Raw genomic sequence first — 57095 nt, forward strand, 5'->3', positions numbered from 1 at the left:
GAACTAACGTCCTATGACCGATGCAACAGTGATCAAGAAGAGCAAGAATCCGAAGGCACCGAAGGTGTTTCCCGACGAACTGACGATCAGTTGCTTGCCCAGGTTCAGGGCAAGAACGCCGAGTCAATCCTGGGCGAATCGGGGCTTGGCCGGCCAGCTCAGGAAGCAGTTGGCCAAGCGCATGGCCGAGATGAGCCACCATCCGGAAGCCGGGACCGAGCAAGGCAAGGCCGGCAACCACCGCAATGGCACCCGCACCAAGACGTTCCTCACGCCCCAACGGCGAACTGAAGCTGGATATTCCGCATGACCGGCAGGCAACGTTCGAACGGCAATTGGCCGGCAAGTATCAATGCCGGCTGCCCGGCTTCGACGATCACGTCATCAGCATGTATGCACGCGGCATGAACGCACGCTTGATTCAGGGCCATCTGCTGCGACTGAGCTTTGCGGACGTCGATTTCCTGAACCCGAATCTATCGAAGAGGCCGCGGGACAAACTCGCCCGCACGTTCACCGCGGAGCAGGCTCAGGCGATTCACTCCTTTGTCGAAGCCCTACCGATAGAAATCGTATCGATGGTCATCCACTGCGAAGGTGGCCATTCACGGTCATGCGCCGTCGCCTTGGCGCGCCATCGGCTATATGGCTATTAAGCGGATCGTGCATCTTTCGCACGCCACCCCTGCAATCGTCCGCATCATGATAGGAAATGACCGTACAACTCATCGCGAGCGGCAACGAGCCCGTGGCTGATACGTTTCAACAACCGCGCCCATTGCCCCGCAACAGGCAGCGACATGCCGTCATGTCTTTATTGAACCGAGAGTTTGGGACGACATCAGCTTCGGCAGTGACTCACATTTACATTGGCACAAATCGTTCTCTAATGCGACCTGCTTACCCATCATCGTCATCGCGCGTGGCGAGCCGTCGCTTATGATGACACCCGTCGTGCCACAGGCGGGACATTGAACCGGGGCGCCCAGATAAGCGAAAGGTTGGCCTTGCAACGAGGTGCCTGCGATACCGTCGACCACAACACCGTTGCGATCAGTTTTATCGCCCTGACGAATGAACCGGCGACTCATGCTGTAAGGCCGTTGGACGGCGTCGCAGCATTGCACGCCCGCTCGATATCGTCCGGCCATACCGGTTCGCGGCAAGTCAGTTGGGCGAGCCAATGCAATAGGGATTGAGAGAATGCGGGAAGTGCCCCGACCGCCACCACCAGCCACACTATCGGATTGCCCGACTTAAGTAGGCCCGAGGTTCCGTCGAAATTCAACCTCAGCGAATTGCGCAGGGAGGCTCCCTTCGGCAGGAACTCGGTCACCGGGGGCAGCGAAGCGGGGCCTTCTTCCATAAATCGCCGGTAGAACTCAAAGTCCTGGTAGAGGACTTTCATGACCTCCTGTCCCCCGACGCTTCCCTCATCAGACGACAGGACAACTCGCGTTCCCATCGAGAATGTATCCTTGACCATCCCCTTGTCGTCAAGAACCAGGCAACGAACCACGCGCGGCGCCGTGCGCGTGGGGCCGCTTCTGGGCTTGCGTTCGACGTACAGGAAGGCGCTATCCCAGGGTACCGATACAACCCCGCCAGGGCCATTGTGCTTGAACGCGTAAATCATGCGGTCACGCCGGTTAAACCGGACGGGCTTGCAGGTGTAATTGAAACAGTCGCGTGTCAATGCCCAAATGCCAATTCCCGAGAAACCGAGCGCGACAAACAAGAAAAACGAAAGCACTCCATAAATGAGCCCCAGTTGTCCCCGCTGCTCGTAGATAGGAGGTACATGAGTCATCATCCAAAGAAGGGCCGCCGTGAATGCCAACGAACCGAGCCCCGGTAACATAAACGCAAAGACCCCCCAGCCCTTCTCCGAATAGTTTCCGTCTCGGACCTCTAGGCAAGTATCGCTCATCGAGAATACTGAACGCTCATCCTTAGCCGTGTCAGACGCAGGCTGTCCGATTGCGAGGCGGGCAGCCTGCTCCTCCTCGCTGACCGGCCGGTTCAGGCGGTACCACGAGAGTCCGTCAAATGCCATCTCTTTTCTCCATCACGAAAGCATTGCCGTAAATGCCTTTTGGTCTTCGGCCAGAGTGGGGAACCGCTCTTTGGCCTCTTTCAGCCCAAAAAAACATCGCTCAAGCCACTCATCCACTTCCTTACCCTTGAAGTAGTTGATGAGGATACCAATAAGGGCAGCGATAAGCAGAAGCGGCAGGGCCACGACCGCTGCAGCGGATGCCGAAAGGAATATGACAGAGTAAGCGAGAGCAAGACCGACAACCGCTGATGCGGCATCCAGGATAAACATCGTCACATTACCTTCCTTGAAATCCTGCACGGCATGATAGATGTCAATCGCAGCAGACACGAGCCCAACCACCGCGCCGCCGTACCTCCCCGCGACGTTGAGGAAACGTTCTAGTCGAAGCCAGCCTGTACCCAACTGAGCCCCAGCCTTTCCGACGGTGTCAATTGCAGCCGAACCATATTGCGCAACACTCGCCACGAGTCCACCAATGGCGTTGTCGAACTTGATGCCGGCCTCCGATTGATTGAACCGATTCGCCTTCTTCAATTCTTCCCGAGCAAAGCGAAGATTGATAGCACTGAATATCGCCCCGATGCCCGCAAACCCAGGCTCCCCCTTCGTCATGAGCCTAAATTTCGGCATGTAAATCGTCTCGACCACGTCGGGTGTCAACGTCGCACTGGCCAATTTCTCGAAGCCGGGTTTGGCTTTGACGCCAGCCAGGGCAGCTGCCTCTGTCGCCGGGCTTTCGACTGGCACGAACTGCTTCGCCTTAATTTGCGGGTCGGCGCCTCCGCCTGCATTGGCTTTGTCCTGAAGCTGCTTTTTCAGGTCCTGGACACTGATTTTCTGCCGGCCCGGCATCACTTCCTGCATCTGACGGGCGATGTAGTTCACCCATTGGTTTACCGAACCGTATACGACCTTAAACTCGAACAGCTGTTTCGTTCGCATGCACAGAGTCGCATACAGCACTTTGGTTGCAGCCGTATCTACACTCGCGCTGATAGCTTCGGCCACGGGCCCACCTGTCTCATGAAGAAGCCATGCTAACGCCTTCGCAACAGCAACTTTGATGCCCTTATCCTTCGACTCTTCCACGCCCTCTATCTTGCTGTACGACTCTATGAGCTTCGCGACGAACTCCCTCAGTTCCATGTACGGATAGCCGGACGCCTCCTTGACCTTCTCAGCCAGCACCGGGCTGTTTAGGACGAACGCCCGCAACAATGGATTGCGAGTATCAGATACGCTGCCTTTAGCCCATTTGACGAGCACATCGACGGCATTCTTGCGGTCAGCCGAGCCTTCGATGCATCGTGTAAATGTGTTGGTATAGTTCAGCCCACATCTCCAGCTTCCCGGCTCGTAATCCGACTCGAAAACGTTCAGCAATGCGGCACTGGACAGCCACGCCTGATGGTCTTGCGACAGCGGTATAAGCGTGCTCGCCTGCTCCGACTTCATCGCGTTCGCCATCTGTTGCCGAAAGTCGACGATAGCCTGCTGCCGATAGTGGGTCGTGTAGGGCTTCCATGCTTCCGGTCCGGCTGTTGCAAGTTCAGACTCCTTCTGCGCCTCAATGCTTTTGAGCCGCTTCTCGAGCGCCTTGCCACCATCGAACAGAGCCCCGAGGCCCATGCCCTCATAAGTATTGGCTTCCAGCATGCCGGCGGCACGTTCCACGTCCTCTTTCGCCGAAACCGCGACCGCCTTTTGCAGCGCGTCGATTGCGCTGGCGGCCCATATTCCGTGTTCATACGGCGCAAGCGCTGCGCCGAAAGCAACGCGCTGCTCAAAATTGAGTTCCTGCGTGATGCCAACCGGGTCCCACAACGCGAAGAACAGCCCCTTGTCCGGCAGTATGGAATCCATCGCCTTTTTGAGGGCCGGCTGCTGCCCGGCACGGTCATGGTACGGAAAGCAACCGGTAACGAGCGCATCGGGACGACCGCCCTTGTATTCGCTCAGTAGCCCCTCGAGATGGTCCAGGCTATCCGCGTGCGGCTGGTTCATGCTGCCGTTATACCAGGCGGTTGCATCGAACTTCTGCATCCGCTTGTCACGACAACCCATGAAGTTCTTCGCGTAGGTGTCGCGGACTTTCTGTGTCCAAAGCTCATCGCTGAACGCCAGATACACGGTTCCGGCATGTTCTGCATCTTCAACGGTGATGCATTGAGCCAGTTGCGCATGCCCAGGTTGGTGGCAGCTGAACGGTTTCTCGAAACTACGGTCGAGCTTGATGCCGACCGGATAGTCGTACAAGTATCCTTCCGCCGTAACCGCGTATATCTGCCATCGCTGTGTCTTTGGATAGAAGATATACACGTAGCCGTAGCGCAGGGTGCGCAGCGTGTACTTTGCCTTTTTGAGCGCGATGCCGACGACGCCGTCGCCAAACTTTCCGCCCATGAGCGACATCGCGCCAGCAGAGCTGTGAGCCTTGGAGTTGGCCACGACCCCGTAGCGGACAGGCAGAATCGGCAATCCCTTCTTCTTGCACATGTTGCATGAATTCGGCGCACGCGAGCTGGTCTGCATCGCGGACTGCGTGAGCTGCGAAATACTCGCAAAATTCGTGTCGAGTGCCATTCTTTATCTCTCTCGTGCCGCCACCCGGGCTCATTGATATTGGATGCTCTCGCGAGCAATCGCTTCCCAGTCTGCCGCGCTCCAGTTCGCTACCGCTTCAGCATACGGGCCTTTCCGCGGCGCCTGCAGAATGGCCCGAACACGCGGGTGACGGTCAAAGCAGGGGGAAACGAGTGTGCCGTGAAGTGCAAAAGCAAGCAGGTCCCCACCGGCGAGCCCATGAGCCTCTCCTTTTGCAAGTTGCGCGTCGAGCAGCGCCGACATATCGGGACGAGGCGCCGTACCATTGCAACGGAGTAGGTCAAGCCCGCGCTGAACCAACTCGATGCGCGCAATTCGTGCGTGCTGGTCCGCAGTAACCGCGAAGGCGGCTTCCGGTTCGGCCGCGCCGTTGACCACCGTCCAGCCGCTCACGGGGTCGAGGTACGTCCACGTTGCAACCGGCCCCAGAAGCGCATCCATCTGCTCGGCCTTCAAGATGCGACCCAAGTGCGGAAACACGCGCGGGTCGTAGTAGCGGAAGACCGCATCGCCCGAAATCGGCGCCTGCAGTATCAACCGGTTCGACAGATGTTGCTGAAGCCGGCCCGTCGCCTTTCCGCATTCGAGAATGGCGCAAACGACTGGCGGCAAGCCATTCTCAAGGTCCGATTCGGCACGTTCTCTCAACGCTGGCAATTGCAGTTCGGGATGCTCCGCACAGTACAGCACGGGCGCCACGCCCTCGAGTTCGGGACGCGCAGCGGGAACCAACTCACCGACTTCATAGGCCGGCGGCACACCAGGCAACTCGGGCTTCCCGTTCACGACTTCGACGATAACGTAGTGAACCATACCGACCGCCCTACACGAGTGCCGAGCCGGCCTGGGCCGCGGCTGCGAACTGCTGGGCGCACGACTTTGAAGGCGCAAGCTGCGCCGACGCGCTATCGCCCGCCGGGCCATCGAAGATGAGCGGACTGCCCTTGACCTCGACCAGCCCCGGCGCATGGATGAAGATTTTACCTTCGGCGATACGAATCGATGCGCCGCCGGCGGTAAGGGTGATTTCCTTCTGGGCTGTAACGTTCACCGAATCGGAAGTGGACACGACCTTTACAGTCTTGTCTGCCGTAAGTTCGATATTGTCCGACTGCGCCTGCACTTCGACCTTGCCTTTGCCGGCAAACAGCTTGATACCGGCATTCTGCACGAAGAAGCTTAATTTCTCGCCAATACTGGCAATCCACGACCTCGCCACCGAAACGTAGGTGCTCTCTCCGCTAACCAAATTGACGTGCTGGGTAGCTGCTGCGTGGAGCGACTTCTGCGTCGACAGGCCCATGTCAGCCGGGCTCGCAAGCAACATGACAGGTTGCGAAAACGCATTGGCGCTTCCGGTGCCGCCACCCGCTGTCCTGCCGCCCGCCATAGAGCCCTGTGCATCGCTCTGCGTCGTCGCAGCGAAGTCCTTGATGGCGTCCTGAGCATCGTCCAGGGTCTCGGCCTGGCCGTCAGCTGCCGCGAGTGAGCGATGCTGAATCACGCCGCTCGAATCGATAAGGTGTTGCGTGGCTTCCTTCACATCCAGCGGCTGACTCGACGTGCCGCCGCGGGCGTAGGTCGATACGTAGAGCCCTCGTCCGGCCCGCAGGGCACCTGACGCCTCGGTCTTCAGTTCGAAGCCCGTGCCAAGGTAGTTGCCGCGCGTATTGCCGCTGTGGTCGATGAGATAGCCGATGTGAAGATACGAATTCGCCGTCGAGCTGAAAAGCTGCGCCCGGTTCTGCGACGTGGAGTCGTCGAAGACGAGTTGATTGAAACCCTGACCGCTGTACTCCTGCGACTTGAAACCGGACAGCAGGCCGTTCGAATGCCAATGTGGCGTGTTGACAGAGTGAAAGAGCACTCCACTGACGACCGGCCGGTCGCAATCCCCGTCGAGGTAATTGACGGCCACTTCCTGCCCGATTCGAGGGACGAACACACCGCCGAATCCCTTGCCGGCGTGCGGCAGTATTACCCGCATCCAGCACGATGACGTCTCGTTATTGCTCCCCAGACGGTCCCAGTGCATCTGAGCCTTCACCCGGTTCAACTCGTCCGTGTATACCTCCTCACCCGCCGGTCCCACGATAGTGGCGGTCTGCATATGCATGACCGGCTTTCTGTGCTCGAATGGGCTGCGGAATGGCACCGAGCGGCGCTGGACCTCGATTTCGGCCAGCACGAAACTTTCATTGCCTAACGGGTCCTTCGATACGAATGCGGCCTGCCGGTCCTTGTATTCGGCACGCAGACGCGACAGGCGTCGCTGCAGGCTACCCGGAAAGGGGCGGCTGTTGCCCAGCGGCAGATTGTTCTGGATAGCCCAACGCACGCCAAGAATCGCGAACTCGCGGTCCTCAGGCTTGTCTGCGTCGTGCTCGGGATGGTCTTCGAGCGTGAACCATCGACCGGCGTCCATGCACGGAACACTGCCCACCCCGAAAAACCGTTTGCTGCGCGAGGCCATCTCTTCAAGCCGAATTCGCATAGCGCGCTCGCCACGGTCGTAGGACTCGCCGGTGACCGGAAAGCTATAGTGGCCCGCGTATTCGTAGACTTCCAACTCCTGCGGGATATCGCCTTGGTCAACCGTGGACCGGTCCGCCCGCTGCAACGTGCGCGCTGGACGTTTGTAATCCGCCGTGCTGAACGCATATCCGACGCTTTGCGTCGTACGCTCGCCGCTCCATTCGACGAGTGTGCCAGCCTGGCCGTCTCGGTCGCCGCGATAGAACGGTACTCGCTGGGTAGCGAGCGCTTTGCAATTGAAGAGGTCGTCGGTCACGACAATCGTATGCGACTTACCGTCCTCTGCATGCTCGACATACGTGAACCATCCCTCCGACTCCATCAACCGATGGACGAAATTGTGGTCGGTTTCGTACTGAGTACAGTACGAGCGAACCGCGCCCGGGTCTTTCACATCGAGCCGGAAATGACCGCGCGCCGGCGAATGGCCGCTGAACACTTTAGTCAGGATGTCGGCGGTCGTTAGGTCCTGGAAAATGCGCGCGTCCTTGCGGTACTGCAGAAAGCGCATCCACGACGAAAACGAAAGCTGATAGTAAGTGAGTCCCCCGTCCGCTCCGAGGCGTCGCGTTGCATGGACGTAGCCATGCCAAGGCAGGTACGACTCGTCGGCTTGACGCACCCATAATGTGACAGGTTGCGCCATCAGCTTCTTCAAATGAAGCGCGCGCTCCCGGGACACGACGTCCACTGTGAGCTCGAAATCCCGGCCCACGCGCGATTCGCCCATGGCGCGTTGCGGCAACAGTACCTTCGCCCCGAGGGGCGTTTCCAGGACGAGCGCTCGGTTCGTCTGCTCGATACCCGCGTCAAGCATCAACGAATTGGGCAACCTACCCATTTCGAATATCTCCTCTGGAGGAAAAAATGAACGCGCATCGGAGGCGGCGCGAAAGGTCGAAAGAGATTTTGCCACAACGACCTATCCGCTTTGATAACAAACGTAAAAACAATCTCCCGACAACCGACATCATTTTATGTTTCAATGCTTTTTAATCCTTCGCCTCGGCAATACTGGTATTTCTTACATAAATTAACGCCGAAACAAGCAGCGGATCGACTTTGGCGCTATCCAGGATAGAAACGCCTGGTCGCGTCGCCTCCTTCAGGAGCATGTGCGATTCTACAAAATGCACGCAAAATTGGCCTCCGAGCAACCATGTCGAGTTACTCGATTTTGCTGATGAACGTTGCCACCGAGAGGAAAGACCTGTTAGAAATAACAGGCCAGCCAAATTTTATGGAGCATTGCAACCTCGAGCGCGACGAAGACCGACATCGCATAAGGGCTCGTGTATTGCGCATCCGCGTAGAGACGGAGATTGCCGGTTTGCACTGCGGGCTCCTTGTTCTGGATTGTTGTGTGTTACCGCTGCACGGTCATTCGGTGGCCGGCCAACGATAGCCGATCACCTCATGCAACGGATACGCAAGTTCCCGAACCTCTTCCAGCTGGTTGCCGCCAAACAGGTGAACGTGTTCGGCATCGTGGCGCAGGTAGAAACCGACGTGCCCTTTCCAACTCGTCGGATCGTCGCGCGTCAGGATCGCGATGCAGCCGTAGACCGGGCGCTCCAGCGGTTTGCCCCATTCCAGCCACGAGCGCGCGAGCGCGGAGCCGGTGCCGCGGAATCCGGCGTGCGCCATGCACCAATTCACGAAGGACGAGCACCACGAAATCTTGTCGTCGTAACCGACCAGGTTCGTCTGGTTGTTGTATTCGACAATGCGCGGGTTGACACTGCCCGGCGGGTGGCGGCGGATGCCGAGTTCGGCCAGCGCGACGGACATCCACGGCGGATGGGCAGCTTTTACTTTGCTCTCAGGGTTTGATAGGGTCACGTCGTTCTCGGGTACGTGTCGGTGCTGTTTCGCGCAATCTTCGCACGAATACGGCGAGCCCATAGCACCCTTCACGGCGAGCGATTTTCGCCGGGTCCGCCCGTATCATGGAGGCAGCGCCCTCTCTGATTCTCTCCCCGCCATGCGCATCACGCCTCTCCCGCCCCTGCAGTGCCTCGTCGCGTTCGAAGCCGCCGTGCGACACGCGAGTTTCACGAAAGCCGCCGCCGAACTGCACCTGACCCAAAGCGCGATCAGCCGACAGATCCAGCAACTCGAGGAATTCCTCGGCCGCTCGCTGTTCGTGCGCGAGCACCGTTCGCTGCGGCTGACGATCGCCGGCGAGCAATACGCGGCGCAGGTCCACCATCTGCTCACGCAATGCGCGGAAGCCACGCACGACGTGATGAAACCGTACGGCGATCTCGAACTGACGATCGCGTGCTCGTCCGGCGTCGCGCTGCTGTGGCTCACGCCGCGGCTGCCGAACTTTCGCGCCGCGTATCCCAACATCAAGCTGCGCCTGATCGTGCGCGACGGCCTGGCATCGATGTCGCCCGCGGAATTCGACGTCGGCGTCTACTACGTGCGCCAGCAGGCGCCGGCCGAATACACCGCACGCCGGCTGTTCGACGAGGAAGTGTTCCCCGTCTGCGCGCCCGGCTATCTCGCCGGCCGCACGCTCGATGCGGCCGATCTCGCGAACGAAACGCTGCTGCGCCTCGAAGACGGCCAGCGCCAATGGATGTCGTGGTCCGAATGGTTCGACATGAACGACGTCGACCGGCAGAAGGCGCAGCCGCAGGACATCACGATCAACTCCTATCCGCAGATCGTGCAGATGACGATTCTCGGTCAAGGCGTGTCGCTCGGCTGGCGCTACATGATTGACGCCTGCATCGAAGCCGGCCTGCTCGTGCGCGTGACGGAAGCGTCCGCGAGCCACGGCGGCGGCTATTACGTGATCTCGCCGAACGACCGCGCGCAGAACCAGGCCGCCCGCCTGTTCACCCGCTGGCTGTTCGAACAGGCAGAGCAGCAAACCGGGGCCTGACTGCCCCGCGCGCGACGCATGCGTGCAGCGCATGCAGGCATGCGAATCTTTCGTTTCAGAAAAAATTGCGGCTGTCCTTAGCATGGGATTCACGCGGGGCAGCCGCCCCGTCTTCTGACCAAGGAAGAGACCATGCAAGGAACGCTTTCCCCGCGCGCCGCACCTTCCGTCGATGCGGCGGTGCAACAGCGCCGCCGCGCCATCGTCGCGACCGTGATCGGCAACGGCCTCGAATGGTTCGACTTCACCGTCTACAGCTTCTTCGCGGTGATCATCGCGAAGCTGTTCTTCCCGACCGGCAACGAACTGACGTCCGTGCTGCTCACCGTCGCGACGTTCGGCGTGGGCTTCTTCATGCGGCCGGTGGGCGGCATCGTGCTGGGCGTCTATGCCGACAAGGTCGGACGCAAGGCAGCACTGTCGCTCACGATCCTGCTGATGGCGGCTGGCACCGCGCTGATCGGCATCGCGCCGACCTACGAACAAGCCGGCATCGCCGCGCCGCTGATGATCGTCGTCGCGCGGCTGCTGCAAGGCTTCTCGGCCGGCGGCGAAATGGGCGGCGCCACCGCGTTCCTCACCGAATACGCGCCGCCGGAAAAGCGCGCGTATTACTCGAGCTGGATCCAGTCGAGCATCGGCTTCGCGGTGCTGCTCGGTGCGGCGACCGGCACGTTCGTCACGACGTCGCTCGACACGCAGGCGCTGCATAGCTGGGGCTGGCGGCTGCCGTTCCTGCTCGGGATCATCGTCGGGCCGGTCGGTTACTTCATTCGCAGCCATATCGACGAGACGCCCGCGTTCAGCGCCGTCGAATCGCAGGCGAAGGAAAGCTCGCCGCTGAAGGAAGTGCTGCACACGTATCCGCGCGAGACGTTCGCGAGTTTCTCGATGGTGATCCTGTGGACCGTCTGCACCTACGTGCTGCTGTTCTACATGCCGACCTATTCCGTGCGCACGCTGCATCTGCCGCAATCGACCGGTTTCACGGCCGGCATGGTCGGCGGGCTGATGATCATGTGCTGCTCGCCGATCGTCGGGCGCCTCGCCGACGCGTGGGGACGGCGCGTGTTCCTGTCCGGCTCCGCGCTCGCGATCCTCGTGCTCGCGTGGCCGATGTTCTCGTGGATCAACCATGCGCCCGGGTTCGCGTCGCTGATCGTGTTCCAGGCCGTGTTCGGCGTGCTGATCGCGACCTATACGGGGCCGATCCTCGCGGCGTTCGCGGAGCTGTTTCCGACCAAGGTACTGTCGACCGGATTATCGGTTGCGTACAACTTCGCGGTGACGATCTTCGGCGGGTTCGCGCCGTTCCTGATAACGTGGCTCATCGCCCGGACCGGCAGCAACATGGCGCCCGCGTTCTACGTGATGCTCGCGGCGGCCGTCAGTTTCGTCGGCACGCGCTTCGTGAAGGATGCGAAGCTTGCGGCCGCAACGACTCGATAAGGATTTTTACCCATGACCATTACCGTGCTTCAAGGCGGCAACGTGCTCGACCTCGAACGAGGCGTGTTGCTCGAACATCATCATGTCGTGATCGAAGGCGAGCGGATCGTCGAGGTTACCGATCGGCCGGTGGATTTGCCGAATGCGCAGGTGATCGACGTGCGCGGCAAGACCGTGATGCCGGGGTTCATCGATTGCCACGTGCATGTGTTGGCGTCAAATGCGAACCTGGGCGCGAATGCGACGCAGCCGAATATTCTCGCGGCGATTCGGTCGCTGCCGATTCTCGATGCGATGTTGTCGCGTGGGTTTACCAGTGTGCGGGATGCGGGGGGCGCGGATTGGAGCTTGATGCAGGCCGTTGAGACGGGGCTGATTCCGGGGCCGCGGATTTTTCCGTCGGGGAAAGCGTTGTCGCAAACCGGCGGGCATGGGGATTTCCGGCCGCGCGGCGATGTGCTGGAGCCCTGCTCCTGCTGTTTCAGGACGGGGGCGATTGCGCGGGTCGTCGATGGCGTTGAAGGCGTGCGGCTCGCCGTGCGTGAGGAGATTCAGAAAGGCGCGACGCAGATCAAGATCATGGCGTCAGGCGGCGTGGCTTCGCCGACCGATCCGATTGCGAACACGCAGTATTCGGAGGATGAGATTCGGGCGATTGTTGATGAGGCCGAGGCCGCGAATACTTATGTGATGGCGCATGCGTATACGGGGCGAGCGATTGCGCGGGCTGTGAGATGCGGTGTGCGGACGATCGAGCATGGGAATTTGGTGGATGAAGCGGCGGCGGCGCTCATGCATGAGCGGGGGGCGTTTGTGGTGCCTACGCTTGTGACTTATGACGCGCTGGCTAAGCATGGGGCGGAGTTTGGGATGCCTGCCGACTCGGTGGCGAAAGTCGCTTCCGTGCAGCAGAAAGGACGCGAGTCGCTCGAGATCTATGCGAAAGCCGGCGTGAAGATGGGGTTCGGGTCGGACCTGCTCGGGGAAATGCACGCGTTTCAGTCGGGGGAGTTTCGGATTCGGGCGGAGGTGCTTGGGAATTTGGAGGCGCTCAGGTCGGCGACGACGGTGGCGGCGGAGATTGTGAATATGACAGGGGAGCTTGGGGTTGTGGCCGTGGGGGCGATCGCTGATCTCGTCGTGCTGGATGGGAATCCGCTCGAGGATATTGGCGTCGTGGCCGATGAAGGCGCGCGGGTCGAGTATGTGTTGCAGCGGGGGGCGGTTGTGAAGCGGCGGGCTGGCGGGCGGTGATGTTTGATTGAAGCCGTTCAGCTATTTTTGCAGGCGCGGTGCGGCATCACGGGCCTTGTGGTCGTGACAGTTGTTGACGGTGGCTGAAGGTATGAGTCGCGGCGTTCGCGGCAATGGCCAGGGCGGTGCCGCCCCGGCGGTCAGTCGCATTCGGGAGACGCTTGCGTTTCACTTGCTAGAGCCGAATCAAGCGGCCCTTGCAGTTGTTACAGCGGCGGCGGTACCCAATCAGGATCGTGGTACGGCTGCTCTCGCAGCGCCAACTGGCTGGAGTCCGGCGAGATCGTGATCAATCGGTCAACATCGCTGACTCTCAGATACACGCGGTCGCCCGGCTTGAAGCCGAAGATCTTGAGATCAATGTCGATCGCCTTCATCCACGGCAGGTACGGCCAGCCACGCTTGGGAAGGTCCGGGTAGTTGCGCAGGACCAGCTCAAACGTCTTCTGCATGTTGACGGGTTTGTTCTTTCTACGACGTGGCTTAGTATTGGCGTCAGCCATTTCCGACTCCTGCGTTGAGTTGGTGGTGGTCAGCGGGTCGTATGGGTTGCCGCCCATGCGGCCCGCGCTTCTTTGGTACCTCGGGTTTCCCCTTCTTTCTCCCCTCTTCGCTGGGTCTTGTTGGGCAAGACCGCTTTCTTTCGACCATCGGCGCGGAAGGGACTGCGGTCAACTTCCGATGGTGAGAAGCAAAGCTTCATGACCAGTGTAGTCGGGCTGGCATCTCAGAATTAGGGAATTGAGGGGGATTGGCCGAAGGGTATAGGGACTCTTGGCGCGAAACCGAGACTCCACTACGCGAGCACCCTTTTGTGCCTCCCACTGAAAGCAGCTGACAGGAGCGGCTGAAGTTGGCAGGTTCCGATTCGTCAAACGTCTTCCCTCTCTTATGTTGCAAAGGCAATCTCCGGGAGACAACGAGGGCACCCATAGAGATTAGGCTGGCAGCTAGGTAATATCACTAATCTCGGAAAGCACATGCAGCAGCAATCAATGTCAAGAGTACAATCACGTGTACAGCCGGGGGAGCTCGGCGTTTTATAAGACCCGCAGCAAGAACGTTTACTACAATGGCCAAATCAAAAAAGAGAAAAACGATATCCAAAGGGTTTGGGGCAGAAACCCAACTCCGCACTTTTCGTCGCGCAATCCACTCTGTCGCAAATCCGCGCGCCGGGCTTTCAAAAGCCCGCTCGCTGGTGTCAGCTTCACACTTCCCCCGAATTGTGAACGAACTTGGCCGACAGAGCGCATACAAATACATTTTCGCACCAACGACATTTCCCAAGAGTTTAGAAAATTTTCCGATTCGCACTCGGCTTCACGAGTTAGACACCGAAACAGAATTACTGTGGACCGCATCCGTTCTATCCATCTTTAAATCAGATATTTATGAATTTATTATCAAAAAAGAAGAATTTGAGCGAGCTTTCGCAACGGAGCATCCAACTCGAGCTTTAGAAATTTTAGAACAAATTGAGGTTAAATTTGGATTCTCTCTCTGGCTAATAGGATTTAAGCTACAGCTACTCCAACTCGACAAAGGATTACAAGCCCAGAAAGAATACCTCGAATCTATATTTGCCGCAGATGGCATGAGTGCTCAGGCCACATGGATTGCGTACTACTTCAGCATTCGAAGCGAGGAAAACGTTTCCTACTCGAAGATAGAGAGCGACATTTCGCAACTTGGAACCGGAGAACTCGCAGATTATTGCATCCATCACGTACTTGGACATGGATCAAAGCGTATCGAACATCTACGGACACCGATCAATTACGAGGAACCAAATCCAATAATTGACAGATTTGAGACATTTGTCACAATCGCACAACAACATCTCTCTCGAACTCGGGGAGAAATATCCGATTCATTTCGCACGGCTGTTCAACTACTAGGCTCACTTGGTGATCGTCGAATCACAAATATGATGTCGGCGTTAGGGCAAACCATCTTACCCAATTGCGATTCGGCCGAATTACGCGCTGCGGATAACTACACAATCGGACAATATCTAGATGTTGTCTCCAGCGATGCAGAGAGTCTCGAATTGATTGCTAGATCTCGCGCATTGCTAGGCAACCTTCCGAGATCAACGCAATCGTCTCTTCGCGACCGCGTGATTGAATCAATGGAGGAAGCACTCTCAACATCGGCCAATGCAGTTCATGCCCGTCATACCCTTCGAAAACTTGCACTGACTCTCTCGAAACACCCGTACTCAACGCAAATATGGGGGTTCCTTGAGAGGGGGCATGATCATATTTTTCTGCGGGAATACAGCGACCTGGACCGCTATGTCGCCCTGAACGGACACGTTTCGAATCCGTGGAATGCAGCTGTATACGCAGCAATATCAAACGATAAAGAATGGACAAAAACGCTCGCTGCGGCATGCCCCAAATCGCCAGCGATGCTTCTTCGCGTCGCCCTCTCTTCTAGCGCAGAGGGCACCCACACGCTCCCTCCAGCGCTTCCCACATACAGAAAGGATGCTTACGAAGGCCACATAGCCTTTCGTGCATCCGATTTTAAATTTGCGATTGAAAAATACACCCGATGCGCCGCAAGTGAAATATCGTATGTTGCCATGACGGGTAAAACGTATTTATTCAAGGCGCTTTACACAGCCAAGTGTTATGCGCAATGCCTCGCACTAATCGTTGATCAAGCGGTCGCAGGTGAATCTTTGCCGCTACAATTACCGCTCGCGGAATTGGCAAAAAAATGCTTGGACGAGTCCGCTTTACTTTCATCCCTAGATCTCTCCATCTTACTGCAAATATTGTCAAAGCATGTGCATCCTCGATGGGATCGGGAACTATCGGATATCTATGAAAACGTCATCGGCCAGCAAAGAGCAAATCGACCAACCGACTTATTTAACAAACCTGATTTTTGCTCAAAATCACGCTTCATATATTTCCTTCGAAACGTCTGCACTACAAGAATTCTCGATGACTGCACGGCATTTGAGAGCATGGATGACGTAGAGAGCGAGCGCATTGCAATCTGCCAACACCTCCTAAAAATCGACGCACACAACTCCGCCTCGTATCAGGATGAAATTAGAATAATTACCCGAGATTTGAATGTCGCACTATTATTAAAGAAAGTTCAGACGAGCAAGATATTCGTTGACGAAGTCGGAATTCGCAATGCTTTCGAAGCTTCGCTAACGGACAGCCTAGCACGTTATAAGGAACTTCAAAATTCTCCCGCGCTGACCTATCAAGCTCAGAAACTCTCCAAGCGCATTGAAGAGATGATCCATACCCAAGGATTATTAGAGTTTCGTGATTTTAAATTACCAACATCCGAATTGGAAGGACTCTTCCATACGATGTACCTGGAGGTAGCGAGCCAATTTGCCTATAGTCCCGCTTACGGTTTAGATACGCATTTGAGCACGACAATACGGCATGGAGCTTTTGAAGGTCACTTAAGAGGTCCCCTCGCAACGGAAGGTCTGCTTTGCAGGACTCGAAACAAGGCTCACTACATTCCTGAATTGACGATGAGACGACTTAGTCATTTAGTCGAGACGGAGATAGATCACGTAAGGCGATGTTTGGTGAGATTCACTACGCGGGTGGAAGAAATGATCTCGACTTATCTCGAACGTCGACTTCGGATAAAAAGCAGTCCAACACCCGACGGCATGTTCGCATTATTTGTTGAGCCTGATTCACTTGCGGAGATTAGTAATACCATCAATAGCGAAACCACACTCGACGAAGTTGCGGATCGCTTAGTTGCAAAATGCTGGGCACTCGCCGATTCTTCTATGGAAGAAATTAGATTGGAACTAGGCACCTCCGCACGCAGCCATGTCGAATCAGCATTCACCGCACTTATCCAAAATCTCGAAGAAAAGATAAGTCGCGAACGACTCCTCCCCCTCACGGATGCAATCGCGCGCGCGCGCACTCAGTATGACGCTGCCGTGGACGTTGTAAGCGAATGGTTTCGTCGGCCAACTGATTTGATTAGAGAACCGTTTGAATTTGATATCGCCGCCCATGTTGCACTTCGTCAGATTGCAAACTGCTATGTTGGATACGAGATTGTTCCTATATTGAATGTGGATGTCCAAGGTAAACTGCCAGGCTTCATGCTCGATGGCATCTGCGAAATACTTTTCATTCTTCTTCAAAATGTTCTTCTTCATTCAGGTTACGAGGATTTCGTTCCCGAAACGAAAGTATCTGCTCGACGGGAAAACTCGTATGTCGTGATAGAAATTACTAACTCTTTATCAGAGTCGATCGACCTGATCGAAAGAAGAGCTCAGGCTGAAGCGGCAATGGCTCGATATAGCCGCGACTCCGCCCTGCGACTAGCACGAAAGGAGGGTGGCTCAGGATTATCAAAAGTATGGCGGATCGCTGAATTTGATCTACGAAAATCTCATTCATTGAATCTATCCGTTACCGACGACAGACAATTTACGACAACTTTCCGACTGGGTGACGTGGGAGAGACAGCATGAAAATCTATGTCATCGAGGACAATCAACTAAAAGCCGATCTAATATGCGCTTATCTGCAAGAACATTTTACTGATGCCTCGATAAGACTATATGGAAGCTTTCAGACTGGCCTGAAGGCAATTGAGACCACTTGCCCGGATATAGTTCTGCTGGACATGAACCTCCCTACGTTTGATCGAGGACCGAACGTTAGAGAAGGACGAAATCGACCACTGGGGGGTTACGATTTAATGAGAAAATTGCGCCTTCGAGATATTTCCACAAGAGTAGTAGTAATCACACAACTAGAGCATTTTGGTGAGGGCGAAGATGAAATGAGCTTCGCCGAAATGACTACGCTCTGCACCAAAGAATTTCCATCCATGTTTGTCGGAAGCGTATACTTCTCACCGTCCGATAACGAATGGCAAGACGATTTGAACAATCTTATACCGAACAATTATATTTAAAATGATAAAGATTCTTATTGTTGAAGATGAAACAGAAAAACGCCGCCTACTCATCGAAACACTGATAGAAGTAGAGGGCGTGGCCCTGGATCAAATAACCTATGTTGACGATGCGCTATCAGCAAAGAAACAGATTTCGGCGAGAAGATTTGATCTTCTTATTTTAGATATAAATATCCCGCCCCGGGCGGACAAACCGACGGAGACTGGGGCCGGCCTAGAGGTCATGAGTTTCGTGCGGAACAATAACAACGCAATACCGCCGGGATGCATCATAGGAATGACAGCATACGATGACGGAGCCGAGGCCGCTGAAGAAGTTTTTGCGTCTCCGTTATGGAAACTCGTCAGATTTTCCTATTCGGAACTGGGATGGCAAGCTCATCTTAAAGAGGCCGTCCGCTATATGATCAACATGCAGCGGCCACCTTATTCGAACGATGGTCAAACATATCATGTTGACCTTGGTATTGTCGTCGCACTGGAAGATGAAGAGCTTAAGAGTATATTAGCTCTACCAGCAGATTGGAAAGAACTTCCAGTAAACTATGATCATAGTCGATATTTTTCAGGTAATTTTTCAAATGGCAATTGTCAGATAAGCGTTATCGCAGTAGCGGCGCCTAAAATGGGGATGCCGGCGGCCGCAGTTGCAGCCTCAAAACTTATCCAGTCCTTTCGACCACGGCTTTTAGCAATGAGCGGAATCTGTGCAGGAGTGAAAGGAAAGGTGGAGATCGGAGATATTTTGATCGCGGACCCCTGTTTTGACTGGGGCAGTGGCAAGTGGGTTCGTGAAACACCGGAGTCCGAACTCAAATTTCGGCCTGCACCGTATCCGTGGCGCCTTGACGAGGGACTTCGCGGGATTGTTAAACGACTTGACAACGAAGAATGGCTAAAAGCTGTTTATCGAGACTTTGATGGAAAGCAGGTCGTTGATCGAGCACCTAAAGTGCTCGTCGAGGCGATGGCGAGTGGAGCATCAGTGCTACAAGCAGCATCACTTATGGATGACGTCAAAGATCAACACAAGAATTTAGTCGGCGTAGAAATGGAAACTTATGCAGTTTTTACTGCCGCACAATATGCATCAGAACCACGACCAAAATGCATATCAATAAAATCCGTTTGCGATTTCGGAGATGAAGACAAAAAAGATGGAGCTCATTTGTATGCCGCATATACTAGTGCACGGTTCCTGTATCGATTTGCAATTGGAGCCCTGGGCGATCAAAATTTTCAGTGACATAGACAAATCCACATAAAATTCCGATCACGTGCCCGCAATTCAAATCCGCGGGCACCATCAATAGGAGCCGCCACCAAGGATTAAATCCATTATTTTATTGATTTTCCAACGAAAATTAATAATAGCATTTACCGCATCAGTCGAATACATTCTTCACCGGAAAATCGTCAGACCGAAACATCGCTGCGGCCTCAGCGAACACATCCGCATAAAAAGTCTCGCTATCGAAGATATCGGCACGACTTGATCTTCATATCCCTAGTCTTCACCCGCCGCTTCAGAAGCGAAACCGTCGTAACAAACAGAGTCAGTTTCCTGTCATCGACGACAGAGCTTTGCACGTTACTCCCGCCTGTGCAGAAAACCATTTCACCTTGACCTGCCCGCCTTAACCGGCCGTATGTTCATGTCGCCGGTATTATTTTGTGGCATGCCCCCTATCCTCCATCTTCGCCGCACCCACCTCTGCCGCAACCCTCTCCCCGATAAACCAGGTAAGAATCCGTCGGTGACTCAACAACCTTCGCGCCCTCTGTAGCGGTGGTGGCGAGAAGCATCACCGGCCTGCAAAAATCTTCGATCTGAAAATTCGTTTCATTTCTATAAATGCCGCCAAACCCTGTGCCAACAAAAAACGGCCGCCGTGACCCCACGGCAGCCGTCCCTCAGAAACGCCCCAAACTCAAACCATCAACCAGCCCTTACTCATCCACCTTAAAAGCCGAAACCAGCTTGGTCAATTCCGCCGCCTGCTGCTTCAAACTCTCCGCGGCCGCCGCACTTTCCTCGACCAAAGCCGCATTCTGCTGCGTCATCTGATCGAGCGACTGCACCGCATCCCCAATCTGATCGATCCCGGCACTCTGCTCCAGGCTAGCCTCCGCAATTTCACTCATCATCGCGCTAACGCCCTGAACCTGCGCAACAACATCGCTCATCACCTTCCCCGCCTCACTAACGAGCCGCGACCCGGCACCCACCGTCCCCGCGCTATGCTCGATCAGCGATTTAATCTCCTTCGCCGCCTGCGCACTGCGCTGCGCCAGATTCCGCACTTCCGAAGCGACAACAGCAAACCCGCGCCCCTGCTCCCCCGCCCGCGCCGCCTCCACCGCAGCATTCAGCGCCAGAATATTCGTCTGAAACGAGATACTGTCGATCATCACGATGATCTCGGAAATCCGTTGCGAAGCGTCACTGATCTGCTCCATCGTCGTCACGACCTCGCCCACCACCTGCCCACCCCGCGCCGCCGTATCCGCCGCACCGTTGATCATCTTCGCCGCGGTAGTCGCCGTCTCGGTGTTGTTGCGCACCACGGCCGTGATCTCTTCCATTGACGAAGCCGTCCGCTCCAGGTTGCTCGACTGCCCTTCGGTGCGCTCGCTCAGATCCGCATTCCCCGAAGCAATCTGCGCCGACCCAGTCGCAATCGAAGCCGAAGCCGCCCGAATCCGATGAACGAGCGTCGACAGGGACGACACGAACCGATTGAACGCATCCGACAACTGCCCGATCTCGTCCTCGCTCTCCACCGTCATCCGGCGCGTCAAATCGCCCTGACCGCTGGCGATCTCCGACAGCAGCGTCGCCGCCCGCCGAATCGGCGCGGCAATCGCGCGCCCCACCAGCCAGATCACGAGCAACGCAACCCCAAGCCCCACCACCGCCGCCACCAGCGCCGCGCTGCGAATCGCACGCGTCACCGGCCCGAGCAGTTCGGCCTGCGGCACCTGAACGACCACATACGCATTCAGTTCCGGAATGAACGACGTCGCGATGAAGCGCGCGCCGCCATCACCCTCATAGCTCAGGTACGCATACGGCTTGCCCGCAAGCAGCGTCGACGACGCATCCCCCGGCAGTCCCCGCTCATCCTTCAGAAAATGCTTGCCGTCGATCAGCGACGTATCGCGATGCATCATGATCGCGCCGTCGGGGCGCACGAGGTACGCAAACCCGGTCTCACCGATCCGGTAAGCCGAGATGCCCTTCGCGAGCGCATCGACGGACAGGCTCATGCTCGCCGCGCCGATCGGCACGCCGTCGAGTTCCACGCGGCTGTTGATGAACATCATGTAGCCGCCGACGGTCACCTCGCGATCCATGTTCACGTCGTACGCCTTGCCGGACGACAGGAAGTTGGTCAGCCACTGATCCTTGTCGGTCACCTTCCGCTGCAGGCCGGCTTCGTTGTAGTAGTTGCCGCTCTTCACCGACACCCACTGCACGGACGCGGCCTTCTGCTCGTCCTTCACGTTCTTCGCGAGCTGAATCCAGTTGCGCGTGCCGGCATCGGGTTCGCCGTCGGCTTCCCATTGCAGCAGGAACGCATCGCGCGCCAGAATGCGCGACGCGGCGATCGGGCCGGCCATCTGGCGCTGCACGTCGGCGCGGATGCCATTGACGGCGGTCGGCAGCTCTTCGCGGACGACGCGATCGCGCACCGCGTTGCCGATCAGACGGACGCTGAGCCCGCTCGAAATCGCGACGAACACGAGCAGGCAACTCGTCATGCTGAGAATCAGCTTGTTCTGAATGGAAAGCTTGCGCCAGAAATGCATGGGGAACCCTCGATAACCGCTCGGTCTGAGCCAGATTGGGTTATCGGCATGCACGCGCAGAACCGCATCGCTGATTTCAGATAGCGATCATTCGAGATTCGTTATGTTGTGGATGGGTGGGCATATGCGGTCGCCTATATGCACGGCGAACAACGCAAATACAAAGCGCTGATCAGTAAGCAACGAAGATCGTGACACGCCGGTTGCGCGCTCTCGAACCAGCATCGTCCCCCGCGACAAGCGGCTGCGTATCCGCCCGCCCGATCGCCGCCAGCCGATGCGGCGCGACACCGCGCTCGGTCAAGTAGCGCACCACACTCCCCGCCCGCGCCGACGAAAGCTCCCAGTTCGATTCGTATTTCGCGTTCGCGATCGGCACGCTGTCCGTGTGGCCTTCGACGAGGATGTCGCCGGTTGCATGCTCGCTCAATGCTTGCGCAATCTGGTTCAGCACCGGCGACGAATGGGGCAGCAAGCGAGCATCGCCGACATTGAACAGAATCTTCGCGTCGATACCGATCTCGATGCCATGCGGCGCCTTCACCAGCGCAATGCGTCCATTCGATTTCAACGAATCGAGCAGCGCGAGCCACGGCGGCGCAGGGTCGGACTTGGCAGCATCGACGGAAGCAGTCGCAGCACCCCCAGCCTGCCGCGCAAGCGTCTGATACCGCGCATCGAGCGCGTTGTATTTCGCGAGCTGAAGCACATACAGCGCGAGAAACAGCACCATCAGCGTCGTGATGAGATCCGCGTACGAAATCAGCCAGCGTCCGGACTGCGCGCCTTCGAGTTCGTCATCGTCGCGATCGGCAGCGGATGCGCCGTCAGTTCGAGCCGTCATGCTGTCAGGAATCCGGGTTCGCCAAACGGTAAGGAACAGGTGCAGATACGCGCAGGCACGAAGCGCACGAACATCACGCCAGCGATTCCGCCGCACGCCCGCGCACATCGCCGGTCAACCGCGTCTCGATCGTATGCGGCGACTCCTTGCGCGAGATCGCGAGCAAGCCATCGAGATACAGCTTGCGGAACCGCATCTCGCTGTCGATCTGCGCGCGCAGCTTGCCGTACAGCGGCAGGAACACGAGGTTCGCGAACGCGAGCCCGTACAGCGTCGCGATGAACGCCACCGCGATGCCCGGCCCAAGTTGCGCCGGCTCCAGAATATGGCTCGTCACCTGCACGAGCCCGAGCACCGAGCCGAGAATGCCGAAGGTCGGCGCATAGCCGCCCGCCTGCTGCCACACGCGCACGGCCGCGAGGCGGCTGCGTTCGTACGCATCGAGTTCGCGTTGCAACGCATCTTCGAGCACAGCGGTCGACACGCCGTTCGCCAGCAGTTCGAGCCCGCGCCGCGCGAACGGATGAATCCCGCTCACGTCCATCGATTCGAACGCGAGCAGCCCGTCGAGCTTCGCGCGGTCGCCCCATTCGAGCAGGTCGGACAGGTTCTTGCGATCGACTTCGCGGGCCCGCACGAACGCGAGCCGCAACTGCTTCACCGCATCGAAGAAGCGCGCCCACGTGTTCTGGATCATCACCGCGCCGAGCGTGCCGCCGAGCACGATCACGAGCGCCTCGAACTGGAACAGCATCGAGAAGTGCCCGCCTTCCAGCGCGAACCCGAACACGATCGCCGCGCCGCCCAGCACCACACCGACCAGGGTCAACAGATCCATATGCGTTCTCCGTATCACGCATCCGACGCTGAAGCCGACGCGACGGCCGTCGCACCCGCGGCAGGCGCCTTCGCCGCACGTACGGCCTCCAGCACGCGCTGCTCGATGTCCTCGATCTCGACCGGATCGAGCTTGAGTTCGCGGCGCATCACCCACGACACCTCGTTGCGCCGCGCCTCGGTCATCACGGAAAACAGCTTGTCGGCCACCGCGCGATCGTCGAGGTTCGCGATCAGCTTCGCGAGGTCGTAGGTATCGAACGCGCTGATCACGTCGAACAGCGTGCGCTGGTCGATCCACACGAGATCCTCGAGCGCGCGCACGTCGCCGCCGCGGCGCCCGTTGCGACGCGAGAAGTACGCCACGCCCTTCTGTTCGACGTAGTTGAGCACCTTCGATTTGCGGAACGCGAACACTTCTTCCGCGATCTCGCCGTTCGACAACTTGTTGAGCAGCAGCGTCTTGTCGACGCCGATCAGCGATTCGAGATCGGCCAGTTCGATGAGTTCGAGTTCGCTGTTGATCGACAGGTCGAGATCGTGATCGGCCACCTGTTGCGCGCGGTCGATCACGCGTGCGGCGTCGAACGTGACGACCTGGCGCGCATCCGACGAAGCCGCGTAGTCGCTTGCGCTGCCGGCGCCATCAGCCTGCGCGGCTTCGATCGTGACGAGGTTGAGCTTCTCCATGCGTCGCAGCATCGCGAGCACGTGCGGCCGGGAATGGCCGGCAATCGCGCGGCATTTGCGGATCACTTCGGCAAGCGGCACCGAGGTTTCGGCCGCATGCGCCTGCATCGGCCGGCGCGCCCACGTGTCGCCCGCTTCGCGCGCATCGGCGCCGGCCATCAGCGACAGCACGTGCGCATACGACAGCACGCCCGGCATGAAGTCGGCATGCGTATAGGTCGCCAGTTGGTCGTCCTTGCGCTTCACGCGGCGGATCATCGTTCGCACGATATGGCGCAGCAGCGCGGACACGCGCTCGATTTCTTCATCGAGGACGCCGGCCGGTACGACCGTGAGCTGGCAGAACGACAGCGCCTTCGCGGTATGCGCGCGCGGTTCGGCGGCGAGCAGCGCCGATTCGCCGAAGAACTCGCCGCGGCCGAGCGTCGCGACGATCACGCGCTTGTCGTCGCAGCGCGTGGACAGCTCGACCTTGCCGTCGGTAATGAGGAAGAGGACGGGCTCGCCCGCGAAGCCCTCCGAATAGATGATTTCTCCGGGCGCCGCGGTACGCGTCCACGATTGCTGACGATTCAAGTCGATTCCCCTGCTGCGCTGGTTATTGCGGACCGCGCGTCGCACGTCTGAAGCATGCGATCACGAGTCGTCCCCGTGACTCGTTTACGTCATCGTGCGCAACATCCTTTAGGGCATTCGTACTCGTTTCGAACCGAAATCAAGGTAAAACGTTTGCGGATTGCGCGGGCGCATCGATCGTTCGTTTCGCCGCTTGCGCCAGTAGTGAAATTGAAAGCCTGCCGCGACCGCCCGCGTCGGGTCAGAACTCCATGTCGAGCTCGTCGATGTCTTCGTGCTCGGCCTTCGCCTCCTCGATCCACTCGGCGACGAACGGATGCGCGAGAACGCGCATGCAGTACTCGGCAACGTCCGGTTCGAGCTTCACGTCGTAGGTGAGAAAGCGCGTGACGACCGGCGCATACATCGCGTCGGCGATGCCGATCTCCGCACCGAACAGCCAGGGGCCGCCGTACTCGGCCAGGCACTCGCGCCAGATCGTCACGATCCGCTCGATGTCGTGCTGCGCGCGCGACCAGATCCGGAAGCCGGGGAAATGCCCGCGCAGGTTCATCGGCAGCGCGGATCGCAACGCGCTGAAGCCGGAATGCATCTCGCCGCAGATCGACCGGCAATGCGCGCGTGCATGCCGGTCTTCGGGCAGCAGCCGCGCCTGCGGGCGGATCTCGTTCAGGTATTCGGCGATCGCGAGCGTGTCCCACACCGCGTTGCCGTCGTGCGTCAGGCACGGCACGAGAATCGACGGCGACAGCAGCAGCAGCTCCGCGCGCGACGTCGCATCGATCGGCACGCTGATCGTCTCGAACGTGAGCCCGCTCAGCTTCGCGAGCAACCAGCCGCGCATCGACCACGACGAATAATTGCGGCTGCTGATGGTCAGCGTCGTCCGTGCGTTGGATTCCATGTTGCTCCCCTGCTGAATGTCGTTCGTGCCCCTGCACCGTAAACGGACGCGCCGCATGAACGGCCGCACCACGCCTGTGCGGCGCGTTCGCCGAACTGGCGCAACGCGGCACGGCATCGCGGCACGTGTCGCACGCCGACCAGCGCGGCTATGCACGGCCTTTGCCCTGCCGCCATCACGTACCGCGCGCCGCCGCGTTCCGGAACCACGTGCAACGCGCGTGCCAGCGAGCATGCTGGCATACGGCTTGCCTCGTTCCCTTCACTGCGGCGTCACGAGCGACGGTCATGAACCTGCTTGCCTATCCGTTTTATCAATGGTCTGCGGAATGCCTGCGCCCGGCGCGTGCGTGGGCGGCCGCGACGCGCGCGACGATGTCGCTGTGGCCGCCGGCGACTTCGACGCCGACGGGCCGCATGGTCGACGCGCTGTGCGAACTGCTCGAATGCTGCGCGTTCTCGCATCGGCGGCCGCCGTTCGGCATCGCGTCGGTCGTCGTCGACGGCGAAACGGTGCCGATCGTCGAGGAAGCCGCGACGACCACGCCGTTCGGGACGCTGCTGCATTTCCGCAAGGCCCGGCCGGTCGCGCGCCAGCCGCGCGTGCTGATCGTCGCGCCGATGTCCGGGCACTTCGCGACGCTGCTGCGCGGCACGGTACGCACGATGCTGGCCGACCACGACGTGTACATCACCGACTGGCACAACCCGCGCGACATCCCGCTGGCGGCCGGGCGTTTCGGTTTCGACGAGTACGTCACGCATGTGATCGACTTCATCCGCCACATCGGCCCGGACGCGCACGTGCTGGCGATCTGCCAGCCGACCGTCGCGTCGCTCGCGGCAGTGTCGCTGATGGCGGCCGGCGGCGATCCGGCGCAGCCCGCGAGCCTCACGCTGATGGCCGGCCCGATCGACTGCCGCGTGAATCCGACGAAGGTCAACGAACTCGCGACGAGCCAGCCGATCGAATGGTTCGCGCGCAACCTGATCAGCGTGGTGCCGACGGGTTTCGTCGGCGCGCAGCGGTGCGTGTATCCGGGTTTCGTGCAGGTCGGCGCGTTCATGTCGATGAACCCGGACCGGCATGCGGCGTCGTTCGCGGATCTGTACTACGAACGCGCGAAAGGCGACCCCGCGAAAGCCGATACGTTGCGGCACTTCTACGACGAATATTTCGCGACGGCCGACCTCACCGCGGAGTTCTATCTGGAAACGGTCGAGAAGGTGTTCCAGCAGTACGCGCTCGCGCGCGGCGAGCTGGCGGTGAGCGACACGCTCGTCGAACCGGCGGCGATTCATCGCACCGCACTGTTGACGATCGAAGGCGAGAAGGACGACATCTGCGCGGTGGGCCAGACGGTGGCCGCGCAGGAACTGTGTTCGGGGTTGCCGTCGTACCTGAAGACGCACCATGTACAGACGGGCGTGGGGCACTACGGCGTGTTCAACGGCAGCCGATGGGAATCACAGATCTATCCGATCGTGCGCGCGACGATCCACGACAACGAGCCGTACGATCGCACCGCGGACGCGCAAGGCGACACCAGCGGCACTCACTACGTCACGCTGCGTGCGCTGCTCGATGCGCGCGCAGCCGCGATCGATACGGCGACCGAAGCGCAATCGGATCACGCGCACTGAACGCGGTTAGCGACACAGTGAATCGCCCCGCCGGAGAGGCGGGGCGATGTTTGCTGCGGCATCAGGACGGCGCGCGAGCGAAACGACTCGCGCGCCGGGCCGGCTCGTTACGAGCAGGCCTTGCCGTGCGACGCGTGGTAGCCCTTCGCCTTCGCGTCGGCTTCCGACATGTAGCTGCCGTGCTTCGTCTTGCCGTAGTACTTGTCGGTCGAGCAGTGGTAGACCTTCGAGGCGTCGTTCGCCCACACCTTGCCCGCGCCGCCGCCCGGCGCTGCGGCGGTCGTCGCGGCCGCACTCTTCGCGGGTGCGGTGCCCGATGCCGGCGCAGCCGAAGCCGCCGTTGCGGGCGCCGCGGCCGGTGCGCTCGCCGCGGCGGCGGCCGATGCGCCGTACCACGTCTTCACGCCCTTGTGGCCCGCACACGCGCCCTTCTTCGATGCGCCCGAGTAGAACGAACCGTCCTTGCACAGCCCGGTCGTGCCGGCCGGCGCGCTGGCCGGAACCTGCGCGAACGCACCGATCGACACACCCATGCCGGCGACCAGCGCGGCGATCAACATCGTTTTTTTCATGGTCCTCTCCTGATTTGCCTGAATGATGAAAACTTCCGGGGCCTTCCCGGCAACAGCGACGGTTACCGCACCCAGCGGCACACGCGGTGATGGTGATGATCGAAGTGGCACACGCGGTGCGAATGCGCTTCGGCCAGTGCCGGCACGAGCACGGCGCAAGCCAGTGCGGTGGCCGTCAGGATCTTCGCGATGCGGTTCATGGTGAAACTCTCCCGGACAGGTCAGCCGGCGATCCGGCTGGTACCTCCTTAACGCCGGTCGTCGACGGGCCGTGCACCGCACCCGTGTGCAATTGACGATCTTTGACATCGCCTCGCCAATCGATGCTCGCAGCTGACGAATGTCTTTCTTTTCTTTCTGGTTCTTCAGCTTCGCGATCGTTTGGAATTCGAAGGAATGTGTCTAAGCGAAAATCCGTTCGCGAAAGTCAGCGGAGCAAGAAAAAACCGCCTGAGTGCAGGCGGTTCGTCGAAAACGCACACCCAACCGGCACGCTACGCACCGGCCTCGCCCCACGGCGTCGGCTCCGGCACCGCGCACGGGCCGTCGACGTCGATCGATTTGAAGTCGGCAGGCCCGACGATCTCCAGGTACTCCATGTCCGGCGAGTAGTCGAACAGGTAGTGGACGATCCCCGGCGCCTGATGCACGCAGTCGCCGGCCGCCACCAGCGTTTCCTGTTCGCCGTACATGAAGCGCGCCCAGCCTTTCAGCATGATCACGATATGGAACTCGGCCTCGTGACGGTGCCAGCCGGTGCCCGCCTCCGGTGCATGATTGGCCCTGACGAGTTGCGCGACGACCTTGCCGTTCGTCGCGGCGGCGATGCCGAGATCTCGGTACAGGAAGAAGTCGCGCAGGCCCTCGCCTTGAAAGACGGTGTCCTGTGGCTTCACATGGGAAAAAGCGGTGGTGGTCGGCGTGCTCATCGCGTTGCTCCTTCATCGAAAGGATCACGCGAGACAAGCATTAAGCGTTCCAGTTTTGCGGCGGGTCGAATCCGTGCGCGTACTTACTTCAACCGCCCCGACAGAAACTGCCCGAGCCGCTCGCTCTTCGGATTCACGAGAATCTGCTGCGGATCGCCCTCTTCCTCGATCTTCCCCTGATGCAGGAAGATCACGTGGTTCGACACGTTGCGCGCGAAGCCCATCTCGTGCGTGACGACGACCATCGTGCGGCCTTCCTCGGCGAGCTTCTGCATCACCTTCAGCACTTCGCCCACCAGTTCCGGGTCGAGCGCCGACGTCGGTTCGTCGAACAGCATCACTTCCGGCTCCATCGCGAGCGCACGCGCGATCGCCACGCGCTGCTGCTGGCCGCCCGACAGGTGCGACGGATACATGCCCTCGACGCGCGGCGCGAGGCCGACCTTCTCCAGATACTTGCGCGCCCGGTCGATCGCCTCGTCCTTGCCGACGCCGAGCACGGCCATCGGCGCCTCGATCACGTTCTCCAGCACCGTCATGTGCGCCCACAAGTTGAAGTGCTGGAACACCATCGACAGCTTCGTGCGCATCCGCTGCAGCTGCTTCTGGTCGGCCACGCGCAGCGAGCCGTTGCGGTCGCGCGTGGTCTGGATCGGCTCGCTGCCGATCGTGATCTGCCCCGAACACGGCTGCTCGAGGAAGTTGATACAGCGCAGGAACGTGCTCTTGCCTGAGCCGCTCGAGCCGATGATGCTGATCACGTCGCCGGCCTTCGCCCTCATCGACACGCCCTTCAACACCTCGTTGTCGCCGAATTTCTTGTGCAGGTTGTCAACGGTAAGCTTGTACATGCGGGGTCCTTCGTTGCGGATCGTGCGAATGCGTTAGTGGCCGCGCGGCGAGAGATACGCGAGCCAGCGCGTCTCCAGCTTGCGGAACGCCCAGATGAGCGCGAACACGACGACGGCGTACAGCACGGCCGCGATGCCGTAGGCCTGGAACGACATGTACGTCGCCGAATTGACGTCGCGCGTGACCTTCAGGATGTCTGGCACCGTCGCGGTGAACGCGAGCGTCGTCGCGTGCAGCATCAGGATCACTTCGTTGCTGTAGCTCGGCAGCGAGCGACGCAGCGCGGACGGCAGGACGATGCGCGTATAGAGCTTGAAGCGCGACATCCCGTAGGCCATCCCGGCCTCGATCTCGCCGGCCGACGTCGCCTTGATCGCGCCTGCGAAGATCTCCGTCGCATACGCGCATTCGTTCAGCACGAACGCGAGCAGCGTGCAGTTCATCGCATTGCGGAAGAACGTGTCGAGCAGCACGTGGTCGTGCACGACCTGCAGGCTGTAGATACCCGTGTAGCACATCAGCAGTTGCACATAGAGCGGCGTGCCGCGGAACACGTACGTATAGAGCCACACGGGGCCGGAGATCCAGCGGTTCGACGATGCCCGCGCGATCGCGAGCGGCACCGCAAGCGCGAAACCGAGCGCGATCGACACGACCAGCAGCCACAGCGTGATCGCGAGGCCGCTGAAGCGGTAGCCGTCGGAATAGAGATAGCTTTGCCAGTACTGGCCGACGAGTTCGATCACAGTGCGAGCCTCCGGACGCCGACGGAATAACGCTTCTCGAGGTGATGCAGCACGACGTTGGACACCGTCGTGATCGCGAGGTAGATCGCGCCTGCCGCCAGCGTGAAGAAGAAGAAATCGAGCGTGCTCTTGCCCGCGTCCTGCGACGCCTTCACGACGTCGGCGAGGCCGATGATCGACACGAGCGCGGTGGCTTTCACGAGCACCTGCCAGTTGTTGCCGATGCCTGGCAGCGCGAAGCGCATCATCTGCGGGAACAGGATGCGGTGAAATACGCGCCAGCCGCTCATCCCGTACGCGAAGCCGGCTTCGAGCTGGCCGCGCGGCACCGCGAGGAACGCGCCGCGGAACGTCTCGGTGAAGTACGCGCCGTAGATGAAGCCCAGTGTGACGACGCCGGCCGCGAAGGGGTCGATGTCGATCTGGTCCCAGCCGAGCAGGTCCGTCACGTTATTCAGCAGGATCTGGATCCCGTAGAACAGCAGCAGCATCAGCACGAGGTCTGGCACCGCGCGGATCAGCGTCGTGTAGAACGTGCCGACCGACTTGAGCACGCGGTTGGCCGACAGTTTCGCGGCCGCGCCTGCAAGGCCCAGTATCAGCGACGCGGCGAGCGACAGCACCGCGAGCTTCACGGTCTCGACCGTGCCGGCCCACAGCAGCGGGCCAAATCCTTGGAAGATCATATGAGGGACCCAGAACGAGGTGGCGGGATTGTCGATAGCCATTAACGGCACATCAAACGAGTTCTACGCACGACGTGATGCTGCCGGCTCATCAAGCCGGACGTATCACGCGAACGGCGCGGCGAGGGCAATACTGAGCGCGAGTTTCTTCATGGCGTTCCTGTCGGAGGCAAACCGGGCGGGTTCCGGGCGTGCTGCCCGCCCTTCCAACCAGGGAATCGCCTCCTTCGGCGACGCCCAAGTTGTACATACAACTTTGCCTTTTCCGGGATGGGGTCAGCAATCCGTGTTTATCTCTAATTGTCGGCAGATTAGGGCCGCGCGCAGGATTTTCCTTAATTTTCAATTAATTATTGGTTACGCGAAGCTGAATGACAGCTTTCTTGCGGTGTACGGAAGCCGCCGAACGGCGCGCGGCGGCTGTCTAGACTTCCCCGGCTGAGACGGTTTTCCACGCGGGCCAGCCCGTCATCCCACGACAGCGTGGCCGTCGCGTGCTCGTCATGCCCTTCGCCCTCGAGCGCCAGCACCGCACGGCACGTTTACGCCCCCTTTGCAGACGCGCGGCGAGTCTATACACCGTTTCGCCGCGGCGATTCCTAGAATGGGCTTCATGTCCAAGACGAGGCCTCCGCAGTGCGGAGCACGACGTGACGGGGATGAGCACATGACACCGACCAGAACGGAACTTGCCGCTTCATGCGATCTGCTGCCCATCGCTCGCGGCGCCGTTCCTTCGCGGACGCACGCGTGCTGCTGTCGATCCGCATCGAAGCGGACGACCTCGCGCTCGTGCGACGCCGGTTGCATCAGGCGGTCGGCGCGGCGCTCAACTTCTATACGGCCGCGCTCGACCACCGCACCGGGTGCGCGTGCATCGAGCTCGAAGTCCCGCGTTCGCAGGCATCGCCCGCGATCCTGTCGATCCTGCGCGTGCTGCCGGCCGCCGAGTTCGGCACGATCCGCCTGTTGCAGCACTAGCCGGCGTTCGCCGCCGCCGCGCGTGACACACATCACGCGCTTCCCCTTTTCATCGATTCGAACGCGCATGTCCGCACGGCCACGCGCGGCGAATCGCCGTTCCCGTCGCAACGGGCCTTTCCAGGAAACACACGTAATGAAAAAAGCAGTCGTCGGTACCCTCTCGCTCGCCTTCGTCAGCGCCGTCGCGCATGCGCAAAGCAGCGTCACGCTCTACGGGATGCTGGATGCCGGTATCGCCTATACGAACAACCAGTCGGGCAAGCACGCGTGGCAGCAAGGCAGCGGCCTGCTGTCGAATACGGTCTTCGGGCTGAGCGGCAACGAGGATCTCGGCGGCGGCCTGCATGCGCTGTTCCGCCTCGAAAGCGGTTTCAACCTGAACAACGGCATGCAGTCCTATCGAAACACGCTGTTCGGCCGCCGTGCGTACGTCGGCCTGCAGAGCGACCAATACGGCACGCTGACGCTCGGCCGCCAGTACGACGCCGTGGTCGACTATCTCGGCCCGCTCGCGATGGCGAACAACGGCGACGGCAACAACCTCGCGTCGCATCCGTTCGACAACGACAACCTCGACGATTCGTTCTACATCGACAACGCGGTGAAATACGCGAGCCCGACGCTCGCCGGCTGGCAGTTCGGCGGCCTGTACGGGTTCGGCAACGCGGCCGGTGGCTTCGCGAACAACCGCGCATACAGTGCGGGCGTGTCGTATGCGAACGGGCCGGTCAGCCTCGGCGCCGCGTACCTGCAACTCAATCGCGGCGGCTTGACGACGGGCGGCGCACTGTCGGCGAACGACGCGCCGAACTTCCCGGCCGTGAGGCAGCGCGTGATGGGCGCCGGCGGCAGCTATGCGTTCGACCGGCTGACGATCGGCGCGTTGTGGACGCACACGATGTTCGACGAGACGGCCGCGTCGTCGCTGCCCGGCGCGCTGAATGCGCTGCGCTTCGACAACTACGAAGTCAACGCGCGCTATGCGCTGACGCCGGCGGTTTCGTTCACGGGCGCCTATACGTTCACCGACGGCCGCTACGACGACGCAACCGACAGCCACCGGCCGAAGTGGCACCAGGCGACGCTGATGGCCGACTACGCGCTGAGCAAGCGCACCGACGCGTATGCGGAAACCGTGTACCAGCACGCGTTCGGCGTGCCGTCGGGCGCGACGCTCGGGTTCGCGAACGTCACGGGGCTCGCGGCTTCGTCGACGCGTACGCAGGTGGTCGCAACGGTCGGCATCCGGCATCGGTTCTGAGCGCAAGCGGGCCGCGGAAGGCCGGCCGCTCTGTGCAATCCCGCATGGACGCGCACCGGCCGAACGGGGATCATTCAGGGAATCCGGGCCGGCGCGCCCGCGAAACCGGTACACTCGGCGCCGGGCGCGCGCCGGATCGGCATTCGGCGGCGGCCCGCTGCCGACTCTGAATCGTGATCCCATGACCACACCGATCTATCAGGAAATCAAGGACTTCATCCTCGCGCGCATTCATGCCGGCGAGTGGGCGGAAGGCGACCAGGTGCCGTCGGAGAACGAGCTCGCGCGCGAATTCAACGTCGCGCGGATGACCGTCAACCGCGCGCTGCGCGAACTGACGGCCGAACAGGTGCTCACGCGCACGCGCGGCTCCGGCACGTATGTCGCGTCGCCGAAATACGAATCGACGCTCGTCGCGATCCGCAGCATCTCCGACGAAGTCGCCGCGCGCGGCCACGGCTATCGCGCGCAGGTGCTGCAGGTCGGCGCGGCCGTCGCCGATGCGAAGCTCGCCGACGAACTGCAGCTCGACACCGGCAGCCCGATCTTCCATTCGCGCGTGCTGCATTTCGAGAACGACACGCCGGTGCAACTGGAAGAACGCTGGGTCAACCCGGCCTGCGCGCCCGAATATGCATTGCAGGACTTCACGACGACGACGCCGAACCAGTATCTGACGCGCGTCGCGCCGCTGCAGCGCGTCGAATACCGGATCGAAGCCGCGATGCCCGACGCCGAAACGCGCCGTCACCTGACGATGGACGATCGCGAACCGTGCCTGCTGCTGCATCGGCGCACGTGGTCGCAGGGGCTGGTCGCATCGGTCGCCAATCTGTGGCACCCGGGCAGCCGCTACCGGTTCACCGGGCACTTCTGATCCGATGACGATGCGCGGGCTCACCTCGCGCGCGGTCGTACCCATCGTTCGATCGCACTGACGGCCCGCTTCAAGCCATCCTCCTGCGCGACGCGCGCACCGAGTTCTGTCGCACGCGCCTTCGTCTCGCCCTGTTCGGCAAACGCGATGGCCCGCGCCAGCGCGACGGCGTCCATACGCCGCCCCGCGACCGGCGCAGCCGCGACACCGAGCCGTTGCAGCCGGTTCCCCCAGAAGAACTGATCGCCCGCGAACGGCACGACCACCGACGCAATACCGGCCCGCGCGGCCGAATGCGTGGTGCCCGAGCCGCCGTGATGCACCGCCATCGCGACGCGCGGGAACAGCCAGTCGTGCGGCGTGTCGCCGATCACGCGAACGTGCGCGGGCAGCAGCGACGCATCGATGCCGCTCCAGCCCGGATAGAATAGCGCGCGCCGGCCGGCCAGCGCCTGCGTCAACGCCGCGGCCATCGCCGCGCGATCGAAGCCGGCCATGCTGCCGAAACCGATGTACACGGGCGGCTCGCCCGCGTCGAGAAACGCCGCGAGTTCGGGCGACGGCGCCCACGCACGCGCATCGATCCGCCACTGGCCGCAGGCCTGCACGTTCGACGGCCAGTCGGCCGGGCCGGACAGCAGCGCCGGCGACACGCCATACAGCATCGGATGATCGGTCCACACGTGCTGGCGCGGCGGCAATCCGCATACGCCGGCGCGCGCGGCATTCGTCGACTTCCTGAACGCCTGCCACAGCAGCGCATTCACTAGCCGGTGGCTCGCGCGATTCAGCCAGCGCGGCACCTTCCCCGGCGGCAGGAACGGCGACGCGAATTCGGCGGTCGGCGTGATCGGGATCATGCCCGTGCCGATTGCCGGGATGCTGCGATATTCTGCGACCGACAAGCCGACGAACGACACGAGCCCCGACACGAGCAGCGCGTCACAGCCGGCCGAAGCGTCCACCACTTCGCGCATCCATGCGGCCGTGTTCGCATTCGCGATCGCCGCGAGCGCCTTGGAGGTGTCGTTGAAACCGCCGCGCCCGCGCACCGCATCGGCCAACGCGCCCTCCGGCGCAATCGCGTGACGGATATCGCCGGACAGCGGCGCCGACGGCACGCCAAGTGCGGCGGCCGACCCGAGCGTCGCCGCATCGGCCAGCAGCCGGACCTCGTGCCCGGCATCCATCAGCGCGCGGCCGAGCGCCGCGAGCGGACGCGTGTCGCCTTCGGTGCCGTAGGTGGCGATGACGAGTTTCATGCGGAGCTCCTCGTGCACGACGGAAAAGAATGGTTTCGTAAAAGTGCACGTCGTATACTAATGCAATTCGTACACTTTCAGTCAACCGCCCTGCCATGACGATTCCGACCGACGATCCGGGCCGCCGCGCGCGCAAACGCATCCAGATGCTCGCGCATCTCGCCGGGACCGGCGCACGCCTGTTCGATGCGCACGGCTACGAGGCCGTCACGATGGAGCAGATCGCCGCCGAGGCCGATGTCGCGAAACGGACGCTGTACAACCACTTTCCGACGAAGGAAGCCGTGCTCGCGCACTGGCTCGAAGGCGAACTCGCGCGCGATCTCGCGTATCTGCAGCGCGACGTCGCGCGGCGCAAGACCTTTGCATCGCGCATGGGTTGCGTGCTCGACGCGTCGGCAGCGTGGTGCGAACAACATCCGGTGTACCTGCTCGCGTACCTGCGGCACCGTTTCCTGAGCATCGGCGCAGCCGAACCGGAGCGTGCGGGAGAGAATGGCAGCGACATCGCACTGGTGTGGCAGCAACTGATCGCCGCCGGTCAGCAATCCGGCGAACTGAATGCGGCGCTGCGGGCCGATCAGCTCGCGACGTGGTTCCATCACCTGTATCTCGCGGCGATGCTGCGCTGGCTGACCGTGCCGGGGCTGTCGCTGAAACGGGAGTTTCAATCGGTCGCGAAGCTGTTCATCGAAGGCGCGGAAGCGAAGCGGTGACGCAGCCGACGCGTCGCGTGGCGCACACATTTTGTTACAACGAACCCACACTTCGCATGCCAAATTTCCCGCGCAGCAGTATGCTCATGTCGTACGGCTGCGCACTGTGCATCGGGTAATCCCGTCGTTCGCACGCGACACGCGCCGCCGTCGCGACCGCAATCACGCGTTGCAAGGAGGGTTGTGATGGCTACCACGCATCAGCACTTCCACCCCGAACTACGGCACGCCACCGCGCCGACCTACTTCATCAGTTACCTGTTCCCCGCGTTGCTGTTCGTCTACGAGCTGCTGCGCGTCGGCCAGTGGATTCGCGATCACGGGATGCAATTCGTCGCGTTCAAGCAGATGGGTTACGAGTATCTGCTGATGCTGCTGTTCGTCGGACTGCAGATCGTCGTCGAGGCGATCTTTCTGCTCGGCGCGGCGATGCGCAAGGATCATCGCGATTTCGAGCACCGCTTGCCGAACGTGATTCTCGGCATCGGTCTATCGATCGTACTGCTGGCGATCGATCTCGCGATCCAGCTTTCGTTCTGACGGCCGGCGGGCATCCGCCCGCTGGCGATGACGAACGCTCAGGCGCCCGCGTCGCGCAGCAGCGTCGCGACAGCGGCCAGCACGTCGTCCGTCCGCTCGCGGTGCGGCATGTGCCCGCAGCGCGCGAGCAACAGGAACGACGACGCCCCCGCGACGCGCGCGGCAATCCGCTTCGGATGCACGTCGGACCCGTATTCGTCGTCTTCGCCGTGAATCGCGAGCGTCGCGCACTGCACGCGCGGCAAGTCGTCGTCGAGGCTCCAGTCGCGGAATGCCGGCGACAGCCACGTATCGACCCACGCGCGCAGCACCCATTCGGCCTTGTCGCCGTGATAGCGCGCGAGCCGGTCGAGTTGCCCCGGTTCGTCGAACTGCCGCCCCGCGTCACGAATGCCGGCCAGCGTGCGATCCTCGACGAACGCCTGCGCGGCGACCGTCACGAGGCTGCGGCAACGCGCTGGATGCGCGGCCGCACAACCGACTGCCATCCCGCCGCCGACGCTGTGCCCGAATGCGACGAACGCATCGACGCCGAGCTGTTCCAGTACCGCAGCGAATGCATGATCGGCTTCGTCGCGCACGAACGTCGTGCCGAGCGTGCCCGGATGCCGATCGGAGCGACCGAAACCGAGACGGTCGTACGCGATCACGTCGCGTTGCGTCACACGGGCGAGCTGCGCGGGAAAGTCGCGCCACAGGTCGACGCAGCCGAGCGAATCGTGCAGCAGCACGATGGGCGCGGCCGCGTGCCGTGCCGGCCCCGCATGCCAGCGTTTCGCAAAGAGCCGCCCTTGCGGCGTCTCGATGGTCGTCTCCTCGGTCACGATATCGGTCATGTGTCGGTCGTCTGCATGAAAGCGGCCGCCCGTCGGCAGCCGCATCGAATTCGGGCATGGTGGCCTGCCGGCGCGCGCAGCGTCAAGAAAAGCCCCTGCCGCCCGTGCGTTCATTCGGGCTGCGGCGGCAGATACTCCATCTGCGCTTCGTCGTACAGCCGGTAGATCAGCGCCTGCATCGCGCGGATGTCCTCCGATTCGTCGAGCATGCGCATGCTCATGATGATCGGCGACACGAGGTTCGGATCGTCGAGCGGCTTGTAGCTGATGTCGTCGCGCTTGAGCCCGTACACGCTCTGCGGCACGACCGACACGCCCTCGCCCATCGCGACGAGGCCGAGCGCGATCTGCAACTCGCGCGTCTCGTAGATCCTGCGCGGCTGCAACGCGCGGTCGTGGAAGGCCGCGAGTACCTGGTCCGCATAGCTCGGGCGCGGCGCCTTCGGAAAGATGATCAGCGTGTCGTTGACGAGATCGTGCAGCGACAGCACGGGCTTCGCGCTGTCGAGCACGTGGCCGACCGGCAGCGCGACGATCATCCGCTCCTCGCGCAGCACGACGCGCCGCACGCTCGGGTCCTCGTGGCGGATGCGGCCGAACCCGACGTCGATGCGCCCTTCCTTCAGCGCCTTGATCTGGTCCATCGTCGACATCTCGTGCAGGCTCAGCTCGACGGCCGGATATTCGCTGCGAAAGCGCCGGATGATCTTCGGCAGCATCCCGTACAGCGTCGAGCCGACGAAACCGACCGACATGCTGCGCTCGATCTTGCCGACCCGCTTCGTCATCGATTCGAGCTCGGTGGTCTGCGCGAGCAGTTGCACCGCGTGCGAATAGAAGAAGCGCCCGGCATCGGTCAGCTTCAGCGGCCGCGCGGTGCGCTCGAACAGCGGCACGCCGAGCGCTTCCTCGAGCTGCTGGATCTGCCGGCTCAGCGGCGGCTGCGCGATATGCAGCCGTTCCGCCGCCCGCGTGAAATTCCGCTCTTCGGCTACCGCGACGAAGTAGCGGAGATGTCTCAACTCCATGTTCGAATCCTCCCGGGACAGGCAACGGACGCTCATCCGGCGCCGCGCGGACAGCGTCCGCACCGGTCACCCTCGCCGGCTTCGTACCGGCCTCCTCGATCGCCTGCTTCCCGATCCCGTCACGATACCTCAGCCGGCGCCGAAACCGGCTCGAGCCGCGTGGTGCTCTTGGCGACGCCCGAGGCCGCGCAAAGCAAAACGGGAAGCCGCGTGGCTTCCCGTTCGTTCACCGACGCCGCGCCGCGGCATCGTGCCGACCGCATCACACCTCGGTCGCGTACAACGCGTCGCGCTGCTCGTGGCTCAGCGAGTCGAGCGGCACGTCCGGCAACTGATAGCAGATCATCGTGCCGTACAGCTCGGCCAGGCAGTTGCTGCCGGCGTCGAGTGCGTAGCCGTCCTCGCCGTCCGGCGCCGGCGGGTACACTTCGCGCCACGCATTGATCGCGGCTTCGATTCGCACGATGGAAACGGGTCCGGCCTTCCGCTCGGCGGGTGATGCGCTCATGGATTCCTCTGGGTTGCGCGCTCCGCGGGCCATGTCGACCCGGCTGGAACGATGAAAACGCCGGGTATCTCGCCGGCCGCCGCGCGTCGCGCGCGCCGGATGCCGATCCGCGCCGCGCCTGTCGCGCCGGCCGGGCCGTGGCCCGGTAGGGTCGGGCAATATAACCGGCTTTGACCCCGTGCAGGCAATAGCCGGGCAAAAAAAACGGGAAGCGCGCGGCTTCCCGTTTCGTCGACCGTCGCGCGGCCGCCTGCCGCGCCGGCGTCAGCCCGTGGTTTCGCGGTTCGTCACCGGCTGCCGCTGCGCGCCGCGGCTCGCGGCGATCCACGGCGCGATCTCCATGTCCTCGTAGCGCACGAACCGGCTCTTCTTCAGGAACCGGAAGCCGAGCCACACGACGACGAACAGCGGAATGCCGACATAGGTCGCGGCCACGCCGGCCCAGTCGATCCGGTTCGCGAGGAACGCCTGGTAATCCTGGCCAAGCGCGATCACGAGGCACAGCACGAACGCGAACAGCGGGCCGAACGGGAACCACTTCGACTGATACGGCAACTGGTCGAGCGAGTAACCCTGCTTCACGTAGCCCTTGCGGAACCGGTAATGGCTGACCGCGATGCCGAGCCACGCGATGAAGCCCGTCATCCCCGATGTATTCAGCAGCCACAGGTAGACGGTCTTGTCGCCGTACAGCGACGTGAAGAAGCACAGCGCGCCGACGGCGGTGGTCGCATACAGCGCGTTGCGCGGCACGCCGCCCGGCGACAGCTTCGCGAACACCTTCGGCGCGCGGCCTTCGGTCGCGAGGTTGTAGAGCATCCGCGTCGACGCGTACATGCCCGAGTTGCCGGCCGACAGCACGGCCGTCAGGATCACCGCGTTCATCACGCCAGCGGCAAAGGCAAGACCCGCGTGGCGGAACACCAGCGTGAACGGGCTCACGCCGATGTCGGTCACGTCCGTCTTCAGCAGGTTCGGGTCGGTATACGGAATCAGCACGCCGATCACGAAGATCGCGAACACGTAGAACAGCAGGATGCGCCAGAACACCTGGCGCACCGCGCGCGGAATCGTCGTGCGCGGGTTTTCCGATTCGCCGGCCGCGACGCCGATCAGCTCGGTGCCCTGGAACGAGAAGCCCGCGATCATCGCGACGCCCATCAGCGCCGGCAGCCCGCCCGCGAACGGTGCGTCGCCGATCGTCAGGTTGCCCCAGCCGTTGGCCGGCGCGCCCTTCAGAATGCCGAAGATCATCAGCAGCCCGACGCCGATGAACGCGACCACGGTGACGACCTTGATCAGCGCGAACCAGTATTCGGCTTCACCGAAACCGCGCACGGTGAGCGCATTGAGCAGGAACATCACGGCGAGGAACGCCGCGCTCCACCACACGCCCGGCACGTCCGGGAACCAGTAGTGCATCACGAGCTGCGCGGCGACGAGCTCCACCGCGATCGTCACCGCCCAGTTGTACCAGTAGTTCCAGCCGAGCGCGAAGCCGAAGCCTTCGTCCACGTATTTCGCGCCGTAGGTCGCGAACGAGCCCGACACCGGCATGAACGCCGCCATTTCGCCGAGGCTCGTCATCAGGAAGTAGACCATCAGGCCGATCAGCATGTACGCGACCATCGCGCCGCCGGGGCCGGCCTGCGAAATCGACGCGCCGGACGCGACGAACAGGCCCGTGCCGATCGAGCCGCCGATGGCGATCATCGTCAGGTGGCGCGCCTTCAGCGCGCGATGAAGCTTGGGTGGGTTCGCGGACGAACCGGGTGGGTCGGAATTCGGAATGGCGGACATAAACGAGACGAACGTTGAGCAGGCCGGCATCCGTAGCCGGCGCATGCGGTATCGGAGCGCGGGACGCGTCCTGCGATGCATTCGATGCGGCCCCGATACGCGTTGCGCGGCGGGCGCCTGCGGCGAAGCGCGGATTCTACCTGATTCGATAGGGGGGCAGCTGCGCTCGCCCCGCCCGCCGCCACCGCCGCGGATTTTGCAGAATCAACGGGTTGGCCGTGTCGGCCGCGCCACTGCCGCCCGGCGTCGTGAAAACCTCGATGACGGCGGGTCATTCGATTTTCATTTCCCCCGCCGCGCGTAATCCTGTCTCGATCCGCCAAATACCGGATTCAATACGCAAAATCGACCGATCAGCGCGTTATTAATCAGACGAAAAGGCCGACACTGGCGATTGATTCAAATCAAATCGCCCGCGCGCACTGCGGTAATGATGCGTAACCGTTTCGAATCGCCGTCGCCGCATGCATGTTTTGCATGCGCGCGCGAATTTCAGGAATTCGCGGGATAATGACGCTTAATTCAAAATAATCAGCGCGTGGAACCGCCAGTGACGCGAGTAGCCGCCGCCCGCCACCCCCGAGGATGAAGTCATTCCCGCTGCCCGCCACGCTGCGCCGCCATACCGCGTCGATCGTGGCACGCATTCTGTCGCCCCGCGGCGTACTCGTGGCGGGCATCGTCCTGCTGATGTTCAGTTGGGGACTTTCCACGTCGCTATTAATCGAGGCGCGACGCGACGCGTATGGCCATGCGGTCGAAAATGCGCGCAACCTGATGCTGCTGATCGAACGCGATATCGCGCGCAATATCGAACTCTACGATTTGTCGCTGCAAAACGTCGTCGATGGCGTGGCCGATCCGGAACTGATGACATTGCCGCCGCGCCAGCGCCACCGGCTACTGTTCGATCGCGCGGCGACCGGCGCCTATCTCGGTTCGATTTTCGTAATGGATGCGCACGGCAATATCGCGATCGATTCGAGCGCGTCGCCCGCGCGACAAGGCAATTTCGCCGACCGCGACTATTTCACCGTGCATCGCGACCGGCTCGCCCCCGGCCTCTACATCAGCCGGCCGTATGCGTCGCGGCTGCGCGGCGGCGCGTTGACGATCGCGCTGAGCCGCCGGATCAACCGGCCCGACGGCACCTTCGGCGGGATCGTCGTCGGCACGCTCAGCATCGACTACTTCCGCGCGCTGCTCGACGGCCTCGCGGTCGGCCGGCACGGCAGCGCGGCGATCGTCGAGGACAACGGCACGCTCGTATCGCGCCTGCCGTACGACACCCGGGTGGTCGGCCTCGACCTGCACGACTCGCCGCTGTTCATCGACGCGCAACGCAGCCGCACCGGCGAGCTGACCGGGGTCGGCGCCATCGACGGCGTGCGGCGGGTCTATGTTTACAAGCATCTCGCCGGGCTGCCGCTGATCGTCGACGTCGCGCCCGCCGAGATCGACATCTACGCGTCGTGGCACCACCGCGCGATCTGGACCATCGTGCTGATGAGCCTGTTCACGGCGTTCATCGCGTGGGGCTCGCTCGCGTTGTCGCGCGAGCTGAAACGCCGGCAGGAGGCCGAAGCGAAGCTGTACCGGCTCGCGCACACCGATTCGCTGACGGGCCTCGACAACCGCGGCACGTTCGACACGGTGCTCGCGAAGGAGACCCAGCGCGCGTCGCGCAGCGGCCGGCCGTTGTCCGTGCTGTTCGTCGACGTCGATCACTTCAAGGCGTTCAACGACTACTACGGCCACCCGGCCGGCGACGACGTGCTGCGCCAGGTCGCGCAATCGCTGTCGCGCTGCCTGCGCCGCGACAGCGATCACGTCGCGCGCTACGGCGGCGAGGAATTCGTCGTCACGCTGCCCGACACCGACGGGCCAGGCGCGGCCACCGTCGCCGAAGGCATCCGGCGCGCGATCGCGGAGCTCGGGATCGAGCACGTGAAGAGCCAGTACGGGCGCGTCACGGTCAGCATCGGCACGGCCACCGCGGACGACGGCCGGATGAACGCCGCGACACTGTTGCGGCGCGCCGACGAAGCGCTGTACCGCGCGAAGTCCGGCGGCCGCAACCGCGTGCTGGACGCGCAGTCGACCGCGGCCGACGCGTGACGCGCCGTCCCGTGGTCGGACGCGGCTGCCCGGCGGCCCCGCCGTGGACAGCCCACCTATGTTCGGCTAGCGTTACGTCTGCTGCGCAGGCGGCGCGGCGCCGGCCCGCGCGGGCCGCCGTGCGCGTTCCGGCCACTTCCGCTTCGTCATGACTGCCCCGCTCCCGACCCGACTGCCGCCTCTCGTGCGCCACGCGCTCCGCCCGCTGCTCGACCCGTACCGCCGCTACCGGCACGCGAAGCTGATCCACGCGGCGCGCGTCGCGCTCGCGGTGCTCGTGTCGATCGCGCTGTCCACGGGGCTGAATGTGCCGCATGGCGAGTGGTCGACGATCACCGTGCTGATCGTCGTCGGCGGGCTGCAGCATCACGGCAACATCCGCAAGAAGGCGGCCGAGCGCGCGCTCGGCACGTCGATCGGCGCGCTGGCGGGGCTCGGGCTGATCCTCCTCTACTCGTTCCTGCACGCGCCGTTCGCGATCTACCTGCTGATGGCCGTCTGGTGCGGCGTCTGCGCGTATCACGCGATCGGCAAGGCCGGCTACATCGCGCTGCTGTCGGCGATCACGATGGTGATCGTCGCGGGGCACGGCGACAACGAGATCGTCGACGGCCTGTGGCGCGCGGTGAACGTGCTGGCCGGCATCGCGATCGCGCTGGCGTTCTCGTTCGCGCTGCCGCTCTACGCGACCTATTCGTGGCGCTACAAGCTCGCCGACGCGCTACGCGCGTGCGCGGCCGTGCATGCGCGGCTCGCGGGCGACCGTCAGGTCACCGACGACGCGCACCTGAAGGAAATGGCCGCGCTGAGCACGCTGCTCGTGCAGTTGCGCTCGCTGATGCCGTCGGTGTCGAAGGAATGCGAGACGTCGATGACGCAGCTCGAGGCGATCCAGCGCAGCCTGCGCCTGTGCATCGGTTATCTGGAAATCCTGTCGAGCGCGCTGCCGGCCGCCGACGACGTGGCGGCCCGCGAATACATGCGCGTCGAGATGAAGACCTTGAACCGGCGCATCCGCGACACGCTGGTCGGCGCGAGCCGCGCGCTCAAGTTCGGCACGCCGAGCCGGCTCGCCCCGCGCCGGCGGCCAGTCGACCCGCTGCACGACGCGCCGCCGCCGCAGTTGTCCGGCTACGTGTCGATCACGGCCAAGCTGGCCGGCGAAGTCGATCAGTTGCGCGAGCGGCTGCTCGATACCGCTCGGTCGTGGAATATCTGAGGGGCCGGATGGGCGCGCAATTCTTTCATATGCCTTTCGATGAAATGAAGCGACGCGCCGAGGAGCGCGAACTGGGTTGACGGCCGATCCGGCCCCGGAAATCGGCCGGCGGCCGGCTCGTCCGCGCGCGTTTCGGCGGCGATACAACGCCGTCCGGCACGGTGTTCTCCAGCCGGCTCACCGCCCGTCAGGCCCGCCGCGACAGGCGCGACGCCGGTTCCGCACCAAAATCAACCCTTGCCCCAACTTCCCGGACAGCCGATACTCGCATATTCCGCGAAATACGATCCCACCGGCTTCAATCCACGGTAATTCCTATGAGCACGATTCTCGAAAGCCTCCCGACCGGCCAGAAGGTCGGTATCGCCTTCTCCGGCGGCCTGGACACCAGCGCCGCGCTGCACTGGATGAAACTGAAGGGCGCCGTCCCGTACGCATACACGGCGAACCTCGGCCAGCCCGACGAAGACGATTACGACGCGATCCCGAAACGCGCGATCGAATACGGCGCAGCCGGCGCCCGCCTGATCGACTGCCGCGCGCAGCTCGTCGCCGAAGGCATCGCGGCGCTGCAAAGCGGCGCGTTCCACATCACGACCGCCGGCGTCACGTACTTCAACACGACGCCGATCGGCCGCGCCGTGACCGGCACGATGCTCGTCGCCGCGATGAAGGAAGACGGCGTCAACATCTGGGGCGACGGCAGCACGTACAAGGGCAACGACATCGAGCGCTTCTACCGCTACGGCCTGCTCGTGAACCCGGATCTGAAGATCTACAAGCCGTGGCTCGACCAGACGTTCATCGATGAGCTCGGCGGCCGTGCCGAAATGTCCGAATTCATGAACCAGGCCGGCTTCGCATACAAGATGTCGGCCGAGAAGGCGTATTCGACCGACTCGAACCTGCTCGGCGCGACGCACGAGGCGAAGGATCTGGAAAGCCTCGAAAGCGGCATCAAGATCGTGAACCCGATCATGGGCGTCGCGTTCTGGCGCGACGACGTGAAGATCGCCGCCGAGGAAGTGACGGTGCGCTTCGAAGCCGGCCAGCCGGTCGCGCTGAACGGCGTCGAGTTCAAGGATCAGGTCGAGCTGCTGCTGGAAGCGAACCGCATCGGCGGCCGCCACGGCCTCGGCATGAGCGACCAGATCGAGAACCGGATCATCGAGGCGAAGAGCCGCGGCATCTACGAAGCCCCGGGCCTCGCGCTGCTGTACATCGCGTACGAGCGTCTCGTCACCGGCATCCACAACGAAGACACGATCGAGCAGTACCGCGAGAACGGCCGCCGCCTCGGCCGCCTGCTGTACCAGGGCCGCTGGTTCGACCCGCAGGCGATCATGCTGCGCGAAACCGCGCAACGCTGGGTCGCACGCGCGATCACCGGCGAAGTGAAGATCGAACTGCGCCGCGGCAACGACTACTCGATCCTGAGCACGAAGTCGCCGAACCTCACGTATCAGCCGGAACGCCTGTCGATGGAGAAGGTGGCATCGACGTTCTCGCCGCGCGACCGGATCGGCCAGCTGACGATGCGCAATCTCGACATCACCGATACGCGCGACAAGCTGCGCGTGTATTCGCAAGTCGGGCTGCTGACGCCGGGCGAAACGTCGGCGCTGCCGCAGATCAAGGGCGACGGCGACAAGTAAGTCGCGTCGTTCGACGCCGTGCCGCATCGTCGTATGCGGCACGGTCGGGCAGGCTGCCCGTGTGGCGCATCGTTACGCACGCAGCCTGCCGCTTCCCCTCTCCCCGCCTGTCCGCTTTCCCGCCGTATTCGCATCCCGCCGCGTGACGCCTCAACGGCACTGCACCGCCGCGCCAGTCATGGCAAGCTGCGAATCGTCCGATTCCTGCGTCGACTCATGACCATCCTGACCGTCATTCACCTGAACGGGCCGATCAACAGCGGCAAGACGACGATCGGCCGCGCGCTCGCACGCGTGCTGCCCGATGCGCGCTTCATCGACGGCGACGATCACGATGCGCCCGAAGACGCGCCGTTCGACGTGCAATGGGCGATCGCGCTCGAACGCCTCGTTACGCAGGTCACAACCGCACGCGAACGCCATCTGGTCATCGCCTACCCGATCGGCGAAGCGGAATTCGAACGGCTGCGCGCGGCCTGCGACGCGCGTGACGCGCGCTTGTTCGTCGTCACGCTCGCGCCGCCCGAAGCGGTCGCGGCGTCGAATCGCGGCTCGCGTGCGTTGACGGACTGGGAGCGCAACCGGATCGCCGAGATGTATCGGGAAGGGTATGCGGCGCGGGCGTTCAGCGAGATGGTGCTGGATACGTCCGATGCGACACCCGATGCGTGTGCGGCACGCATCGCGCAGCAGGTCGCGGCGACGGCCTCGTAGCGGCTCCCGCGCGCGAACATGGACTGACGCCACGCACCGCTGATCGCGCGCCGCCACGCATGAAGCCGGACGGGTACGCCACGCGCCCGTCCGGCCGCCCCGCACCGCACATTGCCGCGCTTACGAGTGATGCCGCACGCCCGGCACGGCCGCTTCCCGCACCCCCTTGCGGCTCAGCATCAGCGTGACGACCGCCGACACCGCGAGCGTGCCGGCCACCACGTACAGCCCCGCCGCATACCCGCCCGTCGCGTGCTTGAGCCAACCGATCGCGAACGGCCCGACGAACCCGCCGAGATTGCCGATCGAATTGATCATCGCGATCCCCGCCGCCGCGCCGGCCCCCGACAGGAACGCACTCGGCATCGCCCACAGCGGCGCCTTCGCCGCACTGATCCCGATGTTGACGACGACCAGCGCGAGCACGGTCAGCAGCGCCGTGCTCGCCTGCCCCGCGAACACGAAGCCGATGCACGCCAGCACGCACGGAATCACGACGTGCCACGTGCGCTCGCCGGTGCGATCCGAATGCCGCGCCCACCCGATCATCGCGACCACGGCGGCGATGCTCGGAATACCGGTCAGCAGGCCCGTCTGCAACGCGCTGAAGCCGAACTGCTTGACCATCAGCGGCGCCCACAGCCCGAGCGTATACAGCCCCGCCGACGTGCCGAAGTAGATCAGCGCGAGCGCCAGCACACGCGGGTCGCGCAGCGCCTGCCACGCACCAGCCGTGTGCCCGGCGTGCGTGTGGCGCGCGTCCGCTTCCGCTTTCAGCTTCGCGATCAGCCAGTCGCGCTCGTCCGCGCGCAGCCACGCGGCCTGCGACGGCGCATCGGTCAGGCGCTTCAGCACGACGAAGCCGAGCACGACCGCCGGCAGCGCTTCGACGATGTACAGCATCTGCCAGTCGGCGAACCCGAACATCGGCGGCATCTGCATGATCGCGCCCGACAGCGGCGAACCGATCGCGGTCGAGATCGGCGCGGCCGCCATGAACCACGCGGCGGCCACCGCGCGCTGCTTCGCGGGAAACCACAGACTCAGGTACAGGATGATGCCGGGGAAGAAGCCGGCTTCCGCCACGCCGAGCAGGAAACGCAGCACGTAGAAGCTGGTCGGCCCGGCCGCGAACGCGGACACGGCCGACACGATGCCCCACGTGATCATCACGCGTGCGATCCAGATGCGCGCGCCGACACGATGGAGAATCAGATTGCTCGGTACTTCGAACAGAAAATAGCCGATGAAGAACAGGCCGCCGCCGAACCCGAATGCGGTCGGCGACAGGCCGATCGCGTTGTTCATCGTCATCGCCGCGAAGCCGACGTTCACGCGATCGAGAAAGCTGACGAAGTAAAGCAGCATCACGAACGGAATGATGCGCCACATCAGTTTCCGCGCGACGCGGGTTTCCAGATCCGCTTGCATGTGTCTCCTCCTTCGAGGTCAGGCCGTACGCCGTCGGTCGGTGGACCGCGAGCGCCGGCCGGCGCCCGGCTCGCGTCGGATGCGCGAGTCGCGGGCAGAAAAAATGCGTGAGTGAAACGAACGGTCGGCGCCCGGGTGGCTGCGCACGCGCGCGGCCGCCCGCCCCGCGCCGCCGTCAGGCCGCGATCGCCGCGTTCGCGACGCGCTCGCAGACGGCCGCCGTCACCTGCGCGGTCGTCGCGCTGCCGCCGAGGTCGCGCGTATGCAGCGACGGGTCGGCCGTCACCGCCTCGATCGCATGCATCACGCGCGCGGCCGCTTCCGTCTCGCCGAGATGTTCGAGCAGCATCACGACCGACCAGAACGTGCCGACCGGATTCGCGAGCCCCTTGCCCATGATGTCGAACGCCGAGCCGTGGATCGGCTCGAACATCGACGGATAGCGGCGCTCGGGATCGATGTTGCCGGTCGGCGCGATGCCGAGGCTGCCCGCGAGCGCGGCGGCGAGATCGCTGAGGATGTCCGCGTGCAGGTTGGTCGCGACGATCGTGTCGAGCGACGCCGGGCGATTGACCATGCGCGCGGTCGCCGCATCGACGAGTTCCTTGTCCCACGTCACGTCGGGAAACTCCTGCGCGATCTGCTTCGCGATCTCGTCCCACATCACCATCGCGTGCCGCTGCGCGTTGCTCTTCGTGATCACGGTCAGCAGCTTGCGCGACCGCGACTGCGCAAGCCGGAACGCGAAGCGCATGATGCGTTCGACGCCGGCGCGCGTGAGGATCGACACGTCGGTCGCGGCCTCGATCGGATGGCCCTGGTGCACGCGGCCGCCGACGCCCGCGTATTCGCCTTCGGAGTTCTCGCGCACGATCACCCAGTTCAGGTCGTCCGGCCCGCAGCGCTTCAACGGCGCGTCGATGCCGGGCAGGATGCGCGTCGGGCGCACGTTCGCGTACTGGTCGAAGCCCTGGCAGATCTTCAGGCGCAGCCCCCACAGCGTCACGTGGTCGGGCACGTCCGGGTCGCCCGCGGAGCCGAACAGGATCGCGTCCTTGCCGCGCAGTGCGTCGAGGCCGTCGGCCGGCATCATCGCGCCGTGCCGGCGGTAGTAATCGGCGCCCCAGTCGAAATCCTCGAACTCGAACGCGAAACGGTCGCTGCTGCGGGCCAGCGCTTCCAGCAGTTGCTTGCCAGCCGGCACCACCTCCTTGCCGATGCCGTCGCCGGGAATCGTTGCGATACGGTAGGTCTTCATGCGGACATCCTCGATTGATCGTGAGCGTGAACGCACTTTACCGAACCGGGAGTGTGTAAACCGGGGCTATACTCAAAGCATCTTTAACTTCAATTCACGAATCCCGTCATGGCGGATACCGTCCAGCCGGCCGATCTCGGCTTCTTCTCGACGCTGGCCGCGTCGGGCAGCCTGAGCGCGGCCGCGCGCGAACTCGGGCTGACCGCGGCGGCCGTCAGCAAACGGCTCACGCAGATGGAGCGGCGCGCGGGCGTGACGCTCGTCAATCGCACGACGCGGCGGATGATGCTGACACCCGAAGGCGACGTGTACCTGGAATACGCGCGCCGGATTCTCGACCAGATGGACGAACTCGGCGAGCTGCTCGGCAGCGCGAAGCAGCGGCCGAAGGGGCTGCTGCGCGTGAATGCGACGCTCGGGTTCGGGCGCAGCCACGTCGGCCCGGCGATCTCGCGTTTCGTCGCGCGCTATCCGGAAGTGTCGGTGCAGTTGCAGCTGTCGGTGATGCCGCCGCCGCTCACCGACGACGCGTTCGACGTGTGCATTCGCTTCGGCGAGCCGCCCGACACGCGCGTCGTCGCGCGGCGGCTGGCGCCGAACCGCCGGCTGCTGTGCGCGGCGCCCGCGTATCTCGCGCGGCACGGGGTGCCCGGCACGCCGCACGACCTGACGCGGCACAACTGCATCGGCATCCGGCAAGGCGACGAAGGTTACGGCGTGTGGCGCCTGACGAGCGGGCGCGGCGCGGCCCGCCACACGGAAGCCGTGCGGATCAACGGCAACCTGACGACGAACGACGGCGAGATCGCGGTGAAGTGGGCGCTCGACGGGCACGGCATCCTGATGCGTGCGGAATGGGATCTGCGCGACTATCTCGCCGACGGCAGGCTGGTGGTCGTGCTGCCCGATCATGAAACGCCGAGCGCCGACATCTACGCGGTGTATGCGCAGCGTCACCAGATGTCCACGCGGATTCGCGCGTTCGTCGACTTCCTGGCGGAAGAATTGGGGCGGCTCAGGGCGGTGTAGCGCGCCCGTTCCATACGCCGTGTGTGTCGGGTGTCGATGCGTGATGCACGCGCACACCCCGACTCGCCCTATACGGCTGCACGGCTGGCCGTTCGGCCCCCGATGAAAATATTCCGGCGAATTTCGTGCTGAATCGCCAAAATATTTACATCGTTCGATACAGATCGAATGGATGGCCGGCGCGTTCCGCCTCGCGAACGCTGCTCGAGGTCTTCCGTCAGTCTGCTGCCGTCACGCCACCGCTACCAGTCCGCTGTAGCGATCGCCGGTAGCGGCTGCACCCGGCAGCGCCGGCCGCCACCCCACCGCCCCCGCCGCCGCCAGCCCTTCCTGCTCGTATCCGGCCTGCACGAAACGCTCCGCGATCCAGTCGACGAACGCGCGCACGCCGGGCGACACGTGCGGCCGCTTCACGTAGACGGCCGACACGGCCAGCGCATCGGGTTGCCAGCCCGCCAACACTTCCCGCAGCCGTCCCGCATCGATCAGCGGCTGCGCGGCAACGCGCGTCGGCTGGATCAACCCGAGGCCGTGCACGCCGCAGGCGAGATACGCCTGCTCGTCGTCCACGCTGACGATGCCGTCGAGCCGCACCTTGCGTACCGCGTCGTCCACCACGAACTCGAGCTCCGCCGAACGCTGGCCGAACACGTGCGACCCGCCTACCGCGCGATGCGCGCCCAGATCGTCGGGCGTGCGCGGCACGCCGAAGCGGTCGAGATACGCGGGGCTCGCGCACGTCACGCGTTCGAGCGAGCCGAGCCGACGCGCGACGAGCGACGAATCGGGCAGCGCACCGAGCCGGATGCTGCAGTCGATCGCGTCGCCGATGCGGTCGCCCGCGCGCCCCGCCACGGCAAGCGTCAGCTCGAGATCGGGATGCCGCGCATGAAATTCGCCGAGCGCCGGCAACACGATCGTGCTCGCCACCGACGCCGGCAGCTCGACGCGCAGCGGCCCGCTCGGATGCAGCGCGGCGCCGCGGATGCTGGCTTCGAGCTCGTCGACGTCCGCCGTGATGCTGACGCAGCGCCGGTAATACGCGTCGCCTTCGGGCGTCGGCCGCAACGCGCGCGTCGTGCGCACCAGCAGCGGCATGCCGAGCGCCGCTTCGAGCTCCTGCACGGTGCGCGTGGCGGTGGCGCGCGAAATGCCGAGCGCCTGCGCCGCGCGCGTGAAGCTGTTCATTTCGACGATGCGCGTGAAGATGCGCATCGCGCGGATCGGATTGTCCACCGGACACCTCTGCGTGGTTGCGATAGGCCGCGGCGCGCGTGCGCACACCGTGCGACGTGACGAGGTCGAGGTCGACGCAAGTCGCGCGAGCGGCGCGGCCGTCGGGTCAGGCGTTCGCGGCCGCGATGCCGGGCGCCGGTTCGGCGAGCAGCCGTTGCGCGAGCGCCAGCGCGTCGTCGCGGCTCGCCGCCGCGTTCAGCGGATAGCCCCAGACTTTCTCGAAGGCGCCCGAAAAGGCATTGAGCGCCACGCGCCGCGCCGCATTGGGCTCGATCGCGATCATCCCGGGAATCCATTCGCGCGACAGCGCGCGGTTGGCCTTGCTCCACTTCGCGAGCTGCTTGCGCATCTCGTGATCGTTGTCGGCGCGGTCGTCGCCGGACGGCGCATCGTCGGTCAGAAGAACGAAGCGCTCGCGGCGCGCGAGCAACGCGTCGAGTTCGGCAATCAGTCGGGCGGGATCGGTGTGGGTCGAGCCGCTGTAACGCAGCCAGACAAACGGAAATTCGGTCGTGGTGATTTGCATGTCGGCCTCCAGATGAGAACGATTCTCATTTTATGGATCGAGCCCTCATGCGTCATTTCTCATCCCGGCCAACTGCTTTTTCAATCCGGCCAAACGGGCGCGGGCGCGCAGTCCGGCGGTTCAGCGTTGCCGGTCGGTCAGGAATTGCGTCGGCGGCTTACCGGTCGCCTTGCGGAACATCGTGACGAAGCTGCTCGCGCTCTCGTAGCCGAGATCGATCGCGATCTGATGCACGCGGCGGCCGGTCGTCAGCATCCGCAGCGACAGCGCGACGTGCAGCCGCCGGCGCCAGTCGCCGAGGCTCATGCCGAGCTCCTTCGTCGCGAGGCGCGTCAGGCTGCGCTCGCTGATGCCCGCACGCCGCGCGAGTTCGGGCAGCGGCGACTTGTCGGCCGGGTCGTCGAGCAGATGGTCGATCAGCTTGCGCAGCCGGCGATCGGCCGGCATCGGCAAGTACAAGTCCTCGACCGGGGCCGCGACGAGCTCGTCGAGCAGCGTCGCCACCAGCCGCCCTTGCGGCCCGTCGACGTCGTACAGGTTCGGGAAGCTGGCCGCCTTCAGCAGCAGCTCGCGCAACAGCGGCGACATGGCGAGCGTGCAGCAGCGCGTGGGCAGGTCGAGCGCCGCGTCGGGTTCGACCAGTACCGCGTAGAAAGTGGCGCCGGCCGAGCCGCGCGCCGCATGCGGGACATCGCCGGGAATCCAGACCGTGCATTGCGGCGGCGCGGTCCACACGCCGCCGTCGATCTCGCAATAGATGACCCCGCTCAGCGTGTAGAGCAGCTGCGCCTGGCGATGGCTGTGCCGCTCCAGCCGCCACTCGGGCTCGACGACCGAGCCGCCGAACACGACGAGCGGACGCGGCACGTGATAGACGTCGGCGTCCGCGGCAGGATCGGTGATCGATGGAAGGTCGCGCATGGAACGACGGGCTGTGAAAAAAGGCCGGACGCCTGCGCGTCCTGTCGTGCTTATACCAGAAAGGCGCCGACGCAGCCGCGCCGTTCGAGGGCGCGTCTGCGGCCGCGCGCCGAACCGAATACAATGCGCCGATCCCCTGCCGCCGCGCCAACCTGCCGGAGCCGCCATGTTCGACCTGACCACGCTGACCACCTTTACGGCCGTCGTTCTGGGCCTGTTCCTGATCCCTGGCCCCGCCGTGCTGCTCGTGCTGAGCCGCACCGTGCAGGGTGGGCGCAAGACCGGCATCCTGACCGGCCTCGGCGTCGCGAGCGGCGACTTCGTGCATACGCTGTTCGCGGCCGTCGGGCTGTCGGCGCTGCTGATGACGTCGGCACTCGCGTTCAACGTCGTGAAGCTGGTCGGCGCCGCGTACCTGATCTATCTCGGCGTGCGGGCGCTGCTCGAGAAACCGTCCGATCCGTCGCTGCCGCAGGTGTCGCCCGTCACGCCGCTCAAGGCGTACCTGCAGGCGATTCCCGCCGAAGTGCTGAATCCGAAGACCGCGCTGTTCTTTCTCGCGTTCATGCCGCAGTTCGTGCATCCGGAACGCGGCTCGACGTTCGTGCAGTTCGCGGTGCTCGGGCTGATCTTCGTCGTGCTCAGCTCGCTCTACACGACGCTGATCGCATGCTCGATCCGCCCGCTCGGCCGCATCGTGAAGCGGCTCACGTGGCTCACGCGCTGGCAGGGCAAGATCATCGGCTCGATCTTCATCGCGCTCGGGCTGCGGGTAGCCGTGCAGCAGCGCTGACGCAAGCGGCCGCATGACGCGCGCCGACGCGGACCTGCTCTACACCGACCCGCGCCTCGTCGCGGTGTACGACCTGTTCAACGCGGGCGATCGGGACTTCGCGTTCTACGCCGCCGCGATCGGCGCCGCCCGGCGACGCATCCTCGATCTCGGTTGCGGCACCGGCACGTTCGCGCGGCGGCTCGCGGCGGCCGGGCATGACGTCGTCGCGATCGATCCCGCGCCGGCGATGATCGATTACGCGCGACGCCAGCCGGGTGCCGACGCCGTACGCTGGTTCGCGTGCGCGCTCGACGGCCTGCCGCCCGGTGCGCCGTTCGATGCTGTGGTGATGACCGGGCACGCGTTCCAGTGCCTGCTGACCGACGACGACATCGACGCGACACTGCGCGGCGTGCGACGCGTGCTCGACGACGGCGGCTGCTTCCTGTTCGATACCCGCAACCCGCGCACCGAACCGTGGCGAGCATGGACACCCGCGCAATCGGCACGCAGCGTCGAGTCGCACGAACTCGGCATCGTCGATCTCCATCACGCGGCGCGGGCGATCGACGGCGCGATCGTGACGTTCGACACGCACTACCGCTTCCGCCGCGACGATACGCTGCTGGCGAATACGAGCCGGCTGCGTTTCATCGCGCACGCCGAATTGCAGGCGCGCGTGACGGCAGCCGGTTTCGTGTCGGCCGACTGGTACGGCGACTGGGAGCACGCGCCATTCGACGAGGCGACGAGCGCGGAGATCATTGCGATCTGTCGCGCTTGAGCGCGCATTCGCGGTTCGGTTCGCGTCAGCCCGCGACGGGCAACGTGTCCACCGCATACACATGCCGGATCGTGCGGCCCAGCACCGGATCTTCCAGCTCGACCTCGAACCGCTCGGCCGGCCGGATGCCGCCGATCGCCGCGAGCGTGCCGCACAGCATCGCGGTGCCGTCCTCGAAGCGGCCGCCGTCGCGCGCGAACTGCGCGAGCAAATCGTCCGGCGTGCGCATCGCGGTCACGCTACCTTCCTGATACAGCACGCGCTCGCCGTCGATCGTCGCGTATGCACGCAACACCAGCCGATCCCAGTGACCGGTCACGTCGTCGAGCCTCCACAGCGTGTTCGCGCACGGCTTGCCGCACATCTGCTTCGAGACCGTGATGCCGTATGTCTCGACCTCGCGGTCGGTGTGGTCGGACGCGATGCCGACGAACGTGTCGCCACCGTCTCGCACCAGCACGAATTCCGCTTCGCCGCTGCTCTGCCCGCCCGAGACCTGGATCGCCGGCGACGGATCGAGGCGATCGGCCGCGACGCGGTAGAACACCGGCGTCGCCGCCGGGCGCTTGACGCCGAGCGCTTCCAGCTCGCGGATATGCCTTTCCATGGCGACCGTATCGCGGCCGGTCCAGCCCGCGATCACGAGCGTGTGGATCGCGATCGCGCGCTCGGTGCGCCCGTCGCGACCGTCGATCGCGAACGTGATGGTTTTCATCGAATGCTCCTCGTCGCGGGCCGCGCGATACAGCGGCCCGCCGTCTGTCATGGATCGGCCGAACTCAGGCCGGATCGTAATAGTGGATTTCCAGCAGCACACAGCCACCGTTCGACTTGAACGGGCCATGCCACGCGCCGGGCGGACGCACCGCGTACGTGTAGCCCTTGAACGGCGTGCCGCCGTCGCCGTGCTCGTCGTTGCCGACGGTCAGGTCGCCTTCGACCAGAAACACCTCTTCCCAGTAGTCGTGCACGAACGGTTGCTTCGTGTGCAGCCCGGCCGGCAGGCGCAGCAGGCGCGTGCGGCTGCCGCGCTTGCGCTCGGTGTCGAGCGCGCCGGACAAGATCAGCTCCTGCGCGCCGGACGCCGGGTCATAGCCTTCCGGCAGCCGCCAGTCGCGCTGCATGTCCAGCGTGTGGAATTCGTCGTGAAGCTTGTTGATGGCCATCTGTCTCTCCTGATTGCGATAGCGGGTAAAAGGGGTTGCGATGCGGCTAGTCAAGCGGCACGCGGCGTCGACAGTTCCTGGTTCAGCGAATAGCTGCCGAGCATCGAATCGACCAGATGCGACGCACGCTGCCAGTCGTACGTGCGATACGCATGGCCCTTCGTGACGAACGACGCGCCGGCATAGAACAGTTCGTACTGGTTGTGGCGCGACGCGAATTCGGAGCCGACCGCGTCCCACGCGAGCTTGAAGAACTTCACGCGTTCCTCCGACGAGCACACCGGCGATTTCTGCGTCTTCTCGATGATGCGCAGCAGGTCGGGGTTCTCGAAATCGCGCACGCTGGACGGCAACATGATCATTCCGCCGCCGGCGAGCTCGCGCAGTGTGTTGAGCACCTTCGAATACAGTTGCTGCGTGACGACCTGCGAGCCGTACAGCATGTTGCGGTCGGGCACGTAGAAGCCGTTGACGACCGTGCCCTTCGCTTCCATCCCGTAGACCCACGCCTCGACCATCGACGCTTCGGCCGCGAGCTGGCCCAGCGTTTCGCGCACCTGCGGGAACGTGTTCGTTCCGTTGACCTCGGAGATCTTCAGGCCGAGCCCGACGAGAAAGCGCAGCTTCGTCATCAGGCGCACCTGGCATTGATAGTTCTGGTACACGTGTGCGGGTGTCGCGTGGAACTGCTTCGCGCACATCGCCGTATTGCCGGCGACGAAGATCCGCTCCCACGGCACCTTCACGTCGTCGAAGTACAGCACCGCGTCGTTCTCGTCGAAGCGGCTCGACAGCGGGTTGTCGAACACCGACGTCGCGCTCTCCTCGTACGACTTGCGCGACATGATCTTCATGCCCTTCGCGTTCATCGGCACCGCGAACGACAGCGCATACATCTCGTCGCCTTCGCGCAGCGGCTGGATGCAGCTGCAGAACACCTCGTTCGCCATGATCCCGCTCGTCGCGAGCATCTTCGCACCGCGCACCGTGATGCCTTCGGCATCCTGATCGACGATGCCGACCGCGAGGTACTTGTCCTCCTGTTCGTGCGCGGCCTTCGACTGGTTCGCCTGCGGATTCACGATCACGTAGGTCAGGAACAGGTCGTTGTCGCGTGCATAACGGTAGTAGTCGCGCAGCGCGCCGGCGCGTGCCGGGTCGTATTGTTCGAACACGTCGGCGCCCATATACATGCCGGAGAGACACGACGCGACGTGGTCGGGCGAGCGGCCCATGAAGCCGTAATGCAGCTCCGACCACGCTTCCAGCGCGGCACGGCGCTCGACGAGTTCGTCATAGGACGTCGGCAGTTGCCAGATCCGGCTCACGCGGTTGCCCGAGTCGGGCGACACGAACGTCATCTTCTCGACGTTCTCGTCGCGCGCCTGGTAGTCGTACAGGCTCGCGTAGCTGCGGATCGAATTGCGGAATGCCGCGTGCGCGGTCACGTCGCCGACCGGCTGGCCGTTCAGGTAGACCTGCCGTCCGTCGCGCAGCGACGCGATGTGCTGAGTGCCGTTCTTGATCATGATGTGCTCCTGGGGGAATGAATCGTGGGTTGCATTCACATGGATGGCGCATGCGCGCCGTCGAGCGCGCGGTAACGACCGCC

General features: G+C 62.9%; 53 protein-coding genes and 1 pseudogene (1 of these 54 running past the window's edge). 21 read left to right on the top strand and 33 right to left on the bottom strand.

Annotated features, from left to right (window positions below):
• Positions 1-13: 13 nt before the first annotated feature.
• Positions 14-444: pseudogene (locus JMF86_RS23810) on the top strand (transposase); the annotation flags it as partial.
• A gap of 362 nt (positions 445-806) precedes the next feature.
• Here JMF86_RS23810 and JMF86_RS23820 read toward each other — a convergent pair.
• The 6 genes from JMF86_RS23820 to JMF86_RS23845 form a co-directional block, all read right to left on the bottom strand.
• Entirely contained in the window at positions 807-1091 is a 285-nt protein-coding gene (locus JMF86_RS23820; protein ID WP_011548257.1) for a PAAR domain-containing protein, read from the bottom strand.
• On the bottom strand, positions 1088-2056 hold the full coding sequence (locus JMF86_RS35110; RefSeq protein WP_011694664.1) for a DUF6708 domain-containing protein: 969 nt from the start codon (positions 2054-2056) through the stop codon (positions 1088-1090). Before JMF86_RS35110 ends, JMF86_RS23820 begins: the two co-directional genes overlap by 4 nt.
• Positions 2057-2068: 12 nt before the next feature.
• Positions 2069-4645 (bottom strand): T6SS effector BTH_I2691 family protein, encoded by a 2577-nt coding sequence (locus JMF86_RS23830; RefSeq protein ID WP_011548259.1) that lies wholly within the window; start codon positions 4643-4645, stop codon positions 2069-2071.
• Positions 4646-4675: 30 nt separating this feature from the next.
• The gene (locus JMF86_RS23835; RefSeq protein WP_011548260.1) at positions 4676-5479 is read right to left on the bottom strand and encodes a DUF4123 domain-containing protein; all 804 of its coding nucleotides are present in this window, start codon (positions 5477-5479) and stop codon (positions 4676-4678) included.
• 10 nt (positions 5480-5489) lie between these two features.
• Positions 5490-8042 carry a type VI secretion system Vgr family protein gene (locus JMF86_RS23840; protein ID WP_011548261.1) on the bottom strand — a complete coding sequence of 851 codons (2553 nt, stop codon included), beginning with the start codon at positions 8040-8042 and terminating at the stop codon, positions 5490-5492.
• Between the two features lie 539 nt (positions 8043-8581).
• Complete coding sequence (locus JMF86_RS23845) at positions 8582-8992, bottom strand: TIGR02594 family protein (protein ID WP_041489415.1); 411 nt, start codon at positions 8990-8992, stop codon at positions 8582-8584.
• 193 nt (positions 8993-9185) lie between these two features.
• Between JMF86_RS23845 and JMF86_RS23850 the strand changes: the two genes are divergently transcribed.
• From JMF86_RS23850 to JMF86_RS23860, 3 genes are all read left to right on the top strand, one after another.
• Positions 9186-10097 carry a LysR substrate-binding domain-containing protein gene (locus tag JMF86_RS23850; protein ID WP_011548264.1) on the top strand — a complete coding sequence of 304 codons (912 nt, stop codon included), beginning with the start codon at positions 9186-9188 and terminating at the stop codon, positions 10095-10097.
• Positions 10098-10229: 132 nt separating this feature from the next.
• The gene (locus tag JMF86_RS23855; protein ID WP_011548265.1) at positions 10230-11546 is read left to right on the top strand and encodes an MFS transporter; all 1317 of its coding nucleotides are present in this window, start codon (positions 10230-10232) and stop codon (positions 11544-11546) included.
• 12 nt (positions 11547-11558) lie between these two features.
• Positions 11559-12800 (top strand): amidohydrolase family protein, encoded by a 1242-nt coding sequence (locus JMF86_RS23860; protein WP_011694663.1) that lies wholly within the window; start codon positions 11559-11561, stop codon positions 12798-12800.
• Between the two features lie 206 nt (positions 12801-13006).
• Here the strand turns inward: JMF86_RS23860 and JMF86_RS23865 are convergent, their stop codons facing one another.
• Positions 13007-13303, bottom strand: a complete 297-nt coding sequence (locus JMF86_RS23865) for a hypothetical protein (RefSeq protein ID WP_011548267.1) — start codon at positions 13301-13303, stop codon at positions 13007-13009.
• A gap of 569 nt (positions 13304-13872) precedes the next feature.
• Here JMF86_RS23865 and JMF86_RS23870 point away from each other — a divergent pair.
• The 3 genes from JMF86_RS23870 to JMF86_RS23880 are packed head-to-tail and all read left to right on the top strand — an operon-like array spanning position 13873 to position 18993.
• A complete protein-coding gene (locus JMF86_RS23870) occupies positions 13873-17295 on the top strand; it encodes a hypothetical protein (RefSeq protein WP_011694662.1) in 3423 nt (1140 codons plus the stop codon).
• Positions 17292-17744 (top strand): response regulator transcription factor, encoded by a 453-nt coding sequence (locus tag JMF86_RS23875; protein ID WP_011548270.1) that lies wholly within the window; start codon positions 17292-17294, stop codon positions 17742-17744. Before JMF86_RS23870 ends, JMF86_RS23875 begins: the two co-directional genes overlap by 4 nt.
• A 1-nt stretch (position 17745) precedes the next feature.
• Positions 17746-18993, top strand: coding sequence for a response regulator (locus JMF86_RS23880; protein WP_011548271.1), 1248 nt, complete (start codon positions 17746-17748; stop codon positions 18991-18993).
• 704 nt (positions 18994-19697) lie between these two features.
• Here JMF86_RS23880 and JMF86_RS23885 read toward each other — a convergent pair.
• The 5 genes from JMF86_RS23885 to JMF86_RS23905 form a co-directional block, all read right to left on the bottom strand.
• Positions 19698-21560, bottom strand: a complete 1863-nt coding sequence (locus JMF86_RS23885; protein ID WP_011694661.1) for a methyl-accepting chemotaxis protein — start codon at positions 21558-21560, stop codon at positions 19698-19700.
• Between the two features lie 172 nt (positions 21561-21732).
• Positions 21733-22404, bottom strand: coding sequence for an OmpA family protein (locus JMF86_RS23890; RefSeq protein ID WP_011548273.1), 672 nt, complete (start codon positions 22402-22404; stop codon positions 21733-21735).
• Between the two features lie 73 nt (positions 22405-22477).
• A complete protein-coding gene (locus JMF86_RS23895; RefSeq protein WP_011548274.1) occupies positions 22478-23242 on the bottom strand; it encodes a flagellar motor protein in 765 nt (254 codons plus the stop codon).
• Positions 23243-23256: 14 nt separating this feature from the next.
• Positions 23257-24507, bottom strand: a complete 1251-nt coding sequence (locus JMF86_RS23900) for a Crp/Fnr family transcriptional regulator (RefSeq protein WP_011548275.1) — start codon at positions 24505-24507, stop codon at positions 23257-23259.
• A gap of 241 nt (positions 24508-24748) precedes the next feature.
• Positions 24749-25411, bottom strand: coding sequence for a glutathione S-transferase family protein (locus tag JMF86_RS23905; protein WP_041489417.1), 663 nt, complete (start codon positions 25409-25411; stop codon positions 24749-24751).
• Positions 25412-25698: 287 nt separating this feature from the next.
• On the opposite strand from JMF86_RS23905, the gene JMF86_RS23910 reads away from it, so the two are divergent.
• Complete coding sequence (locus JMF86_RS23910; RefSeq protein ID WP_011548277.1) at positions 25699-27054, top strand: polyhydroxyalkanoate depolymerase; 1356 nt, start codon at positions 25699-25701, stop codon at positions 27052-27054.
• Positions 27055-27161: 107 nt separating this feature from the next.
• On the opposite strand, the gene JMF86_RS23915 is transcribed toward JMF86_RS23910, so the two are convergent.
• The 6 genes from JMF86_RS23915 to JMF86_RS23940 form a co-directional block, all read right to left on the bottom strand.
• A complete protein-coding gene (locus JMF86_RS23915; protein ID WP_011548278.1) occupies positions 27162-27626 on the bottom strand; it encodes a DUF3761 domain-containing protein in 465 nt (154 codons plus the stop codon).
• A gap of 62 nt (positions 27627-27688) precedes the next feature.
• Entirely contained in the window at positions 27689-27826 is a 138-nt protein-coding gene (locus JMF86_RS23920) for an HHHH-motif protein (RefSeq protein WP_006488624.1), read from the bottom strand.
• A 294-nt stretch (positions 27827-28120) separates the two neighbouring features.
• Positions 28121-28555 carry a cupin domain-containing protein gene (locus JMF86_RS23925; protein WP_006479584.1) on the bottom strand — a complete coding sequence of 145 codons (435 nt, stop codon included), beginning with the start codon at positions 28553-28555 and terminating at the stop codon, positions 28121-28123.
• 83 nt (positions 28556-28638) lie between these two features.
• The gene (locus tag JMF86_RS23930; protein ID WP_011548279.1) at positions 28639-29406 is read right to left on the bottom strand and encodes an ABC transporter ATP-binding protein; all 768 of its coding nucleotides are present in this window, start codon (positions 29404-29406) and stop codon (positions 28639-28641) included.
• A 33-nt stretch (positions 29407-29439) separates the two neighbouring features.
• A complete protein-coding gene (locus JMF86_RS23935; protein ID WP_011548280.1) occupies positions 29440-30153 on the bottom strand; it encodes an ABC transporter permease in 714 nt (237 codons plus the stop codon).
• Positions 30150-30839, bottom strand: coding sequence for an ABC transporter permease (locus JMF86_RS23940; protein WP_011548281.1), 690 nt, complete (start codon positions 30837-30839; stop codon positions 30150-30152). The genes JMF86_RS23935 and JMF86_RS23940 overlap by 4 nt, the downstream gene beginning before the upstream one ends.
• 28 nt (positions 30840-30867) lie before the next feature.
• Here JMF86_RS23940 and JMF86_RS23945 point away from each other — a divergent pair, with 28 nt between their 5' ends.
• The 4 genes from JMF86_RS23945 to hutC all read left to right on the top strand — a co-directional run bounded on the left by JMF86_RS23945 (position 30868) and on the right by hutC (position 33961).
• A complete protein-coding gene (locus tag JMF86_RS23945; protein WP_125381449.1) occupies positions 30868-31281 on the top strand; it encodes a hypothetical protein in 414 nt (137 codons plus the stop codon).
• Between the two features lie 257 nt (positions 31282-31538).
• Positions 31539-31820 (top strand): hypothetical protein, encoded by a 282-nt coding sequence (locus tag JMF86_RS23950; protein ID WP_226292267.1) that lies wholly within the window; start codon positions 31539-31541, stop codon positions 31818-31820.
• Between the two features lie 136 nt (positions 31821-31956).
• Complete coding sequence (locus JMF86_RS23955) at positions 31957-33084, top strand: porin (RefSeq protein ID WP_011548283.1); 1128 nt, start codon at positions 31957-31959, stop codon at positions 33082-33084.
• 181 nt (positions 33085-33265) lie between these two features.
• On the top strand, positions 33266-33961 hold the full coding sequence (gene hutC, locus JMF86_RS23960) for a histidine utilization repressor (RefSeq protein ID WP_011548284.1): 696 nt from the start codon (positions 33266-33268) through the stop codon (positions 33959-33961).
• A 20-nt stretch (positions 33962-33981) separates the two neighbouring features.
• On the opposite strand, the gene JMF86_RS23965 is transcribed toward hutC, so the two are convergent.
• Entirely contained in the window at positions 33982-35223 is a 1242-nt protein-coding gene (locus tag JMF86_RS23965) for a glycosyltransferase (protein ID WP_011548285.1), read from the bottom strand.
• 95 nt (positions 35224-35318) lie between these two features.
• On the opposite strand from JMF86_RS23965, the gene JMF86_RS23970 reads away from it, so the two are divergent.
• Together JMF86_RS23970 and JMF86_RS23975 are read left to right on the top strand one after the other, a co-directional pair.
• Positions 35319-35939, top strand: a complete 621-nt coding sequence (locus tag JMF86_RS23970) for a TetR/AcrR family transcriptional regulator (protein ID WP_011548286.1) — start codon at positions 35319-35321, stop codon at positions 35937-35939.
• 186 nt (positions 35940-36125) lie between these two features.
• Complete coding sequence (locus tag JMF86_RS23975; protein WP_011548287.1) at positions 36126-36479, top strand: hypothetical protein; 354 nt, start codon at positions 36126-36128, stop codon at positions 36477-36479.
• A gap of 38 nt (positions 36480-36517) precedes the next feature.
• On the opposite strand, the gene JMF86_RS23980 is transcribed toward JMF86_RS23975, so the two are convergent.
• The 5 genes from JMF86_RS23980 to JMF86_RS24000 form a co-directional block, all read right to left on the bottom strand.
• Positions 36518-37315, bottom strand: a complete 798-nt coding sequence (locus JMF86_RS23980) for an alpha/beta fold hydrolase (protein ID WP_011548288.1) — start codon at positions 37313-37315, stop codon at positions 36518-36520.
• A gap of 110 nt (positions 37316-37425) precedes the next feature.
• Entirely contained in the window at positions 37426-38343 is a 918-nt protein-coding gene (locus tag JMF86_RS23985; protein WP_006479595.1) for a LysR family transcriptional regulator, read from the bottom strand.
• Positions 38344-38605: 262 nt separating this feature from the next.
• Positions 38606-38851, bottom strand: coding sequence for a DUF3717 domain-containing protein (locus JMF86_RS23990; protein ID WP_012338561.1), 246 nt, complete (start codon positions 38849-38851; stop codon positions 38606-38608).
• A 264-nt stretch (positions 38852-39115) separates the two neighbouring features.
• The gene (locus JMF86_RS23995; protein WP_041489418.1) at positions 39116-40651 is read right to left on the bottom strand and encodes an amino acid permease; all 1536 of its coding nucleotides are present in this window, start codon (positions 40649-40651) and stop codon (positions 39116-39118) included.
• Between the two features lie 404 nt (positions 40652-41055).
• On the bottom strand, positions 41056-41298 hold the full coding sequence (locus JMF86_RS24000; protein ID WP_166488157.1) for a hypothetical protein: 243 nt from the start codon (positions 41296-41298) through the stop codon (positions 41056-41058).
• Here JMF86_RS24000 and JMF86_RS24005 point away from each other — a divergent pair.
• From JMF86_RS24005 to JMF86_RS24020, 4 genes are all read left to right on the top strand, one after another.
• Positions 41237-42769: a sensor domain-containing diguanylate cyclase gene (locus JMF86_RS24005; protein WP_011548291.1), complete on the top strand. Its 1533-nt coding sequence runs from the start codon at positions 41237-41239 to the stop codon at positions 42767-42769. The two genes, JMF86_RS24000 and JMF86_RS24005, sit on opposite strands and share 62 nt — an antisense overlap.
• Before the next feature lie 148 nt (positions 42770-42917).
• Positions 42918-43988, top strand: a complete 1071-nt coding sequence (locus JMF86_RS24010; RefSeq protein ID WP_011548292.1) for an FUSC family protein — start codon at positions 42918-42920, stop codon at positions 43986-43988.
• A 317-nt stretch (positions 43989-44305) separates the two neighbouring features.
• On the top strand, positions 44306-45643 hold the full coding sequence (argG, locus tag JMF86_RS24015; protein ID WP_006479599.1) for an argininosuccinate synthase: 1338 nt from the start codon (positions 44306-44308) through the stop codon (positions 45641-45643).
• A gap of 216 nt (positions 45644-45859) precedes the next feature.
• On the top strand, positions 45860-46357 hold the full coding sequence (locus tag JMF86_RS24020) for a shikimate kinase (protein ID WP_041489419.1): 498 nt from the start codon (positions 45860-45862) through the stop codon (positions 46355-46357).
• A 120-nt stretch (positions 46358-46477) separates the two neighbouring features.
• Here JMF86_RS24020 and JMF86_RS24025 read toward each other — a convergent pair whose 3' ends face one another.
• Positions 46478-47788, bottom strand: a complete 1311-nt coding sequence (locus JMF86_RS24025) for an MFS transporter (RefSeq protein ID WP_201317161.1) — start codon at positions 47786-47788, stop codon at positions 46478-46480.
• A 175-nt stretch (positions 47789-47963) separates the two neighbouring features.
• Positions 47964-49046, bottom strand: coding sequence for a tartrate dehydrogenase (locus JMF86_RS24030; RefSeq protein ID WP_011548295.1), 1083 nt, complete (start codon positions 49044-49046; stop codon positions 47964-47966).
• 108 nt (positions 49047-49154) lie between these two features.
• Between JMF86_RS24030 and JMF86_RS24035 the strand changes: the two genes are divergently transcribed.
• Complete coding sequence (locus JMF86_RS24035; protein ID WP_011548296.1) at positions 49155-50075, top strand: LysR substrate-binding domain-containing protein; 921 nt, start codon at positions 49155-49157, stop codon at positions 50073-50075.
• A gap of 231 nt (positions 50076-50306) precedes the next feature.
• Here the strand turns inward: JMF86_RS24035 and JMF86_RS24040 are convergent, their stop codons facing one another.
• The 3 genes from JMF86_RS24040 to JMF86_RS24050 all read right to left on the bottom strand — a co-directional run bounded on the left by JMF86_RS24040 (position 50307) and on the right by JMF86_RS24050 (position 52758).
• Positions 50307-51311, bottom strand: a complete 1005-nt coding sequence (locus tag JMF86_RS24040; RefSeq protein ID WP_011548297.1) for a LysR family transcriptional regulator — start codon at positions 51309-51311, stop codon at positions 50307-50309.
• Between the two features lie 106 nt (positions 51312-51417).
• Complete coding sequence (locus tag JMF86_RS24045; protein ID WP_011548298.1) at positions 51418-51837, bottom strand: ATP--cob(I)alamin adenosyltransferase; 420 nt, start codon at positions 51835-51837, stop codon at positions 51418-51420.
• Positions 51838-51957: 120 nt separating this feature from the next.
• Positions 51958-52758 carry a helix-turn-helix domain-containing protein gene (locus JMF86_RS24050; protein ID WP_011548299.1) on the bottom strand — a complete coding sequence of 267 codons (801 nt, stop codon included), beginning with the start codon at positions 52756-52758 and terminating at the stop codon, positions 51958-51960.
• Positions 52759-52924: 166 nt separating this feature from the next.
• On the opposite strand from JMF86_RS24050, the gene JMF86_RS24055 reads away from it, so the two are divergent.
• Complete coding sequence (locus tag JMF86_RS24055; protein ID WP_006490488.1) at positions 52925-53551, top strand: LysE family translocator; 627 nt, start codon at positions 52925-52927, stop codon at positions 53549-53551.
• 13 nt (positions 53552-53564) lie between these two features.
• Entirely contained in the window at positions 53565-54317 is a 753-nt protein-coding gene (locus tag JMF86_RS24060) for a bifunctional 2-polyprenyl-6-hydroxyphenol methylase/3-demethylubiquinol 3-O-methyltransferase UbiG (protein WP_011548300.1), read from the top strand.
• 25 nt (positions 54318-54342) lie between these two features.
• On the opposite strand, the gene JMF86_RS24065 is transcribed toward JMF86_RS24060, so the two are convergent.
• The 4 genes from JMF86_RS24065 to JMF86_RS24080 all read right to left on the bottom strand — a co-directional run.
• A complete protein-coding gene (locus tag JMF86_RS24065; protein WP_041489492.1) occupies positions 54343-55032 on the bottom strand; it encodes a DUF2848 domain-containing protein in 690 nt (229 codons plus the stop codon).
• 64 nt (positions 55033-55096) lie between these two features.
• Positions 55097-55483 (bottom strand): hypothetical protein, encoded by a 387-nt coding sequence (locus tag JMF86_RS24070; RefSeq protein WP_012338573.1) that lies wholly within the window; start codon positions 55481-55483, stop codon positions 55097-55099.
• Between the two features lie 50 nt (positions 55484-55533).
• Positions 55534-57012, bottom strand: a complete 1479-nt coding sequence (locus JMF86_RS24075) for a 4-hydroxyphenylacetate 3-hydroxylase family protein (protein WP_011548303.1) — start codon at positions 57010-57012, stop codon at positions 55534-55536.
• A gap of 35 nt (positions 57013-57047) precedes the next feature.
• Positions 57048-57095, bottom strand: the 3' portion of a protein-coding gene (locus tag JMF86_RS24080) for a flavin reductase family protein (RefSeq protein WP_050768810.1). 480 nt of this gene lie beyond the right edge of the window; the window shows 48 of its 528 coding nt (coding positions 481-528); its start codon lies off the right edge, out of view; it ends in the stop codon at positions 57048-57050.

The sequence above is a fragment of the Burkholderia sp. E168m15 genome (assembly GCF_016586105.1).
Taxonomy (GTDB): domain Bacteria; phylum Pseudomonadota; class Gammaproteobacteria; order Burkholderiales; family Burkholderiaceae; genus Burkholderia; species Burkholderia orbicola.

Excerpts from the sequence above, each read along its gene's own strand:
- JMF86_RS23970 (WP_011548286.1), top strand. The coding sequence starts at position 35,319 with ATGACGATTCCGACCGACGATCCGGGCCGCCGCGCGCGCAAACGCATC.
- JMF86_RS23870 (WP_011694662.1), top strand. The coding sequence starts at position 13,873 with ATGGCCAAATCAAAAAAGAGAAAAACGATATCCAAAGGGTTTGGGGCA.
- JMF86_RS23890 (WP_011548273.1), bottom strand. The coding sequence starts at position 22,404 with ATGACGGCTCGAACTGACGGCGCATCCGCTGCCGATCGCGACGATGAC.
- JMF86_RS23955 (WP_011548283.1), top strand. The coding sequence starts at position 31,957 with ATGAAAAAAGCAGTCGTCGGTACCCTCTCGCTCGCCTTCGTCAGCGCC.
- JMF86_RS23980 (WP_011548288.1), bottom strand. The coding sequence starts at position 37,315 with ATGACCGATATCGTGACCGAGGAGACGACCATCGAGACGCCGCAAGGG.
- JMF86_RS23930 (WP_011548279.1), bottom strand. The coding sequence starts at position 29,406 with ATGTACAAGCTTACCGTTGACAACCTGCACAAGAAATTCGGCGACAAC.
- JMF86_RS24020 (WP_041489419.1), top strand. The coding sequence starts at position 45,860 with ATGACCATCCTGACCGTCATTCACCTGAACGGGCCGATCAACAGCGGC.
- JMF86_RS24050 (WP_011548299.1), bottom strand. The coding sequence starts at position 52,758 with ATGCGCGACCTTCCATCGATCACCGATCCTGCCGCGGACGCCGACGTC.
- JMF86_RS23975 (WP_011548287.1), top strand. The coding sequence starts at position 36,126 with ATGGCTACCACGCATCAGCACTTCCACCCCGAACTACGGCACGCCACC.
- JMF86_RS23830 (WP_011548259.1), bottom strand. The coding sequence starts at position 4,645 with ATGGCACTCGACACGAATTTTGCGAGTATTTCGCAGCTCACGCAGTCC.
- JMF86_RS23865 (WP_011548267.1), bottom strand. The coding sequence starts at position 13,303 with ATGGCTGACGCCAATACTAAGCCACGTCGTAGAAAGAACAAACCCGTC.
- JMF86_RS23845 (WP_041489415.1), bottom strand. The coding sequence starts at position 8,992 with ATGTCCGTCGCGCTGGCCGAACTCGGCATCCGCCGCCACCCGCCGGGC.
- JMF86_RS23855 (WP_011548265.1), top strand. The coding sequence starts at position 10,230 with ATGCAAGGAACGCTTTCCCCGCGCGCCGCACCTTCCGTCGATGCGGCG.
- JMF86_RS23820 (WP_011548257.1), bottom strand. The coding sequence starts at position 1,091 with ATGAGTCGCCGGTTCATTCGTCAGGGCGATAAAACTGATCGCAACGGT.
- JMF86_RS24060 (WP_011548300.1), top strand. The coding sequence starts at position 53,565 with ATGACGCGCGCCGACGCGGACCTGCTCTACACCGACCCGCGCCTCGTC.
- JMF86_RS23850 (WP_011548264.1), top strand. The coding sequence starts at position 9,186 with ATGCGCATCACGCCTCTCCCGCCCCTGCAGTGCCTCGTCGCGTTCGAA.
- hutC (WP_011548284.1), top strand. The coding sequence starts at position 33,266 with ATGACCACACCGATCTATCAGGAAATCAAGGACTTCATCCTCGCGCGC.
- JMF86_RS23880 (WP_011548271.1), top strand. The coding sequence starts at position 17,746 with ATGATAAAGATTCTTATTGTTGAAGATGAAACAGAAAAACGCCGCCTA.
- JMF86_RS23895 (WP_011548274.1), bottom strand. The coding sequence starts at position 23,242 with ATGGATCTGTTGACCCTGGTCGGTGTGGTGCTGGGCGGCGCGGCGATC.
- JMF86_RS23925 (WP_006479584.1), bottom strand. The coding sequence starts at position 28,555 with ATGAGCACGCCGACCACCACCGCTTTTTCCCATGTGAAGCCACAGGAC.
- JMF86_RS23910 (WP_011548277.1), top strand. The coding sequence starts at position 25,699 with ATGAACCTGCTTGCCTATCCGTTTTATCAATGGTCTGCGGAATGCCTG.
- JMF86_RS23965 (WP_011548285.1), bottom strand. The coding sequence starts at position 35,223 with ATGAAACTCGTCATCGCCACCTACGGCACCGAAGGCGACACGCGTCCG.
- JMF86_RS23840 (WP_011548261.1), bottom strand. The coding sequence starts at position 8,042 with ATGGGTAGGTTGCCCAATTCGTTGATGCTTGACGCGGGTATCGAGCAG.
- JMF86_RS24035 (WP_011548296.1), top strand. The coding sequence starts at position 49,155 with ATGGCGGATACCGTCCAGCCGGCCGATCTCGGCTTCTTCTCGACGCTG.
- JMF86_RS23920 (WP_006488624.1), bottom strand. The coding sequence starts at position 27,826 with ATGAACCGCATCGCGAAGATCCTGACGGCCACCGCACTGGCTTGCGCC.
- JMF86_RS24055 (WP_006490488.1), top strand. The coding sequence starts at position 52,925 with ATGTTCGACCTGACCACGCTGACCACCTTTACGGCCGTCGTTCTGGGC.
- JMF86_RS23995 (WP_041489418.1), bottom strand. The coding sequence starts at position 40,651 with ATGTCCGCCATTCCGAATTCCGACCCACCCGGTTCGTCCGCGAACCCA.
- JMF86_RS24045 (WP_011548298.1), bottom strand. The coding sequence starts at position 51,837 with ATGCAAATCACCACGACCGAATTTCCGTTTGTCTGGCTGCGTTACAGC.
- JMF86_RS24010 (WP_011548292.1), top strand. The coding sequence starts at position 42,918 with ATGACTGCCCCGCTCCCGACCCGACTGCCGCCTCTCGTGCGCCACGCG.
- JMF86_RS23875 (WP_011548270.1), top strand. The coding sequence starts at position 17,292 with ATGAAAATCTATGTCATCGAGGACAATCAACTAAAAGCCGATCTAATA.
- JMF86_RS24000 (WP_166488157.1), bottom strand. The coding sequence starts at position 41,298 with ATGCGTGCCACGATCGACGCGGTATGGCGGCGCAGCGTGGCGGGCAGC.
- JMF86_RS24025 (WP_201317161.1), bottom strand. The coding sequence starts at position 47,788 with ATGCAAGCGGATCTGGAAACCCGCGTCGCGCGGAAACTGATGTGGCGC.
- JMF86_RS24075 (WP_011548303.1), bottom strand. The coding sequence starts at position 57,012 with ATGATCAAGAACGGCACTCAGCACATCGCGTCGCTGCGCGACGGACGG.
- JMF86_RS23985 (WP_006479595.1), bottom strand. The coding sequence starts at position 38,343 with ATGGAGTTGAGACATCTCCGCTACTTCGTCGCGGTAGCCGAAGAGCGG.
- JMF86_RS23990 (WP_012338561.1), bottom strand. The coding sequence starts at position 38,851 with ATGAGCGCATCACCCGCCGAGCGGAAGGCCGGACCCGTTTCCATCGTG.
- JMF86_RS23905 (WP_041489417.1), bottom strand. The coding sequence starts at position 25,411 with ATGGAATCCAACGCACGGACGACGCTGACCATCAGCAGCCGCAATTAT.
- JMF86_RS23915 (WP_011548278.1), bottom strand. The coding sequence starts at position 27,626 with ATGAAAAAAACGATGTTGATCGCCGCGCTGGTCGCCGGCATGGGTGTG.
- JMF86_RS24030 (WP_011548295.1), bottom strand. The coding sequence starts at position 49,046 with ATGAAGACCTACCGTATCGCAACGATTCCCGGCGACGGCATCGGCAAG.
- JMF86_RS23885 (WP_011694661.1), bottom strand. The coding sequence starts at position 21,560 with ATGCATTTCTGGCGCAAGCTTTCCATTCAGAACAAGCTGATTCTCAGC.
- JMF86_RS23940 (WP_011548281.1), bottom strand. The coding sequence starts at position 30,839 with ATGATCTTCCAAGGATTTGGCCCGCTGCTGTGGGCCGGCACGGTCGAG.
- JMF86_RS23860 (WP_011694663.1), top strand. The coding sequence starts at position 11,559 with ATGACCATTACCGTGCTTCAAGGCGGCAACGTGCTCGACCTCGAACGA.
- JMF86_RS23950 (WP_226292267.1), top strand. The coding sequence starts at position 31,539 with ATGCGATCTGCTGCCCATCGCTCGCGGCGCCGTTCCTTCGCGGACGCA.
- JMF86_RS35110 (WP_011694664.1), bottom strand. The coding sequence starts at position 2,056 with ATGGCATTTGACGGACTCTCGTGGTACCGCCTGAACCGGCCGGTCAGC.
- JMF86_RS24005 (WP_011548291.1), top strand. The coding sequence starts at position 41,237 with ATGAAGTCATTCCCGCTGCCCGCCACGCTGCGCCGCCATACCGCGTCG.
- argG (WP_006479599.1), top strand. The coding sequence starts at position 44,306 with ATGAGCACGATTCTCGAAAGCCTCCCGACCGGCCAGAAGGTCGGTATC.
- JMF86_RS24070 (WP_012338573.1), bottom strand. The coding sequence starts at position 55,483 with ATGGCCATCAACAAGCTTCACGACGAATTCCACACGCTGGACATGCAG.
- JMF86_RS23835 (WP_011548260.1), bottom strand. The coding sequence starts at position 5,479 with ATGGTTCACTACGTTATCGTCGAAGTCGTGAACGGGAAGCCCGAGTTG.
- JMF86_RS24065 (WP_041489492.1), bottom strand. The coding sequence starts at position 55,032 with ATGAAAACCATCACGTTCGCGATCGACGGTCGCGACGGGCGCACCGAG.